Origin of the sequence: Paenibacillus sp. FSL R5-0527 (genome assembly GCF_038008055.1) — a bacterium.
GTDB lineage: Bacteria > Bacillota > Bacilli > Paenibacillales > Paenibacillaceae > Fontibacillus > Fontibacillus macerans.
The window spans coordinates 1,349,044-1,406,714 of record NZ_JBBOYI010000001.1 but is presented as its reverse complement, the minus strand read 5'-3'; the positions used below and the strand labels follow the sequence as shown (position 1 = coordinate 1,406,714).

Below are 57,671 nucleotides of genomic sequence, written 5' to 3'. Positions count from 1 at the left end.
TTGGTCTTCACGACGAATTTCCCCGGATATTCGCCGTCGCGGTAACGCATGTAAACCACGTCCTCCAAATCCAGGTTCAATATGTCGGTGATCAGATGTTCGGTGCCGGCCCTGGTCGTGCTGGATGCGCACCCCAATTCCAGCGTGAAGGCGATTTTGCCGGCCAACCGGGCGGCCTCCGCATTCCCTTCGAGATTCAGCAATTTTTGCACCCCCTGGATCTGGCAAGGCATTCCGATCACGCCGATTTTTTCGAATCGCGGGTCCTTCAATAGCTCGAGGTTAGGAGTCAAGCAGTAACTGGACTGGGCGCATTCGAGCACCTTGTCTATCGAATCCGTAATATATGCCTTTGGGATCCAGGGACGCTCTTCGTCCCGTCCCACAACAATTACCGCATCCGCCAGCCGCTCTTCCAAAGCCGTAATGGCCAGTACAGTTCCCGCTCCCCCGGCCGCCGCTTTGCCGACGATCTCGCGGTCAGTCGCAGCCAACTGGTAGACTCCTTGATGAATGCCTACCCAGCGCTCCTCCTCCGTCCGGTTTCTTCCGAAAATCCGCAGCTCCGATTGCTTCGTCCCGGTGTCGTATCCCGGACAAACCTCGGAGCATAAATTGCAATCCCGGCAAATATCCGCGGCCTCCCCCGGATTCGCCCGGAATACGGGCAGGGGAGCGGCGCTATCGCTCATGGCCAGCAGTTCACGGGGACACGCCGCGACGCAAAGGCTGCATGAGGTGCACAGATCCTGATCGAGAATGTTCTCCTTTAAATTTAAGAATGATGCCATGTACATTCCTCCTATAACCAGCAAACGTTTGCACAAAAAGGTGAGCGGACGACCATCACCGGATATTTTCGCGGCAATCCGCTCGGGTTGGACGAAGGCTTTACGCCAAACTGTTTATTGGTTTCAAGATCCGGCATGTTCCCATTGATCCCTCGCTCTGTCCAACTTCAGCAGCCATTCTTTGATCCGGGCCGCATCCTCGATGAACTCCGTCCGAACGGCGAATTTGCTCCGCAGGCCGTCCTTGCGCCGCTCCCGTAATTCCCGGTCGAACACTTGGTACCGCCCGTAGGATGTCTCCATTTTGTCCGGCAGCAGCAGGGCTGCTGGGGGAGTGGAGTAAATCGACAAAAGCTGGATCGCCGCTTCGATTTGCACATCGTCTTCGTAACCGACAATCAGCAAATTGTATTGCGGATCAAAGGCCTGCAGCATCGCAAAGCGAACCGAGTTAAAGACGAGATTCGTCGTCGGCAAAATCGAGCTTTGCCCGGCCATGACGATCCATTCCATCCCGTCCCGCTCCGCCTGATGAGCCACCGCATCGATGTAATACGGGTATTTCTCCAAAGATTGATGCGCCAAAAATTTGAAAATATCCCCTTCCGGCTGCCCGAAGAGAAAACCTGTCGGTTCGGTGATCAGAGCCGCGGCAGGGATCCCGGATTTTCTGAATTCCCGGTATAAATTCATCTGCGCCGTAAACTTGCCGATACAGCCTCTCGTGGCAAAAACGCCAACGCGCTTAATCCGCTTCGGCGCGGCAAACATCAGCGCTTCATTCTTGAACTGCTTCAAATAATTTTCGATCCGCGTACCGCTGGTGTCGAATTTGCGGTCGAGCTCGTCTAAAAGCTGCCGGCTAAAGCCATCCCCTACTTCAATGCTGATCCGTTGATCATGGAGCCAGTCAATGGTATCGGCATCGTAAATTTCGTGGACGCTGACGACCTTAATCCCTTTGGCGGCAGCGCTGCGCACGAGTTCCCTCCACCGCACCGCCAGGTTATGCTCCTCCAACACGCCTTTGTTCCCCCCAAAGGAGGTCCCCGGATCATTCAGGATCAAGGTGTCGGCCTGATCCAACCCCTCTTCCATAGAACGATGAATAGGAATGCCGCAAGCCTGCCCTTCCACAACCTGGCCCGCGTCTTCACCGGAATGAAACACGAAATCGATTACGGACACAATTTGGAAGTCCAATAAATCGCGGAAACGGATCAGCCCTTGCGTAATTTTGTTAAAAGGGTACAAGGCGACCTTTTTCATGGCGCTTACCTCCTTTCGTGCCGCTAACGGCTTTGTGCTTCGGACAACGCACGGAATTGTATCAATGGCCCCGCCAATTTATGGGCGTCCAGCACGCATTCGACATGCTCAATCCCGAATTTGCGCTTGAGTTGTTCCTTGCGCAGGGAAATCTCCTCTTCCGTCTTGACCAGATATTTGTTATAACCAACTTCAACCTTATTGGGAATCAACAGGGCAAAAGGGCGGGACCCGTTTCCGTAGATACGGAGCAGATCCATACAATCCCGGATTTGCTCGTCATCGTCATAACCTGCGATCAAGAGGGCCGCATCCGGCTGGAATGCCCGTAAATAAGAGACTTTCGTGGCGGCAATAACGAAATTCTCGTTCGGGAGCAGCGAACCTTGCCCGGCCAGCAGAAAGAAGTCGTTTCCCGCCAGCTCCGCCTCGCGAACGGCGGCGTGGATGTAGTAGGGATATTGCGCCAGGCGACGCTTGGCGATGAATTTCATAATATCGCCGCCCGGCTGATTGAACAGCGTCGCGGTCGGCTCGGTGATCATGGCTTTTGTCTTTTGGCCCAGCCGCCGCAATTCGCGAAGCAGGGTCATCTGGGTCGTAAATTTGCCCAAGCAGCCCCTGGTGGCAAAAATGCCGATCTTGCATATGTTCCGGTTAAAATTCAATATTTTGTGATCGAGAGCAAAGTAGTTTAAATAGACGGAAACCTCATCGTTTGGAGGAATAGCGTATTCTTCATCGAGGCGTTGTTCCAAAGAAGCGGGAATTTGCGGGTCAACATGGATGTTAATTTGTTTTTCTTTCAGCCAGGCCAGAGTGTCCTGATCGATAATCTCGTGAACGCTAACCACCCGGATGTTGTTCTCGTAAGCCGTTTGCACCAGAAGTTTCCAAAGATCCTTCAGATTATACCGGCTGTAAACCCCCTCGTTGTTCCCGAAGGCAGTCCCGGGGTCGTTCAAAATCAGCGTGCTGACGGAACCAAGGGCCTGTTCCAAATTGTCCGTGATCGGAATGCCGTACGGTTTGCCTTCCATGATCTGGCCGACATCTTCACCGCGATGAACAACAAAGTCAATGACAGCCTGGATCGAAAAATCGGTTAGATCCCTAAATCTCACAATGCCTTGCGTAATTTTGTTGTACGGATACAGCGCAACTTTTTTCACGATTTTTTCCTCCTTTTAATTTAATTTCTATTGATGTTATTTCATGGATAGTTCAAACTGACTGATTTTGGCCGATTTCGGGCATGAAATTTCATGGATGCAACGCCTTTTATTGGAAAACCCGATACAAAAAAAGGTACAGACGCTCAGAAAAAACTGAGGCTATACCCAGGTGTCGATATTCGTAAGAAGTTAAACGCCGTTACCCTTTGCTGGCGCCCGAAGTCAAGCCGTCGACAAGCAGCCGCTGCAGGAACATAAACAATATTGTGATCGGGAGCGCGATCAGAACCGCGCCCGCGGCAAACAGCGTGAAATTGCTATTTTGGATGCTGCTTACCATGTCCCACATCCCTACGGCCAGCGTCCAGTTTTCCTTCGTCCGCAAAACGAGCCGGGCAAAGATAAAATCGACCCAAGGACCGACGAACTGAGTCAACGCGATGTACGTCAGCATTGGCTTGGACAGCGGTAGAATGATGCGTGAGAAAATGGTAAAATTGCTGGCCCCGTCGATTCGCGCCGCTTCGTCCAGCGAGCGGGGAATCGTATCGAGGAATCCTTTGGCGATAAACGTCCCGCCAAGCGGTGCCCCCGCCGCGTACACAATAATCAATGCAAAATGCGTATCGAGCAGATGCAGCTCCCGCAGCAGCAGATAAATCGCAATCATGCTCATGAATCCCGGGAACATACCGAGCACGAGCAGTCCGGACAGCACCGTTTTGCGGCCGCGGAAGCGGAAGCGGGACAGCGCGTAGCTGGTCAGCAGTACCAGGAGCACACCCAGCACCATGGAGCAGGCGGCAATTTTCAGCGTGTTCAAATACCAAGTGCCGAACAGATACGTTTTCGAGGTGAAGAGCTCAGCATAATGAACTAATGTAAATTTTTCCGGAATCAGCGTTTTGCTGTAGAGCGATTTGCCCGGCCGCAACGAGCCGAATACGACCCAGAGCACGGGGTATACCGCGGCGATACACAGCAGGACAAGCACCAGATAGCTGGCGCCAAGCCGAATCCCGTTTCTTATTTTCCGTGTGCTCATTGGATCATATCCTCCTCTTTAAACGACTTGGTTCTGCGGTAGTTGTATATCGAGAACGAGGCGATAATGACGAAAATAATGATCCCGATAGCAGAGGCCATGTTGTACTTATTCTGGTTCAGCGTCAGCTTGTATAGCCAGGTGACGAGCAGGTCGGTTGCGCCGGCGTACTGATAGTCGCCCTTAACCGGATCTCCCCCCGTCAGCAGGAAGATGGCGTTAAAGTTGTTGATGTTGCCGGCAAACTGCGCAATCAAGGTCGGCGCCGTCGTGAACAAAATCATCGGCAGCGTAACGATCTTGAATTTTTGGAATCCGGTAGCTCCGTCCACCTCGGCAGCTTCATACAAATCTTTCGGGATGGTGGTCAGCACGCCCAAAATGAGCAGCATGGATACCGGGATCCCCACCCACATGTTGACGACGATAACCGTGACCTTGGCCCAGAACGGATCGGTCAGCCACGGCAATCCCCCGAGTCCAAAATAACCGAGATACTGATTGATCGGCCCGAACTGGCCGTTAAACATATTTTTCATAACAAGCAGCGATATGAGCTGCGGAACCGCGTAAGGAAGAATTAAAATCGTTCTCCACAACCCTTTAAAGCGGATGCCCTTCTGATTGATCAGCAAAGCCACGAGCAAACCGCCAAAATAGGTGGTTATCGTGGACAATACCGCCCAGATGATCGTCCAGGTCAATACGCCGTAAAAAGTATGGCTCCAGGTTTTAAGGACAACCAATTCTTTAAACGTCCCGAATCCGACCCAATCGACAAGCATGGCCGGCGGGATGTGTTTGGGAGCCGAGTAGTTGGTGAACGCAAGCATAACCATGAAAATGATCGGCATCACGGTAAAAAATAAAATGCCTGCGGCGGGAATGCTTAAAAAGGCGACGGCGAATTTATAATCGAGCACGTACCGAACCGATTGATTGAAATTGTTCGGCTTCTTGCCCCGCTCTCTTTCCTGTCCAATGTTACGGGCGTCCTTCACGTTCAATATATAAACAATGATAAAAACCGCCAGAAACAGCAGCGTAATCAAGCTTTGAATCATAATGAAAATGGAATGGTCCCCGTCCACCCATTTTCCTTTCACGAGCATTCTGGGCACTTCGCCGAGCGTAATAATCCCCCAAATCGCCGTTCCCAAATTTTTGATCAAATATGCGAGTCCCAGCGCCTCCACCGCCAAAAATAGCAAGCCCTTGATATATTGGCGGTTATAGAGTTGCCCAAGCCCCATGCAAACGATCGACAGTACGCTTGCGTTTCTCTTGTGTCGGTCCATTAACCTTCCTTCTCCTCTCCCCTTTGAAACCGCCGGAGCGGTCAGCCGCCTGTTAAACGGCGGGCCGTTCCGGTTTCATTGTCCAAAGCATTCCGGACTTATTGGGCCACACCTTTGTTCAAGTCCGTAATTTGAGCAACCGTTTTTTCCATCGTCGTTTTCGGGTCGGCATTGTTGTTCCAGATTTCCGGGAGCGCCGCGTTCATCGGAGCCCAAACATTAGACATTTCCGGAATGGACGGCATCGGCTGCGAGTTTTTCGCTTGTTCCGCAAAGACGGACACGTACGGATCGTTTTTGATTTGATCGCTTTCCAGGGCTTCGAGATTCGTCGGAACCGCGCCTACTTTTTCGTACAGCAGAAGCTGGGCATCCTTCGTGGAAGCAAAATGCGCGAACATCTTAGCCGCGTTCGGATATTGGGTAAACGAATTGACGACCCATACCTTCGCTCCGGAGAACGTAATGGCGGTTTTGCCGTCCACCGTCGGGTACGGAGCCACGCCAAGATTGTCGCCAAGCGCCGCTCTGTATCCGGCCAGTTCCCAAGGACCGTTGATATCCATGGCTACATCGCCTGCAGTAAACAAACTGCGTTTGACGTCCGCGTTGATGTCCCCGCTGTTGATCGGCAGAATTTCTTTCAGGCTTTGGAATACTTTCAAGCCTTCGATCGCGCCGTCTTTGGCCAATCCGATATCATCCGGGTTCGTGCCGCCCTCGCCGAACAGGTAACCGCCCCCGCTGGCAATAAACGGATAGTTGAAATACATGTTGCCGGTTTCCCACATAATCGCGAATTTATTTTTTGCCTTGTCCGTAAATGTTTTACCAAAGGCGAGAATATCTTTGAAATCTTTCGGCGCTTCGGGAACCAGCGACTTGTTATAATACAGCGCCATCGTTTCCGCCGCTCTCGGATAGCCGTAAAGCACGCCGTCATAGGTGGCGCCTTGCACCGCCGCTTCCGTATTGCTCTGCCCCGTTTCTTCGCCGAACACGTCATTGGCCAAAATAAGCCCGGAAGTTGCGGCGTTGCCCAAATGATCATGCGGTACAATGAGCACGTCGGCGGCCAGCCCGGCGGGTCCGTCCTGCGTCAGTTTACCGATTTGGTCGGTCGGAGCCACTTCCTCGATTTTTATGTTAACACCGTATTTTTCGGTGAATTGCTTGGCGATTTCCTCCGTGAACGCCAGCTCTTCCTTACTTTCCCAAATGACAAGCTCGGCGCCATCTTCCGGAACGATTGTATCGGCCGTCACATTTTCGCCAGCGCCCGTATTTCCCGTATTTCCGGTTTGGTTTGCCGGTGCCGCCGTGCCCCCGTTATTGCTTGGTCCGCAAGCGGTGATGGAGACGGCCAGCGTCAACGCGGCAATCAAAGTCAATATCTTTTTGGACTTCGTCACATTAACCCCTCCTAAAATTTTAGTGGAATACCGTCATAAATTTTGCGCAAACGTTTTCTGAAAAATGCTGAAATTTTTATGATCCCCTCTTTCCAACTGGTAAATTTCAGATTTTTCCTTTCGGAAGCGCTTTATTCAGGGATCATCATACAACAAGGTATAGATACTGCAAAAACGTTTGCACAGGTCATTTTTAAATGCTAATGCACCAATATCTTTAATTTTCTTTATTTTCCTATCGTTATCACAAAATATCTCTTCAAAATTTCTTCTTCATTCCCGATTCCGTACTTGCTCGTACCTACTTCACCCTTAAAATCAAGGGTTTGTTCATTTCACTCAAAGGATTTTGCATCCGCGAATCCGCTTTATTTAAAGCGTTTTATTTTCATCTTGTGCAACGGTTTGAACAGTGTTATAATCTGGGACGATAAGACGAATACTACGTCTGTTCCCTCTTTCCATCATTCATAATTCGAAGGCTCTGCTATCGAAAGGTACATCCTCGGCCCTTTTTTCCGGCCCGGATGTGCTTTTTTTGCTTCCGAGGCGGTTTTGTACGAAGCAGGGTCAATGAAACGTGCCTTACAAAACTGAGCTTATGCATCCGATGCGGTTTTGTACGAAGCTTGTGCTGACGTAGCGATGCTCACAGAACTGAGCTTATGCTTCCGATGCAGTTTTGTACGAAGCTTGTGCTAACGTAGTGATGCTCACAAAACTTTTAGGAGGAATCTTATGCTGCTTGAAGCGATTTATCATCGTCCGAAACTCAATTGGGCCTATGCTTACGACTATCGTACGCTCCATCTGCGCCTGCGCTCGAAAAAAAACGATCTTACTGAGGTTTATGCTTTTGTCGGGGATAAATACATGTGGGATCAAAGCAAGGAGCTGATTCCCATGTCCCGCATGGTCAGCGACGAGCTGTTCGATTACTGGGAATGCGCCTATCAGCCGCCGCTGCGCAGAACAAGATACGGCTTTTTGCTGAAATCCGGCGACGAGCAAATCTGGATGACCGAAAGCGAATTTACCCGGGAGCGCCCTGCCGGGCCGGAACGCTTGTTTGAATTTCCGTTCATTAACCCGATCGATGTGTTTGCCCCTCCGGCTTGGGTGAAAGATGCGGTCTTCTATCAGATCTTCCCGGAACGCTTCGCCAACGGCGACCCGAGCATAAGTCCGAAGGGAGTTCTTCCCTGGGGCGGCAAGCCGGAGCGCACCAACTTTTTCGGCGGCGATTTGCAGGGCGTCATCGATCATCTCGACCATTTGAGCGAGCTTGGAATCACGGGCATATATTTTACGCCGCTGTTTGAAGCGACGACCAACCATAAATACGATACGGCGGACTATATGAAAATCGATCCGCACTTCGGCGACATCGCCACGGTCAAGAAGCTCGTCAACGCCTGCCATGAACGGGGAATCCGCGTGCTGTTCGACGCCGTGTTCAACCATTCGGGCAAAACGTTCGCCCCGTTTGTCGACGTGCTGGAAAAAGGCGAAAAATCCCGTTATAAAGACTGGTTTCACGTTCGCGAATATCCGCTGCAGGTCAAGGACGGGGTGCCGACCTACGATACGTTCGCTTTTGAGCCGCTGATGCCAAAGCTCAACACGGAGAACCCGGAAGTCAAGGAGTATTTGCTGAAGGTGGCGGAGTTCTGGATCAAGGAAGTCGGGATCGACGGCTGGCGGCTGGACGTGGCGAACGAAGTGGATCATCATTTTTGGCGCGATTTCCGCAAAACGGTCAAAGCCGCAAACCCGGACGCTTACATCCTCGGCGAAATTTGGCATGAATCCTCCGGCTGGCTGCAGGGCGACCAGTTTGACGCCGTCATGAACTATCCGTTCACCGAAGCCGTGCTTGATTTCGTCGTCCGCGGCACGCTGGATGCCGCCGGATTCGCTCATGCGATCGGCAAGCAGCTGTCCCGTTATCCGCAGCAGGCAAGCGAGGTCGCCTTCAATCTCCTGGACAGCCACGATACGCCACGCCTGCTGACGCTTTGCGAAGGCAACAAAGCCAAAATGAAGCTGGCCGCCCTGTTCCAGTTCACATACGCCGGTACGCCCTGTATTTACTACGGAGACGAGATCGGTCTCGACGGAGCAATGGACCCGGACTCCCGCAAATGCATGGAATGGGATGCGGACAAACAGGACCGGGAGCTGTTTAAGTTCTACCGCGAGCTGATTGCCGTCCGTAAAGAGCTGGCCCCGCTCCGCACCGGCTCGATCCGGTTCCTGATCGCCGAGGCGGGCGGCAGCAAGCTGGCTTACGAGCGCAAGCTCGACGGGGAGACGGTGCTCGTGCTGCTCAACAATTACGATGCCGGTCAAACGTTTGAGGTCAGCGCGGCCGGAGCCTCCTGGCAGGACCGGATGAGCGGGCAAACCTACAAAACGGAGAGCGGAAAGCTGACCGTGAAACTGCCCGCCTATGGGTACGCGGTGCTTACGGAAAGCAAATAGCTGTGCATAAAATTGGGGCCGGCTTGTCCTTGGGGATGGGCGGGCCTACCCCGGCTCGTTTCCGCCCTCATTCCGGGCACATGCTCACGCCTTGACGCTCCGTGTAGACATAGAAGGCAAGTAAATAGCGGACTTTTTGGGCGTTATTCGGGTGCTTTTCTAGCCTTCGGGGGAAATAACGGTAAATTTTGTCCCTATTTTCACGCGCCTCCGCGGAAAAAGCTTCTTTTCACCGTTCACGCGCCAAAATAGCGGCATAAAAGGACTCTATTCTCCGAAGAACCCTTACCATCGCGAAAATAACGATCCTTTTATTCCCTTATTTCCGTCAGCTGAGCAAACATCCCGGAAGTTGGCAACACTCCGGACAGTATGAACAGCTCTGCGAGTAAAACGTTTGCGGTTCCCTTTGATCCGAGAAAAACCGCGGCCTCATGGCGGCTTTTTTATCTTTTAAACTCTGTATTCTTTTTTCACTCAACAAATTTATATTCTCGCTATTTTAATGGGTAAGCCTTGTCCGCGCCGCTTTCTATTTACTTTCCGCTGCGTTTCGATTAATATTACAGTGTAAAGCAAACGGTTCCACACAGGAGGTTTATATGGCTGTCACCATCAAGGATGTTGCAAAAAAAGCCGGAGTATCGCCCTCTACCGTGTCCCGGGTGCTGTCCAATCATCCCAGAATCAGCGCGGAAACATCGCGGAAAGTAAAACTCATTATGGACCAGCTTGGCTATCATCCCAACATCATGGCCAAAAGCCTGGTTTCCAAAACGACAAACAGCATATGCATCATGCTGCCGAAGTCCGCTGAAGAACTGTTCTCCAACTTCTTCTTCATGGAACTGATCCGCGGGATCGTGACGCAGGCCAGCCGCCTCGGTTACGACGTGCTCATCAGCTCCGGCGCCAACGAGAAAGAGGAAGTCGAAAACGTCTCCAGACTGATCAACGGACGTCGGGTGGACGGAGTCATTTTGCTGTATTCGCGGCAAAACGATCCTGTGATCGATTTTCTCCATAATGGCGGACATCCGTTTGTTGTGATCGGGCGCAGCGAGGAGTATCCCGATATTTTATCGGTGGATAATGATAACATCCAGGCATCGTACGACGCCACGAAGCATTTGATCGCGCTGGGGCACGAGCGCATCGGGTTCGTCAGCGGGCCGCCGGAGCTTGTCGTGTCCAAGGATCGGATGAAGGGGTACCAGGACGCGCTGAAGGATTCAGGACTGGAGAGCCGGCCCGAATGGATTGTCGAAGGTGAGTTTTTGCAGGACAGCGGGTATCGGGCCATGTCGTTTTTCATGAATCTCCCGGATCGCCCCACGGCCCTCGTCACGATCGACGACGTCGTGGCATTCGGCGTGCTTCGCGGCTTGCACGAGCTGAAATACAAGGTTCCCGAAGATTTGTGTCTGGTCAGCTTCAACAATATTCCGCTGTCGGAACTCTCGACGCCGCCGCTCAGCAGTATGGATATCGGCATTTACAACATGGGCTACACCGCTTCCCAGGTGTTGATCCAGGCGGTGCAAGGCAGCAGCGACAAAGTGTATCCGAAGCGGCAGATCATTCCGCACCGTCTGATCGTCCGCGACTCGTCGATGTATTCGGTGCCCAAAAAGTAAAACCAGCTACGCCACCCGAAAAATAACGGAAGCTCACCGCTTCTTTTATTTTTCGAGTTTTATTCAAACGTTTGCGCTACAAAGGAGGAATGTTTGTGGATTCAATCAAGGCATGTTTATTCGACCTGGACGGCGTACTGGTCGACACCGCCAAATATCATTTTCTGGCCTGGAAACGGCTGGCCGCCGAGCTCGGCTTCGAGTTCACCGCACAGGACAATGAGAAGCTCAAGGGCATCAGCCGCATGGCATCGCTCGATATTTTGCTGAAGGTCGGCGGGCTGGAATTGGAAGACGGCGTGAAGCGGGAGCTGGCCGAACGCAAAAACGGCTGGTATGTCGAATACATCTCCAAAATGGACGCTGCGGAAATTTTGCCGGGCGCGCTCGATTTCTTGAAGCAATGCCGGGAGCGGGGCCTGAAAACCGCGCTCGGCTCCGCCAGCAAAAACGCCTCGGTCATTTTGCGGAATACGGGGCTGACGCCGTATTTTGACGCGATTATCGACGGCACCCGGACTTCCTGCGCCAAACCCGATCCCGAGGTGTTCCTGCTCGGAGCGGAGGAGCTTGGCGTCCCGCCGGAGGCGTGCGTCGTCTTTGAGGACGCCGAGGCCGGGATCGAGGCGGCGCGCCGCGCCGGCATGCGCTGCGTCGGCATCGGATCGCCGGATACGCTCGGCGCGGCCGATCTCGTCGTCCCTTCGCTGGGGGACGTGTCGATGAGCCTGCTGCGCGGTCTGGCCGTCTCTTGACGCCGTCATCCCCCGTCTCAGCCTTGCTCGCGGCGGGCCGGTAAGCCAAGCCGGAGCGTAAGGCAACAGCGAATAGCACTGCTTCTTTTTATCAACATTTTCATATTAGTATGTCCAAAGGAGCCGGTTATAGTGAAACAATATTTAAAAGAAGATGCTTGGTCGATCATCGAGGAAGGGTTCGATCCGGCAAACCACGAGATTTCCGAAAGCATTTTCAGCATCGGAAACGGATATATGGGGCAGCGGGCCAATTTCGAGGAACGGTACGGCGGCCCATCCCTGCAGGGCAGTTATATGGCGGGCGTCTATTATCCGGACAAAACCCGCGTAGGCTGGTGGAAAAACGGATATCCCGAATATTTTGCCAAAGTCCTGAACAGCACCAACTGGATCGGGATCGACGTTTGGGTGGACGGCGCCGCCCTTGACCTGGCCGCTTGCGAAGTGAAGGATTTCGTCCGCGAATTGAACATGAAGGAAGGCTGGCTCTCCCGGCGCTTTACCGCCGTTTTGGAGGGCGGAAAGGAAGTCGCCGTGGAGGCCAAACGGTTCGTCAGCATCGTCCGCCATGAAATCGGCGCGATCCGCTATACGGTAACTCCGCTCAATTTCAGCGGGGAGCTGCGTTTTATGCCTTACCTGGACGGCGACGTAAAAAACAAGGATTCCAACTATGAAGAGAAGTTTTGGGTCGAAGTGGAAAAAAAGGCCGCGGCCGACCTATCCTACCTGACGGTCAAGACGAAAAAGCTAGACTTCCATGTGACGTCCGCCATGGCTTTTGATGTGTTGAAGGACGGGCAAACGCTGGAGCTTTCCCCGGCGCTCAGCGAGCGGGAGAAATATGTGGCCGCCGAAGTGGCCGTTCAGGCCGGTCAAGGCGAAGCCGTAACGCTTTATAAATACGTCGCGAACGTGACCTCCCGCGATCACGGGCTGGCCGCGCTGGCCCCGGCCGGGACAAAACTGCTGCTGGCGGCGAAAGAGGACGGCTTTGACGTTTTGCTGCGCGAGCAGGCCGAAGCCTGGGCGGAAAAATGGCAAACGAGCGACATCATCATCGAAGGCGACGTATCGGCGCAGCAGGCGATCCGCTTTAACATTTTTCAGCTCAATCAAACCTACAGCGGGGACGACGACCGGCTCAACATCGGTCCGAAAGGCTTCACCGGGGAAAAATACGGCGGCAGCACCTACTGGGACACGGAGGCCTACTGCGTTCCGTTCTACCTCAGTACGGCCGATTCCGGCATCGCCCGCAATCTGTTGATCTACCGTTACAAGCACCTGGAAAAAGCGAAGGAAAACGCGCGGAAGCTGGGCTTCTCCAAAGGCGCGCTATATCCGATGGTGACGATGAACGGCGAAGAATGCCATAACGAATGGGAAATCACGTTTGAAGAGATCCACCGCAACGGCGCCATTGCTTACGCTATTTTTAATTACGTGAATTATACAGGGGATAAAGCATACCTCAGTCAATACGGTTTTGAAGTGCTGGCGGAAATCTCCCGCTTCTGGGCGGAGCGCGTCAACTTCTCGGCGGCCAAAGGCAAATACGTGATTCTTGGGGTGACCGGCCCGAACGAATACGAAAACAACGTCAACAACAACTGGTACACGAACCGGATTGCCGCTTGGACGCTGGAATATACGCTGGAAGTGCTGAACGATTTGAAAAACAACGAGCCTGACCACTATGAAGCCTTGGCGGGCAAGCTGAATCTGCAGGATGAGGAAGCCCAAAAATGGCGGCATATTATCGATAACATGTACTACCCGTACGATGAAGAACGCGGCGTATTTTTGCAGCAGGACGGCTTCCTCGACAAGGAGATCGTTCCGGTTAATGAACTGGCTCCGGAGCACCTGCCGCTGAACCAGAACTGGTCGTGGGACCGGATTTTGCGCTCCTGCTACATCAAACAGGCCGATGTTCTCCAGGGCCTTTACTTCCTGGGCGACCGCTACGACCTGGAAACGAAAAAACGCAACTTCGATTTCTACGAGCCGATCACGGTGCACGAATCCTCCCTGTCCCCCTGCCTGCATGCGATCATCGCCTGCGAGCTGGGATACCAGGAGAAAGCGTACGAAATGTACCTGCGCACCGCCCGGCTCGATCTCGACAACTACAATAACGATACCGAGGACGGCTGCCATATTACGAGCATGGCCGGAACGTGGATGTCGATCGTCCAAGGGTTCGGCGGGCTGCGCGTGCAAAGCGGCGAGCTGGTGCTGCGCCCGTTCATTCCGTCCCATTGGAAGTCGTTTTCGTTCAAAGTGATGTTCCGCGGCTCCCGCCTCCAGGTGAACGTTACTGAAGACAGCATCATCGTCGTTAACGAAACGGATGTGCCGGCGGCGATCCGGATTTACGATCAAAGCTATACGGTCGGCGCAATGGGCGAGGTGCAAGCGCAGCGTTCCGCTCCGGCCGCGCTGAGCTGATGATCGTCCCCCAATAAGCCATGCCAAAAAAAGCTGCTCCCGGCGTAAACGCCGTGATGAGCAGCTTTTTGGGCTTTTCCGGGTCATCATCCGTCCATCATGCGGCGATGTCATGCACCAAATTTCTAAGCCATTTCCGCGACCTGATTCGCGCGATGCCGAAGCCGAACCGGACGACTTCCTCCAAAGACAAAGCGAAGTATACCAGGTAAATCGGCTGCTTGAACACAAAGGACAGTATCAAGCCCGAAGGCACTCCGATCAACCACGTTGCCGCCGATTCCATGACGAATACGAATTTGCTGTCTCCGCCGCTGTTTAAAATCCCTCCGGCCATAATCATATTTCCCACCTTAGCCCAGAGGAAAGCCGCGAAAACCCATACCAGATAAATGCCCAGATGATGCGCTTCCCCGGAAAGGTTAAAGGCTGACACATACCAAGGGGATATCGCCGCGATCAGGAGTCCGACCGCAACAGAGACGATCGTCCCCAGCTTGAGGAAACGCAGCGCATACTGCATCGCAGTCTCCTCCTCTCCGGCGCCGAGCTTGTTGCCGACCATGACTCCGCCCGCGCCGGAAAGGCCTGACAGCAGTCCTATACATATCCCTTGCAGGGGAAAAGTGATCGTCATGGCCGTCATTTCGGTGGTGCCCATCCGGCTGTAAATGACCGCGTACACCGTTTCCCCCAGTACCCAAATCAATTCAGTCAAAACGATGGGATACGTCGTTTTAATGAATTTTTTCACCAAAGCCCCCGAACCTTCGAACAAATCGCCAAAGCGCGCCCGGCCCGGAAGCTTGAACAAATATACCGCTCCAACGATCGTTACGCACTCTACCGCTCTGGAGAGCGATGTCGCAATCGCCGCTCCTTCTAACCCCAATTCCGGAAAACCCCATTTCCCGAAAATTAGCATATAGTTCAACAGGATGTTAAGGCCTACCGCAAACAGGCTGACGGACATCGGCAATTTTACATGCGTCGTGCTTCGCAATACGGCGGAATACAGCATAGTCAGCATGACCGGAACATAACTGAGGGATACGATTTGCAGAAAAACGCCCCCCTCGCCGATGACCCGCTTATCCGTAGTGAACACGCCAAGGCAAAGCTGCGGATTGAAAAATACGAGCAGGGTAAACAGGAAAGAGAGCGTAAACCCCGCCATCAGCCCGATACCCAGCAAGCGGGAGATGTTCTTGCTGTCCCGCTTTCCCCAGAACTGGGCCACGTAAATGGATACTCCTGCGGCAAGGCCGGCCAGCACGACGGAAATCACCGCGTAAATTTTCCCGGCCATTCCGACCGAAGCGATGGCCACGTCGCCCAATTGACCGACCATCAGCTGATCGGTCAAAGCAAAAAAAGCCATAATCAGACTTTGCAGCGTGACCGGAAGAGCGATTTGATATACGCTTTTATAGAAGTCTTTTGATGGCCGGTTCATCCTTTGCGATACCTCTTTTCCCTCGCTCATACCGCTTTTAAATAGCGAAGCAGCTAAAGTCAGGATTATAATTTGTTCAAACGTTTGCACAAATCATTTAAACCCATCATATCACTGATTTTTGTAAAAGTAAGGAAAATCTTGTCAAACACCTTCTTCATTTTCACAAAATGACTGAAAATCAAGACTTTCAGGGACCTCTCTTGTTTCCGCTTCGCTTGCATCTAAAAAACAGGCCCATGTGCAATTACGTGGGCCTCTTGTAGCTTATTTCAGATTAGTCACGAAAGCTCGCCTTTGTACCCTCTTCGGCGTTACCAAACGTACAAAATATATGCGCAGTCATCCAGCGCTTTTTTCTTCGCCTCCACGTTCTAAAAGCCCTTTGCTAAGACCGAACGCCCAACACGATCAGGCCGATGCCGTTAGCGGCAAGCTTGCCGTCTCCCAGCGATTGAACGTACTCGCCGCCGAAACGTACCTCCCACGCCCCCAGCGCAGGCAGTTCAAGCGTCACCGCGCCGGGATTGGCGTTGTACAGGACGTACAGATGGCGGTCCGGATCGCCGCCGGCGTGCTCGCGCAGCGTATACGCCACCGTATGCGGCGGCGCTGCCTCGAAGCGCAGATGCGTTCGAATGTCCCGGGCCGTACGCAGGCGAAACGCCGGGTGCTCGCGGCGAAGCGTGATCAGGCTCCGCATATAGGCCACATCATCCCGATGAGCCGCGCAGCGCTCCCAATCGAGCCAGTTGATCTCGACGGGAGCGTTGTAGCTGTTCTCCACGCCGCCCTTCGTTCGCATGAACTCCTGCCCGGCATGGACAAACGGGATGCCCTGGCTGGTCAGCACGATCGCCGAGGCCAGCCGGTGCATGGCGCGCCGCCGCTCGTCCGCCTCCCCGTCCGTGGACAGCATGATTTTGTCCCATAGCGTGTGATTGTCGTGGCACTCCACGTAGTTGACCGACTGCGCCGGCTCCGCGGCAAACTGGCGGATTTCCCCGCCGTAATCGATGCCCCCGGCAACGCCCCGTTTCACTCCGTTCTCGAAGCCGTCGCCGCCGCTGATGAAGCCTCTTTTTTCAGGATGAAAAATATCTCCCTTGACCGCGTCCCGCAGCCCGTCGTTGAACATGCCGATGCGCGGCATCCGCGCGGCGTTGGCCTGATTGGCCCGCCGCTCCGCGGGCAGCACGGTGTCCATCATCCAGCCTTCGCCCACCATGATTAGGGAAGGATCGATCTCATCCAACCGGCGGCGGATTTCGTTCATCGTATCGACATCGAGCAAGCCCATCAGATCGAACCGGAAACCGTCGATATGATATTCGCGTACCCAATGCAGCACCGAGTCGACGATATATTTCTTCATCATCGGCCGCTCCGAGGCGCATTCGTTGCCGCAGAACGCCCCGTCCGAGAAGGTGCCGTCCGCTTTGTAGCGCAAGTAATAACCCGGCACCAGCTTGGTGAAATGAATCAGGTACCCGTCGAACACATGGTTGTAAACCACGTCCATGATGACCCGGAGCCCCCGGGCATGCAACGTCTGCACAAGGCGTTTCAATTCGGCGATGCGCGCGGCCGGATCGTAAGGGTCCGTGGCATAGGAGCCTTCCGGCACATTGTAGTTTTTCGGATCGTAACCCCAGTTGTAATGGGGTTCATTCAAACGGCGTTCATCCACGCTCTCCCTGGAGTAGTCGAACACCGGCAGCAGCTGCACATGCGTAACGCCAAGCCCGGCGATATGGTCGAGTCCCGTCGGTATGCCGTTCGGCCCCCGGGTTCCTTCTTCGGCCAGACCCAGGAATTTGCCTTTCTCGCGAATGCCGCTCCGCGGGTGAACCGACAGATCGCGGACATGCAGCTCATAGATCACCGCGTCGGTCTCCGAAGCCAGCGGCGGCTTCACGTCTTCGTCCCACCCTTCCGGATCGGTGCTCCGCAGATCAAGAATCGTCGCTTTATCCCCGTTGACGCCCACCGCCTTGGCGTAAGGATCGGCGGCTTCGTTCCATTGCGCCCCCACCTTTACGCGGTAAGTGTATAATAAGTTCCGGCAATCCTCCGCAATCGCGAGCGTCCACGTCCCCTGCGCATCCCGCTGCATCGCCAGCTCTTTGACCGGCGCGCCGTCCCAGGTTTCGTACAGGACGACTCGCGCTTCCGAAGCCGTAGGGGCCCACAAGCGGAAGCGGGTTTGCTCCGGCGTATAGACGGCCCCCAAGTCGTCGCCCTCATAATAAAACTTCGCGTCGAATTCCGCATGAAATACGGAAATTCCTCCGGTAACCGCCAAATCGCCGTAATCTATCGTACCTTCGAATTTTTTTTGAACGGACAAACGGCTTCACTCCTTTCCCCGCAAATTCCGTAAACGCGGAAGCACATCTTCCGTATATGCGCGCAATATTTCCCCCACACTCCAGGCCTGCGTAAAACAGCCGCGCCCGGTACAGGCAAATTCCCCGTCAAAAATTTCAGCGATCCCGCCGATGCCCCCATCTTGGAGGTGATCCTCAACCACGGCGCACATTTCTTTCGCCGTCAGGACGGCCCGTTGGCTGTACCCGTTCACTTTGCAATAGGCCGTGATGAACGCCCCCAGCGGAAAAGCCCAAACCGTCCCCATGTGATAAGCGCCGTCCCGGTCGATCAATTTGCCGATATAGCGGGGCCGGAAGCGCGGGTCCCGGAAAGAAAGCGAACGCAGCCCATAAGGCGTGTACAAATGCTTATATACCGTGCCGACAACGGCCTTCTCCTGGTCGGGCGGCAGCATCGTAAACGGCAGCGACACCGCCCAAATCTGGTTCGGCCGAATCGAAGGATCATTGTTGAATCCCCCGTCCTTTTGGGGCACATCAACAACATCGTACAGACATTGGTCCGCCCCGTTCCAAAAACGGCTGTGGAAAGATTCCCGCACTTTCTGCGCCAATTCATCATATGGCTCCGTTTCCCCGAAACGTTCCGCCAGCCGGGCCATAATGCACAGCGCGTTGTACCACAGGGCGTTGATCTCCACCGGCTTGCCGTGCCGCGGGGTCACGACCCAATCGCCTACCCGCACGTCCATCCAGGTGACCTGATCCAGGCCGCCGCCCGCATGAATCAGCCCGTCCTCATCCATCCCGATCGAAAAATCGGTTCCGCCGCAGTAAGCGGCGACGATTTCTTTTAACGTTGGATAGACCGTAGCGCGAATGAACCTGTAATCATCTTCCCCACCGGTATGTTTCAAATATTCATAGACGGCGTGAACATACCAAAGCGAAGCGTCCACCGTGTTGTACAGGGGCTCCTGGCCATCGTCCGGGAACATGTTCGGAATCAGCCCGCCGCGGACATAACGCGAAAACGATTCCATAATTTCGCGCGCCTCCGCGAATCTGCGGGTGGCCAAAGCCAGTCCGGGCAACGCGATCATCGTATCCCGGCCCCAATCGGTGAACCACGGATAACCGGCCAGCACCGTTTTCAGTCCGGTTGACTCCCGGTCCACGATAAAATGGTCCGCCGCTTCAACCAGACGGTCCGCGAGTCTGTCGCCGTAACCGGCCGCCGCCACCAGTTTGTCCATCCGCTCCTTGTATTCGCGAACGATAGCGAAGCCGTCCTTGCCGTCAAGCGGCTCCGTCGAACATTTGAAATAAAAGGCTTTGCGCTCGTAAGGCTCGATCGTTACATTGATTTCATAAGGGGTATAATGACAATCCACGCCCAAAAAACCGTTCCGGTTCTCGAAAGCGTAAAAATGCCCTTCCTCGTACATATGAGACGGCGTTGCCATCGTTACCGGCAGCGTGGAACGGTCCAGATATTCGCCCGCCGACGCCATGAACGATATCGTTACGTCCGGCCCGCTCTCCGGCGTCAGCCGCAGTACATTGCCCTCCAGCTTAGTTTCGAAACGCAGGCTCCCTTTTTCCGACACGTCCCCGGGAGAGCGGTAGTTAAACAGCGGGACCAGCTTGATTTCCGCGGGCTCTTTCCCGCCGGCAATCTCGTAGCAGACCGCCGCCGTATTATGGCCATACTCCAGGGAAATCGTTTTGCGGATATTCACGTCCTCGACCTGGTAGTCGTATTCGGGCACTGTGTCCAGCTTGAACCGCCGCAAATATCGGTGTCCATCTTTTCGCCAGTTGATATACTGCTGGGAGGCAAGCTCATAGGTTTGCCCGCCCATACACACCTGCTCCTGGATGCGGGTAAACACCAGCATGCGGTTCACCGGCGCCCTGGCCGACGCAACCAAATACCCGTGCGACATCCGAAAGCCGCCGCCAGGGACGGAATGGTTGGCATATCCGCCGATCCCGTTGCCGATCAGCCACTCCTTCTCATTGCCTTCCTCAAGAGTGCGCCAGGCGCTCCGTCCCAGGATATAAGCTCTGTCCGCAGCGCCTCTGTCTTTTGCCTGTACCTGTACCTGAACCTGCACCTGCACCTGCTCTCGAACCTGACTCATCCCGATTTCTCCTTCCGCCTCGCTTTCGTTTAGCCTCCCGCCCCGTTATTCCCGTTGCGCGGTTGCTTAAACGTTTACCTTATCTTTATGTGCTGGATTATATCATCGAAATCTAAAGGAGGCAATCGTTTGCACAAAAACGGCTGAACCAGAGCGCAAAACTTCCCGACTTTGACAGCGACTTCACGAACAGAGCAAAAATCAGTTTGAGTCCCTGAGCTGGAGGTGTTCTAAAGAATTAAGATAGGCGGACAGAAGAGTTGTCTGACTCAACTTTATAATCCTTGCTTGCCTTGCCAGTCAAGTCGAAAACCGATCGTGGCAAGAAACGCGAAGGGCGTTGAAAGCTTGAGGACAGGGAAGTGGGGTGGGGTGGGCGTCAGATCAACACTCGCTGTCCGGAGACTTTGCATGATTATCCCGTTTAATCAGGTAGCTGAGAGAAAGACAAACTTGAGAGAAAAAATATTTAGTGGAGAGGGAAACGAAAAGACTGTGATTTTGCTGTAGCCTGAACTCTTCCATCTGCAGCAATGCCCTTACCATTCATGCTAACCCACATAAATCAAGTTGATCCGTATCAAGTAACCCCCACCGTTTCAGCGTCTCGATCAGGCCGCAGCCGCAAGGGGCTGGTTCGGTTGGCGTGCGATCAGCCGGCGGTAAGGGATCGCCGGAATCGCCACACACATTTGCAACAATTTCTGTCGCATCGTTTCTTCCGCTCCGGGCAGTCCTCCGGGCAGGCGCAGCCGACGGCGTACGGTGTACTCGTTCAGGTACGCCTGCAGATGCTTCAGTCCCAAGGCTCCATACGTACCCTTCAGCGATTCCCACGCCTCTCTCACCACTTTCCGCAAGGGCGTATAAAGCCGAAAGGCCTGAGGGAACAACTGTACCGCCGATGTACGGACATCCACGTGCCCGTTGATGAACGCATCGAGTTCGTGACGGTTCGCCCTTTCTTCGCTTCCCCGCTTATGCGGCGCCAGGCGGATTTTGACGTGCTCCGGCTCGCCTGACTCCGTGACCGTGCAGCCGGCTACGACCGCCGAGGCGTACGGATGCGAAAGCTGACACCGGGACGGATTACGACCATACTGATCGCTGTTCACCTTCACGTCTCCGGAAAGCAGCTCCCGGGCATCGAACCCCCCCACGGCATGACGTATTTTTTGCAGCATCGACCATGCGGTCTTGTAGGTGACCCGGATCACCTGGCGCAGCCGCACCGCCGAGATGCCGTCAGGGAGCAGGAACAACTCCAGCGCCTGGAACCACTTCACCAGGGGGAGATGCGTTCCTTCAAAAATCGTGCCGACCAAAGGCGATGTTTGATGCTTGCACTTTCCGCACTCGAACAAAGGGATATGCCGGGAAGTTAGGCGACTGCACCGGGTGTGAGCGCAGCGCGGGCAGACGAAGCCGCTTGGCCACTTCATCGCGATCAGCGCTTCCATACAGTCCTGCTCGCTGTTAAAACGGCTGCTGAATGGCTGAAGTTCCGTTCCCGCATTGGCTTCCATATCCGCTTACCTCCCGAATCAAGAATTCACGAACATAAGTTCCGTTTATTTCATTATACCAAACGTACGTTCTCTTATCAAGCCGAAAATCTCACCTGAACCACCTCATTTTTTCCTTAGCTTTTTTGTGTTTTTTCTTCTCTTTTTTTGGAACCCTTGACTTGCTCTAGCCCCACCCCCTGCTTCCTGCTCCTTAACGAAGGGGATAATCGTGCAAAGGCAGGCAGCAGGCAGGGACACCAAGACACGAACACCAAGACACGAACCCTTTAGACAGCCCCCTCACCTGGCGTCGATTTGTGACACTGCTCGAAACGGCCACGGTGCAAAAGGTAGATACATTGGCCCCGCCGGATCGTGACGCTTCTACATCGTTGACGCTTCCTCAACGAAGCAGCCCAAGAAGCCGGGAAGACACTGTCCGCCTTTGATTCAGCGTCAACTCCGGGCGATGGATTGCTGCTTTACCCAACTGCATCAAGGCTTGTCTGCCGATTTTTTGCTGCGAATTTTGAGTTATAAATTTTCGAAAAAAACCGGTCCTTTGAGGACCGGTTCTTCTCTCCGTCACTTTCGGCAGCTGTTTTATCCCGCTTGTTTGACGATATACTCCAGATCGCCCAGCATCAGCTTGGCAAAGCTGGAGTTGATGCCTTTTCCGCCTTGCGCGTTGATCGTCTGCTTCAATACATTGATTTTTTGCTTGCGCTCACGGTCCGTTTTTGCCTTTTGCAGAGAGCTGATCTTGGCGTCCAGGCTTTGGGCGATTCCCTTCTTCACGTAGCCTGCCGCTTCTCCGGCATCAACCAGCTCGTCCAGATGGGCGATGTCAATCGTAACCGTAAAGTCGAATTGCTCCGCAGAATGGAGCCCGGCCGCATCCGTCGCGCTGACGACCAGTTTATGTTTGCCCGCCGCCAGAGAAAGCGGCGTAATTTCGTGCAAACCGGCGATTTGGCGGCCATCCAATTGATATGCCGTATTTTTCACTCCGCTTACGGCGTCCTCGACGTCAACTTGAATCGGAAACTCGGTTTCGATTTGCAAAAACTGCCGGTCCCCGGAAAAATGAATCACCGGCGATCCGCGGTCGATATTGATGTAGAGCGTTTTCTCGGTTTCGCTATTCCCGGCCCGGTCCCACGACCGGTATTCGATCACGTATTTGCCGTCCTCGGTCAGCAGAATCGGAGAAGCATAGGCGAGCCACTCCCCGCCGTTGATCCGGTATTCGGTCCGTTCCAGACCGCTCCCGCCTTCGTCCTGTGCCGACAAGTAGACCGTAACGTCCTCCGGATTGTACAGCTCCTGCCCCGCGGCACCCGAAGCGCTCGCCCGGGTCACCGGAGCCAGCGTATCTTCTTCCGCACCGCTAAGCACAACGTGATCCAGAGAGAGCGGCTTCAGCTGGTACGTCCCGCGAAAAACCGAAGCGATGCCGGTGATGTCCACCTTGGAACCCGCCGGGAAAAGCGCGCTGAATGCCGCCATGTCCACGCCGGTCCGGCCATCGAAACGGACGCGCGTCGCCGCGCCGCCGCCTTTGACGGCGTTAAATTCAAACGAGCCGGCCGGAGAAGCCGCGGCCACGTCTTGAACCGCCACATCGGTTAACGTGATGAACTGTCCCTGATTGCCATCCGTGACCGCCTCCTGCTCGATCGGCTGCGGAAGCGGAGCGGTCCCTTTCTTTTCGATCGTGAGCGGATTTTCCAGCTCAACCTCCCCGTTGTACAAGGTCCGGGTGGCGCTGATGCGAATCAGATCGCCCGCATGGTAGCCGGAGGCCGTTTGGAACACGTAAACGCCGGCCGTATCGTCCTGGAGGTAAAACCCTTGTCCGCCAAACAGCCCCGGCTCGGACGTAATCACGCCCTCCACGGTAACGACCGTGCCGTCGGCCGCCGAACGGGCCGCGGCGATCGTGGCCAATTCCGGCACCTGCGGATGGTCACCCGGCAGCGGCTCGGCAGCGACGTCGGCGATCGCCACCGTCTTCGTCAGCGCGTTGCCGCTCCCCTGCTTGAGCCGCAGGTTGGCGCTCGCGGCCGTCACGCCCGGCTTGAGCTGGACGGTCAGGTCCTTTGCCGCGTGCCCCTGGGCATCCCCCGTCAGTGAAAACGCCGGGCTGTAATTGTAGTCGGACCAGGTGCCGTCGGCGTTTTTGAAGCGGGCGATCTGTTCTCCGCCGGCCAGGTAAATGCCGACTTTAAGGTCCGATACCGTCTGTCCGGGCGTTAGGCCGTCGGCTGTCAAGCGGATCTGGAACTCCTGCGCGCTTGGCAGTTGCGCCTGGTGCACGAACGCGTACTTAGGCTCCGTGGCGGGCGCTTGCGCCGAGCCGTAGGAGCCCGGCTTGAACGTCGCCGGGTCGTACCATTTATAGCCGGGGGCCGGTTGGGCCCAAGGCTCCGGCTGCGGCTCGGTGGTGGCGGCCGGCTTCTCGGACGGCTTCAACTGGGTCGGTTCATCCAGCTCAAGCCCCGGCACCTCGGCGAAGGAATTGTAGCTTTCGTCGTTGGCGAGCCACTTCACGATTTGCACCAGGAACAGCCCGTCGTCGACTTCCTTGAACCCGTCGTACGTCGTTTTCTTCTGGCCGTTTTCTTCCCTTACATATTTTGGAGTTGCATCCTCCACAGGCGAAGAATCGCCGATAAAGGCCGCTTTGCCGAGCCCAAGCTTGGACACCGCCGCATACGCCCCTTCATCTCTGCCCCCGCCGTTGTAGACGCCTTCGTCTACCGCGTTCCCCCAGGCCGGAACGCCTTCGGGAACGTAAACTAGGCCTTTTGCTTGTTGCGGATTCAAAATCGCCAGCGTAGAGCCGGCATGCATGGCCACGGCCCCAACGCCTTTCGTGATGCCAAACGACTGCGACGGGCTGACGACGTCGTTCGCATTAACGTCCCCAAGGGCGTTATAGCGGAACCGCACGCCGAAATTGTCCGCCAGCCAATCGGAGCTCGTTATCCCCTGCATCGCCGGAGAGGCTGCTTCTTCCGCGCTCATGCCTTTAGCCGGATTCTCATATGCTCCGCGACGGAACCCGTTGAACACCTCGGAGGCGTCCCAGCGGTTTTTGTTGCGGTCGGCATTATAATGGTCGGATATGAAAAATACCGCTCCGCCGTCCTCGACATACTCCACCAGCGCCTCTTGCTCCGCGGCTTTAAAAGGCACATTCGCTTCGGGAATGACGAAGACATCGTAGTCACGAAGCGCGTCGTACGTGATCGCTGTTTCGCCGAACGTATACGGGATCGGCCGCTCCAGCGCCTCGACCGTGAAGCCCGCCCCGCGCAGCCCGTCGGCAAAATCGGAAAACGCGCCGTCGATCACCCAATCGGCCGCGCCGGCGGTTTGGGCGTGCGTATTGTCAAACAGCACTTTTTTGCCGGTGCCGTCCGGCAATTCCGGGATTTGCCCCGGATTCCCCGGAGGTTGGCCCGGGTCTCCCGGATTTTCGCCAGGATTTTCTCCTGGATTCTCACCAGGGTTTCCGCCCGGGTTTTCCGGCTCTCCGGGGTTCTCGCCCGGTTCCCCCGGTTTTCCCGGTTCGCCTGGTTCGCCCGGCTGCGCTGCGGCAAACTCAAGCGCCGTTACGCTTTTTAAACCGGGAAAGTTGTTGTACGCGGTCAGCGTGCCGGACACCGAAACCTTCTTGCCGATGATATCCGGGTTGCTTTGCAGGCCGAATTCGGCTCTCAGTCCGGACGGAATCTGCACATCGACGAGTTTGGCTTTATCCCGCTCTCCGGCCGTATCCGCGATCAAAAAGTTATAATCATTGCCGAACGGCGCCTCGAAATCGGCGGTCTGCGACCCGGCGGCATGTCCGACGATATAACCGGTTACCGTAACGGATTCGCCGCTGTTTCCTTTGGCGATGGCTTCGGCTACGCTGATCCCTGCAGCTGCAGATTCGCCTTTCTCCGTTGTCATGGAAGTCGTTGGCTCCGTGGCGGCTTCGTTGCCCGCGGCCGCCTCCGCTGTGATGTACTCTTGTTCCGCTGCATTTGCCGGCTCCGCCGCTTCCACGGCCAAACCCGGTACTCCCGTTATGCCCAAAGCGCCGGCCAATATCAGGCCAAGCAGTTTCTTGCTCCAACGCCTCCTCATCATGGATCGACTCCTCCTCAAATTTAAGATGAACTACCTCCTCATCATAGAGATGGATCAAAAACAGACTGTTTACGTTTTGTTAAAGTATTGTAAAATTGTATTTTTTACTAATATATAGGCTTATTGTCTTATTTATAGAGTTTTGCGGCGGCTATTAAATAGATATTCCGACAGTCCGATATATAAACAAGTTAGTTCTTTGGAACTATTTCATGACTTTTCATGAAAACTACTTCATCAAGAGATGCGGACGGAGGTACATATGTATTGTTCAAACTGTGGAAAACTTTTGGAAAAAGAGGACAAATTTTGCGCGGGATGCGGAGCGCCGGCCAAACCTCGGCAAAATGAGCCCGCTGTCCCCCTCCCCCCTGCCGAGCCAGGCAAGACCCCAGGGAAGTCCGGAGAAAGCCAACCTCCGTCAGAATTCGGAGTTCCTGCCGAGGAGCTTGAACTGTTCATAGGCCAACGCGCGGGCGCTTATTTTCAAAAATGGCGCCAAGACCACCGCTGGAATTGGCCCGCTTTTCTGTTCGGCGGCTTTTGGCTGCTGTATCGGGGGATGTATTTATACTGGCTGATCTATCTGATCGTGTGCTCGCTTATTATCAACATCGTCGGCTCCCTTGTATTTCCGGGTTACCAGGTCTCGTTCAGCCTGGTCATCACGATGTTAACCTTGCAGCTTGCCTTAAAAATAGCCTTTGCCGTGGCGGCCAATTCCATCTATCTGCATCATGCCCGGCGCAAAATAAAGGCTTTGGGCTACAGGTACCCAAACGACCGGGAAACCCGGGAGACAAAAATCGCACAAGCGGGTGAGACGAGCCTTTACATCCCGATTGCCTTGGCCCTGCTGCCTTTTTTGCTGGCGGTGGTTTACGGGCTGTTCTCCTTCCTGCATACGTATCAGCAAATCCAGCAAGTGATCGACTCCGAAGTTCAGGAAAGCCGGTATCCTTGACGGTGTGGTCCGTTACAATTTTTATTCCCTGGTTTTGAGGCAAATAAAGGCTCTGATGTCCGTTAGACCGCATTGCGGCGCGTCAGCGTCGGACGGCACTTAACCCGCGCCGCGCCGAAAAAGGGCTGTCCCAAAGACCATACATATGGCCTTCAGGACAGCCCTATTGCATTTCGTTTAGCGAAGAAGCCCGAAAGCTGCGTTTCTAACCCCCCGCCTTTTCCAGCATGCCGCGCGCGATCCAAACGCCCGCCGCGCCGGCCTGAGCCAGCCCGCGGGTGATGCCCGCTCCGTCGCCGCCGCAGAATAAGCCGCCGATTTCCGTTTCCAGCGACTCGGTCAGCTTCGGGCGGGCGGAATAAAACTTCGCTTCCACGCCGTAAAACAGCGTATGCTCGGAGGCGATCCCCGGCGTTACTTTATCGAGCGCTTCGACCATTTCGATCAGGCTTTTCATCGTATTGTACGGCAGCACGAGGCCAAGGTCGCCCGGCACGGCCTCTTTGAGCGTCGGCTCGAGAAAGCCTTCGGCAATGCGGCCGGCGGTAGAGCGGCGGCCCCGGAGAATGTCGCCGTATTTTTGCACGATGACTCCGCCATTGGACAGGTCGTTGGCCCGCTGGCAAATCTCCCGCGCATATTCGTTGGGCTTATCGAACGGTTCGGTAAACTTGTGCGAAACGAGCAGGGCAAAGTTCGTGTTTTGCGAACCGAGCGCAGGGTCTTTAAACGAATGGCCGTTGGCGGCCATAACCCCGCTGTGGTTTTCGACGACCACATGCCCGGACGGATTGCTGCAAAACGTGCGCACCCGCGTGCCGACCGAAGTGTTGTAAATGAATTTCCCTTCGTACAGATGCTCGTTAATCTCGCGCATGACCACGTCCGACGTTTCCACGCGCACCCCGACATCCACCTGGTTGTTGGTCATTTTCAAGCGGCGTTTCTTCAAAATGTCCGTCAACCAGGCGGAGCCGTCCCGGCCGGGAGCGACCATGACCAGATCGGCCTCGTGCGTCTCCCCCGATTTAAGCTGAATTCCGCGAACTTGATGGCCCTCGTCGGATTTAACCGTGATCAGGTCCTCCACCTCGGCCTTGAACATCATATCGATCCGGGTGTTCAAATACTCGTAGATCGATTTCAGAATTTCGAGGTTTTGTTCCGTCCCCAAATGGCGGACCTGCGCCCGCAGCAGCTTCAGCCCCGCGGCGTATCCGCGCTGCTCGATTCCGCGCACCGCTTCGGTCAGCGGGTCGGTGATGTTCGTCGTGGCGCCGTGCTCCAAATTGATCGCATCGACGTATTTGATCAGCTCCAGCACTTGGGAAGGAGCGATATAATCGCTCAGCCAACCGCCGAATTCGGTCGTAATGTTGAACTTTCCGTCGCTGTACGCTCCCGCTCCGCCAAACCCGGCCGTGATCGAACAGGCCGGCAGGCAGCCGGCGTACTCTTTTTTCCCGGCCGGAGGCGGGCACAGCGTAATTTTCTCCTCCAAAATCGGACAGCGGCGGCGGTAAATATCGTGCCCCTTATCCACCAGAAGCACCTTCCAGTGAGGCGCCTTCCGCGTCAGTTCATAACAGGCAAAAATCCCCGCCGGCCCGGCCCCAACCACAATTGCATCGTATTTACTCATCTGCTTCCTCCTGATAGGAATGATAGTCAACGGGCGAACAAACCCGGAAAAAACAAAAAATCCCGGCTATCCAATAGGTATGCGAAAGCTCCTATTCGTAGCCAGGAATTTAGGGTTCCTTGTAGAGACCCCCGATCCGTATTACCGGGGATATACGAAATCAAAATATTAACATATTCGGTTTCCAGCAACAATCCGAGTATATGAGAAACAAACGTATAAGTCAAGGGAAATTTCTTTTTATTATTCGGTTTTTGAAGTATTTATAATGTTTTTTATTTTTAATACCATCATAAAATTCGCAAAACACGAACATTTCTCGAAAATCCCTCTTTACATCTAAACAACGCTGATTAGCATTGCTTCCGGATCATATTGTATAATAGTAAAGTAATTTATTTTATTTTAAATCATAAGGAGTAGATGCAAAGAATGGACAGTGACAGGCTTTTGGTGTTGAATTTGGTATTGGTCGTAATCCTTATCGCTTTAACGGCATTTTTCGTGGCGGTAGAGTTTGCGATTGTTCGTGTTCGGGGCAGCAGGGTGGATCAATTGATCGCCGAGGGACGCAAAAACGCGCTCGCGGTCAAAACGGTAACGACCCATCTGGACGGCTATCTATCCGCCTGCCAATTGGGGATTACGATCACCGCGCTCGGACTCGGGTGGCTCGGGGAGCCTACGGTGGAGAAGATACTGCATCCGCTGTTCCACAGCCTCCATGTACCTGATACACTAAGCAGTGCGCTATCTTTTATCATCGCTTTTGTAGTTATCACTTATTTGCACGTCGTTGTGGGTGAACTGGCGCCAAAAACGATGGCCATCCGCAAATCCGAGGAAATCGCCTTGCTTACGGCCAAACCGTTGATCCTGTTTACCAAAATCATGCGCCCGTTTATTTGGGCCTTGAACGGATCGGCGAACCAGCTCGTGCGCTTGTTCGGCATCAAGCCGGCTTCCGAGCACGAAGAGGCCCACTCCGAGGAAGAGCTGCAAATCATCATTAATGAAAGCTTTGAAAGCGGCAAAATCAATCAAAGCGAATACGGCTACGTAAGCCGGATTTTTGCCTTCGACAACTTGCTGGCCAAAGAAATTATGGTCCCCCGCACCGACATGGTGTGCTTATATACAGACAAGTCGCGGCAGGAAAATCTCGAAATTATCAAAGAGCAGCAATACACCCGATTCCCTGTCGTCGAAGGAAGCAAAGACAACGTCATCGGGATCATCAATACGAAACAGTTTTTCCTCGCCCACGAGAGCAACCCGAATCTGGATATCGCTTCGATCCTGCAGCCGGTCATGGCCGTCTCGGAAGTGATTCCGGTCAACGAGCTGCTCAAAAAAATGCAGCAGGAAGGCACTCACATCGCCATTCTGATCGACGAATACGGGGGTACGGCCGGACTGGTAACGATTGAGGACATTCTCGAGGAAATCGTCGGGGAAATCCGCGACGAATTCGATAAAGAGGAAGAAGAGCCGGTCGTGCAGCTCAGCGACACGCATGTCATCGCCCAGGGAACGGTAACGGTTAACCAGATTAACGAGCTGCTGCTCACCGATCTTAGCACCGAGGAAGTCGATACGATCGGCGGCTGGCTGTTCGGGATGAACCCCGGCATGGACGTCGGCGAAACGCTGGAGCACGAGGATTTGACCTTTAAGCTGCTGGAAAAAGAACCGCACCGGTTCCGCAAGCTGGAAATCGTAAAAAGGGCCGTGGTAGAGGCCAGATAGCCGGATAATCGGGAGCCGGATCGCTTTAGGATAAAAAAAGGCTGTCCGCAGGTTAACCAAAACTTGCGGGCAGCCTTTTCGGTTTCTTCGGGAGGAAGGCTTTGAAGCTTAGACTCACGGAAGCTGCCGCCGGACTTCGGCCACTTCATCATCCCGGGGCATTTCATCGCCGTAACGGACTTTATAGTACAAGCGGACAAGGAGGCCCGGCCCCGTATTTTGCAGTTCCTTGACGCCGGCTGCCGCCAGCGGCGCCGGTCCCGGCCCATCGGCCGCGCGGGCTGCAAACGATTTTTCAGGCTCGGCAGGCTTTGCGCCCTCGCCGGCAGCCGCGGGTTTGACGAATACGGCCTCCCTTGCGGCCTTGGCGGCCTCCGCCTCCGCCGCGGCCGCGGCCAGCTTGCTGGCGTAGCCCGGCATTTCCGCTTTCTCCTTCACCTTGCCCGCCGCCTTGCCGCGTCCCGTTTTTGCGGCGCGCTCCCGCCTAATATCCAAGGCCGTTTCATAGGGCGTAAGATGCAGTTTGATCCGATACCCGCCTTTACGCTCCGCCTGCAGCATGCGACGGTACAAATAGCGGACTCTCTCCCGATTGTCCCGCAGCTCTTCCCAGCGTTCGGCTTTTCCGGGACGGAGCAGGGCCGCGCCCGCTTTTTTCCACTTTTTGAGCGCAGCTTCCCATGTGAAAATACGGACTTCCTCGTCGCGGTAGGCGGCGTTTTCCTCCACGGCCTTCTCCCGGCGCAGCAAATCCAGCAGGCGGTCGATCGCCCGGCGCCATACTCCGCCCGCGTTCCGGTAAAGCCAATACAAGCCGAAACCAAGGGCTGCCGCAAGGGCAAGGATGCCGATGGAATAAAAAGCGATGTCCAACAGCCGCGACCAGATTCCCGGCTCGTGCGCCTCCGCCGCCGGCAGCATCGGCTGCATGGGCGGCAGCTCCACCGCTTGTTCCGGCGGCGGCTCCTGCTTCCCCGGGCGGGCCAGCCATTGGACAAACGTTTTCACCATGCCCCACAGCTGGCGGCCGAGCCACCCGCCCGCCCCGGCCGCCAGCGCCAGGGCGACGATGACGATAACGCCGATGAACAGGCGGTTATGGCGTTTCAAGCCGCCGGGAAGCCGCTCCGCTGGATCGCCGGACAGAAAGCTGTAGCGCAGGAGGCTGTCGTTCGTAACGAACAAGGCCAGCGCCAGGCAGGCCGCCCCCGACCAGGTGAGCAGCGGGACCGTTCCTTCGAGCCCGGGGATGCGCGGGAAGGCGATGCCGGCGACAAAGTATACGGCGATGCCGGACCAGTACAGGCGAAAATTGCCGATCCGCAAAGCGGCCGTAAGCCCCTGGAGGCAGCTGAACGCGCCGGCGGCAATCCAGAAGCCGGCGCGCACCATCGCAAGCGCGAGGGCCATGGGCTTGGCCGGGCCAGCGATGGAACCCGCGGCCGCAGCCCCGCCGGTACCAGTGCCAACAATGGCATTGACATTAGTAGTAGCACCAGCATCCGCGTTGGCGACCGCGCCGGTCCATGTCCCGGTCCAAGCCTCTGCCCAGGCGCCGGCGCCTGCCCAAACCGCTGCCAGGGCAAGCACCGCTCCCAGCAGCAAGGCGGCGGCCCACCGCTGCCACACCCTGCGCAGCCGGTTGCGGAGCAGCACGCCCCCTAGCGATGCCAGCGGCAGCACTCCCAGCCAAACCGCCTCCCCCGGCCCCAGCAAATAGGCCTGAGCGGCGAGCCAAACCGGGAGCAGCAGCCCCAGTTCGACCAGGCAGGACAGCCAAAGCTTTAACGAGCTGTATATGTAAGCGGAACCATTGGATTTCGCGCCAATCGCTTTCCCCTGGCTTGCATCTGGTTTCACGCCAATAACCTCCATTATTTTATAACTGGAACCGGCTCTTCAGAACATGTATATCAACTCATTCACCGATAAAATCATCATACCATAACCGTGGCGGATCCGGCGCCATTTCTATCCGTGCATCGTCACTCATCGCATAGAAAGGCGGCCTCCCCGGTTGCTATTCCGGAGAACGGCCGCTTTGTTGCCTTGGCGCCGATATCCATTTCATGCTCACATCGCCGCCGAGCCGGACTGCCAAGGTAAGGTCCTTTGGAAAATTCCAATTAGGTTGACGGAAAGTGCGCGCCATTTTGAGATCTTATTGGAAATATCCAATCCAGCGGCTATATTTACCGGCAAATTTTAATTCCATTGGATATTTCCACTCAAGACGGCGGGTCAGCTCTCGGCATATGAACGATTAAACAACCAAGCTAGCAAAAAGACGTCTTTTCCCAACAGTCAGCCAACCGAAGTTTCGGTATACTCGGCGCCATCCTCGGCGGCGGTGCCGACGCGTTGAACTAGCAGCGGGTTTTTGCGCGCTTCCGCTTCGAACTCCACCATTTCCCGCAGCCCGGCATAAAACGAGTAAGCCGGCTGCCACCACAACACGTCGCGGGCTTTGCCGTTATCCAGCACGCTATGCTCGATATCGCCCGATTGCGGGGGGCGGTGCTGCGGCGATACGTTTCTCCCGCTCAGCTCCCTGAGAACGTCGACGGCTTCCAGGAGGGAAATCCCGGTGCCGCTGCTGATGTTCATGACCTGCCGGGACCCGGTGCGCAGCGCCGCCGCGTTGGCCGCCGCCACATCCTTTACATAAATAAAGTCGCGCGTCTGGCTGCCGTCCCCGTACACTTCGAGCGGCAGCCCCGCTATCATGCGTTCCACGAACGCCGTGAGCACCCCGTCCTCCCCGTTCCGGATTTCGCGTATTCCGTAGACGTTGGCATACCGGAGAATGGAATAATCCAAATTGTACCGCCCGGCAAAAGACTGGATGTACATTTCCGCGACCAGCTTGGAGACGCCGTAACAGGACAACGGCTCCGTCGCATGCGTTTCCTTGACGGGAACCTCCCGCGGATTGCCGTAAACCGCTGCGGATGAAGCGTAGATGATTTTCCGCACCTCGTAACGCGCGCACAGCTGAAGGAGCCGGATCGTCCCCATAATGTTCGTTTCCGCATCGTCCAGCGGTTTTTGCAAGGAGCGTTGGACGCTGATCTGCGCCGCGAGGTGAATGACGGAGTCCGGCCGTTCTAAGGCAAAAACATGCTCCAGCTCCTCCGACACGATATCCAGCTGATACACGGTCACCGACTTGTCCCTGCCCAGGTTCCTGACCGCCGCGGCCCGGTCGACCACCACCACTTGGTCTCCTTGCGCCACAAGAAGTTCTACCGTATGCCGCCCAATAAATCCCGCTCCCCCAGTTACTAACACTTTCATTGTTCCGACTCTCCCATTCCACGGTTTTCCGCCAGATTTCACTGTCTCAAACACCATATGTCAGCAATTTCCGGAATATACTCCGCGGTGCCGGATAATCGCAGACCGGCAATCGCAGACCGGCTCGCCAACTCGTGCGGCGCAGTTTTCCCCGCCTTTTTCCCGCACCCATAGAATAGAAGGCGCCAATGGCAAATATACTGCTATGAAGCTAGCAAAAAAGACCGCAATTATACCTATTCCGGAGATGGAGAGGAACTATGAAAACACCCAAAAAACTGGTCATATCGATATTCATGCTGGTGCTTGTCCTGTGCGGAAGCATGCTATGGCTGTACTTGAAATTCGAGCCGTCCCGGCATTTTCGCAGCGCCGATATCCCGGTGTTGGCTTCGCCTTCGTCCGTCCCGGAAGCGGAAGCGAACGAAGGCGCATATCCTAACGCAGGCCGTTCCGGCACAGATGGCGGCCCGGAAGCCGGCGGCCTTGGCGGCAACGAAGGAAACGCCCAAAACGAAGGGGCCGTTAAAAAAGCGGCCGGCAGCTTCAACATCCTGCTGCTGGCGACGGATGCACGAGCCGCAGAAGCCTCCCGGACCGATGTGCTGATGCTGGTTCACGTCAATCCAAGAAACGGTTCCGTCCATCTGTTGTCGATCCCCAGGGACACCCGGGTCCGCCTGCCGGGCATCGGCCTGACCAAAATCAACCACGCCCACGCGATGGCGGAAGCGCGCGGCAAAAGCGCTCACGCCGGCACCGAAGCGGCGATCCAAGCGGTTAGCAATCTTTGCGGATGCTCCATCAACTATTACGTCAAAACCGATTTTGCGGGGTTCGAGCATTTCGTCGACACGATCGGCGGCATTGACATTGAGCTCGCTTCCCCCGTCCGGCTGACCTATCACCATTTGACGCTGCCCGCCGGAAACCAGCATTGGGACGGCCAAACGGCGCTTCGCTTCGTCCGGGAGCGCAAATCGCTGCCGGACGGGGACAACGCCCGCCAGCAAAACCAGGCGCTGGTGCTCAAAGCGATCGCGCAAAAGCTGCTCGTCCCCGACAACCTGTCCCGGCTGCCCGCCTTGGCCAACCAGGCGATGAAGGACGTCCTCGACACAAATCTCACCAAAAGCGATATGATCAGCCTCGCCTGGATGGCCAAAAATATCGATGCCGCCGACATCGGCTATACTCAGTTTCCGGGCAACAGCGGCAAAGCCTACGATCCGCTCGTGAAGACCGATCTGTATTATTGGATGCCGGATATGGCGGCCTGGAAGCAAATGTCCGGCGAAGTTTTGGGGGATTAAGCGATGCCTTTCGGGAACGGGGGCAAGCCGGGCCGGTTCAGCCGCCGAAGCAAACGGCCGCGATGGAATACGAAATTGGCCGTGTTGGCGCTGCTTGGCCTGGCCGTTTGCCTGGCGCCGGCGATCTGCCGCCTGCAAGCAACGTTCACTGCGCCTACGGCCGTATTGAACGTCAAAGATGCCGGAGCCAAAGGAGACGGTATCGCCGACGATACCGAGGCGTTTCGGCGAACGCTGCGCTTGGCCGCTGACTCAAGACGCGGCGCCGAAGTGATCGTTCCGGCGGGAACCTACCTGCTGCGGCCGGATCAACCGCTGCCGCTCGGCAGCCATGTGTCCGTACGCGGACAGGGGAGTCCGGTGCTGAAATTCACCGCCGCGCCCGATGCCGGACACGGCTTCGAAGCCATCGAAATTGCCGGCCGGGACATCCGCCTGGAAGGTCTGGTTATCGACGGCGGTTACCGCCTCAACCGCGGCATCGGCATCCATACCGGCTCGTCCGACGTACGGATCACCGGCAGCGTCATTCGGCATTTCGGCCCTTCGGACGATCCGCAAAGCCCGCTTTTCAACTCCGTTGTTTCCGGCCTGATGATTTATGGCGGCACCGAACAGATCACAATCCAAGGCTGCATGATTACCGGCATCGCAGCGGCCCACCATCCACCGGTGGCGCGCGGGATCATGGTCTGGAGCGAACCCGGCAAGCCGTTTGCCCGGTTCGTCAACATCACCGGCAACGTCATTTCGCATATTACGCCGCGGGAGGACGCGGATGGAATATTTTTTGACAAGCCGCCCGCCGAATCGCCATTATCCCGCTCCGTCATCGAAGGCAACCTCATCCACCACGCCGCCAAACGGGGGATAAAAATCTCCGCACCGGGGGTAACCGTCACCCGCAACCGTATAACCAATTCTTTTTCTGGCGATAACCGCTACTTGTTTCCGCCGGACGATCCGCTTCCGCAGGATATGTATTCGGCCATTTCCGTTTATGCCAGCCATGTGACCGTGTCGGGCAATTCGATCGGCGGAACGGGCAGCTACTACGCGGCGATTGAAGCCGATGCCGGGCCGCTGCATGATCTCGTCATCGAAAACAACAAAATTTCCGGCGGCACCGCGGCTTTCCGGCAAAATACGAGCGGAATCCGCCTGGGCGAGGTCCGCCGCTTTCGCATCACCGGGAACACGATCAGCCAGGTGGAAAAGGGAATCCGCCTGTCCCCAGAGGCGAAGGCGGAAACGGTAAAGCGCAAAGGAACGGGGAAAATTGCGGACAATAATATCGCGGACAATAGCATCGCAGACAGCAATATCGCGGAACCCCCGGAATAGCTGGCGGCTTGGGCGAAAAGGCGGAACGAACGAAAAAGCGGCCGACTTTCCCGTCGGCCGCTCAACTTTTTAATACCGTATTATCTCAAAAGGTGAACAATGCTTAATCTCGTTTACACCTGCGCCGGTTACGCTTGGTTGGACGAAGGATCGGCCATATGGAAAACTTCCCATATATGCCCGTTTATGTCCTGAAAACCCCACTGGTACATAAAGCCGTAATCCTGCGGATCACTCGACGGGACTGCCCCGGCGGCAAAGGCTTTATTGACGATTTCGTCCACCTGTTCGCGGCTGTCGGCGGCCAGGGAAACAAGCACTTCGCAGGTTTTCGCCGCATCGGCCAGCTCTTTTTTGATGAATGTTTGGAAATAAGGCTCCACGAGCAGCATGGCGTAGGTGGTGTCGTTGATGATCATGCAGGTAGCTTTGTCGTCCGTAAATTGCAAGTTGAATTCAAATCCGATTTTTCCGAAGAAATCCATCGTTTTCTGCAAATCTTTTACCGGCAGGTTAATAAATGTACTCTTCGCCTGAAAAGCCATGCGCGATCACCTCTTCAATTAAGTTCAATACCTACCCCAGCATAAAGCATCATTTCAGAAACATCAAGAGAGAGCGCTTACGAGAAACACCGCCTGGGGAGTTTGCTGCGGCTTTTTTTAAATGCGCAGCCAACCAAGCCTCTGCCGGAAAAAGAGGAGAAGACGACTCAAACTCAAACTCAACCTGCAAAAACCGGGCTGCCCGAGAAACTCCAGCGAGAAACTTAGAACATAAGGGCAAAAAGTGTTGCTATTCCGGCGATATCCGTCTGTTTGAATGCAATAGAGGCATTTTATGTCGTTATTTCCCCCCGTCGCAAGGAAATGCCCGCGTTTTGAACCATACCTGGAAAATAAGTACACAAATTGCCGCTATTGGGAATGAACAGGCCTGGCTCCGGATAATAAGTACATAAAGTGCCGCTATTTTGCAGCCGACGGTTGGTCTTCTTCGCCGTTCCAGGAGCCAACCGCCAAGCGCCGATCCGGGTTGAGTCAGGCTAGTCTCAACAACAAAAAAGCGCCAATCGCTGGCGCAATAAAGCCAAACCGGGCGTTTAGCGGTTGTTTTTCTTTAGCCCGCCGCAAACCTTCTCCTCTGTGGTATGGGACGATGCGGGGTCCTCGATGGCGGGCGCCGCGGCGGCGGCCTATGAAGTTCCCTCAAACGATGAGGACGAAGCCATAGGCGGCGGCGCCGCCGGCAACGGAGCTGGCGACGGCGCCGGTTGCTCCACCCCCTTTGCCTGCTCGCGCTGAAGAATGACCCGGATCGTCTGGAACAAAATCTGGATATCGAGCAGCAGCGAGTATCGTTTGATGTACATCAAATCGTAGCGAAGCTTGTCGGACGGCGTGGTCGCATAGCCGGCCATCACCTGGGCGTAACCGGTCAGCCCGGGTTTGACCATCATGCGGTATGTATAGTGGGGCAGCTCCTCCTTGAACCGGTTGATGAAAAACGCCCGCTCCGGCCGGGGGCCAACCAGGCTCATCTGCCCGAGCAGCACGTTGAACAGCTGCGGCAGCTCGTCGATGCGGGTAGACCGCATAAACCGGCCCAGCCGCGTGATCCGGGGATCGTCCCGCCCCGCCAGCACGGGGCCGGTCATCCCCTCGGCGTCCTCCACCATGCTGCGGAATTTATAGAGCGGGAAAGGCTTTTCCGCAAGCCCGACGCGCTCCTGCACATACAGCGCTTTGCCTTTGGACGTTAGCGGAATCGCCGCAAACATGAACAGCATGACGGGGGAGGCCGCCAGCAGCAGCAGCCCGGAGACCAGCAGGTCGAACAGGCGCTTGACGAGCCGCTCCGGCAGCGAAAGATGCGGCGGCATCAGCGAATAGACAAGCAGATCGTCGATTTGCTGCGGCTCGGCATCGGCCAAATACAGCTCATAGAAGTCCGGAATCATGACGACCTCCACATTTCTCCGCCCGGCCAGTCGGACCCATTCCGCTTTCGCCGGGGAAGGCAGACCGGGGCCGACGATCAGCGCTTCGATGCCCGTCCAGACGTGCTCCGGCAGCCTCTCCCCCGCCTCGGCACTTTGGATGATCCGTTCAATGTGAAACCAAGGTTTGCCTTTGAGCATGATTTTGTGCAGCGTGGTCAAGTCCGAAGGCGAGCCGGGGCCGACGACGACCAACGTCCGTTTGCGGCCGATGCCCTGACTCTGTACAAAAAACAGCAGCAGCCGCAGACCAAACGACAGCAGCAGTTGTACAAAAAAAGTCGCAAACAGCAGCCACGGCGGCAAAAAGAACGACCGCGTCCCATACCCGAAAACGATCAGTTCGGCCGCGATAAACAGCTGGGCCAATACGAGATTGAACAAAAACTGCGATGGTTTGCGCCGCCCGGCCAAATCATACAAATTAAAAAAGTAGTACGTCACGATCGTAAACAACACAAGCCACGGGGCATTGCGGAAAAAGGCCTCCTGGACCGCTCCAAGCGGGAAGGCTCTGCCCGCCAGCACCAGCAGCCGCTCGGCAAGCAAACAGCCGGCATAAACCATCAGGCCGTCCAGCAGCCATAACACCACCTTCATTCCCCTGCTCCGATACAGTTTAATCAAAGGCTCCCCTCCTTTTCCCCGGCGCCGGTCCGCAGCGGCTGCGCATCATGCCGCGCGGGGACGCGGACATCCCCTCTCCCTTTCTCTTTCCCTTCCGCTTCAGCATAAATTCCGGCCAGTTCCCGGCGCACCCTATCCAGATCGTACTCCGCGGCCAGCATCCGGCTGGCTGCGCCCATCCGCCGCCGCAGCCCGGGATGCTCATACAGCTCGGCCAAGGCCTCCGCGGCGGCCCGGGCGTCCCCTACCGGAACGAGATAGCCGTTGTGCCCCGGGACGGCCAAATCCCGGCTGCCCCGCACGTCCGTGGCCACCAGCGGTTTGCCTGCCGCCAGGCCTTCGAGCAGCGCGCGCGGCAGCCCTTCCCGGCGGGACGAAAGCGCCAGCACGTCGGCGGCCTGAAGCAGCTGCGGAATATCCTTGCGGTAACCGAGGAAACGAACCGCTTCCCGCAGTCCGAGATCCTCCGCAAGCTGCCGATAATGGCGCTCCCGGCCGCCGGTTCCCGCCAGCAGCAGGACGGCGGGAACCGCCCGCCCGCGCAGCTCCCGCAAAGCCTCGAGCAGCTGCCGCTGGTTTTTGTTGCCGTTCAGCTCGGCGATGCAAAAAATCGCAAAGTCGCCCGGCGCAAGGCCCAGCTCCCGGCGCAGCCGCGCCGCCTCGGCGGCGGAAGCCGGGGCAAACTCCCCAAGATCGACGCCGACGCCCGGCAAATACGCAGCCTTTCCGCGAACCGGAAAACGGGCGGCGCGTTCGTAATCCTCCCGGTTGATCGTAATCAGCACGTCCGTAAAACGAGCCATCAAGCGCTCCAGCGGATAATAAAGCAGCCAATTCCGCCACGGCGCGCCGCTGTAAAAGTGGAACCCGTGCGCGGTGTACAGAACCTTGCCGCCGCCGGCCCAAGCCGCCGCCAGCCGGCAGATGACGCCGGCGTTCGGGGTATGGACGTGGACCAACTCGTACCGCTCACGCCGCATCCATTTCGCGAGTTCAAGCAGCGCCTTGAAGTTGCCGGACGTAAGCGGCCGGCGGCTGAACGGAAGATCGCGGCAGACAAAGCCCGCCCCAAGTAATTCGTCGCGGCAGTGATCGGGAGCCGCATAGGCGTGCACCTCAAAGCCGCGGCTTTCCAAATCCCGCATAAACGGCAGGTGGAACGCGGCCAAGTGGGCGTAAACGGTCGCGACATAAGCCGCTTTGCCGCTCATCCTTCCCCCACCCCGCTTCCGAGCGCCGCTTCCGCGGGCGCCAGGCTCCGTCCTGCGGCTTGGCCGTAAAGCTCCGCCCATTTCGCCGCGACGCGCCCGATCTCGTAATGCTCCGCCACATGGGCCCGGCCGCGCTCGCCCATCTCCTCCCGGTCTTCCGGGGCCAGGGCCATGATGCGCTCCATCGCTCCGGCGAGCTCATCGGGAGCCTCCGGTTCAACGATATAGCCGCTCACACCGTCCTGCACGGCCTCCGCGTTTCCGCCGACGCGGGTGGCGACGATCGGCAGACCGCTGGCGGCGGCCTCCAGCAGCACGATGGGCAATCCTTCCCATTTGGAGGAAAGCACGTAACCGTCGGCCGCGTTCATCAGTGCGGGGATGTCGGTGCGAATGCCGAGAAACCGCACCCGGTCTTCGATCCCCAGCTTCACGGCCAATTGTCCGGCGCGCGGCCGCTCCGGGCCGATTCCGGCGATCCACAGGCGGCTGTGCGGATAAGCCTGCAGCACCTTCGCGAAGGCGAGCAGCATGGCCGGGTAATCTTTCTCCGGGACAAAACGCCCGGCGGCCAGCCAAACGAACGGCTTCGGCGAGCCGCAGATGTCCATCTCGGCGCGTATCCGCGCGCACTCCCGCTCATCCCTTGCAAACCGGCTAAGATCGATCCCGTTTTCCATCAGAACGATTTTGCGGCGGGGCGCAATTTTCCGTTTAATATATTGTTCGACCGCCTCCCGGCTGACGTTCGTCAGCAAATCGCCGAGCGGGTCGCTGAGCCGGTACAGCAATTCCCGCCATCTTCCCCCCTCATTTATATTGTGGGCGGAGCAAATCAAGAACGGAATCCGCACGAACAAGCGGGCGGCCCGGGCCAGCAGGTTGGCGTGGACCAGGTGGCTGTGGACGACGTCCGGCCGCATTTCCCGGATGATCCTCGCCAGGCGGAAAATGGCGCGGGGATCGGGGACGCCTTTCTTCATGTTCAGCGAGCGCACCTCCACGCCAAGATCGCGCAATTCATCAAGGTACGCGACCGGCGGAATCATCGTGACGAGCCTGACTTCGCAGCCTCTGGCCCGCAAATCCCGGCACAGCAGGACGACCTGGCTTTCCGCGCCGGCATAGTCAAACCCGGTGATCAGAAACAGGATTTTCATAGCGTAATAACGGCTCCTTTCGGTTGTCTTTGCGGCATAAGCGCCAGGGCGGTAAACGCGATCACGACGTATTCGTAGTTGAATCCGAAGTCCCCGCTCACGAGCGCGTACCCGGCCGTCTGCAGCAGCAGGACGGCAAGCAGCGGCGACCGTCCGACGGCCGCCCCCAATGCGAATAAAACGGCGAAGGTCCATAACGTCAGCCCGACGATTCCCCCTTCGGCGGCGATTTCCAGCACGATATTGTGCGGAAAATCCCGGGCCAGCGGTTGCGTCACACTCCCCAGCCCGGCCCCGAAAAAGGGCGATGCCGCAAACTTTTCCAGCGCCTTCGCCTGCAGCTCCAGCCGCCCGATGTAGTTATCGTCGCCAAAGAGCTGATTGACGTCGAAAAGCACCATAAACCGGCTGCCGCCGATCCACTGGGCAAGCTGCGGTCCGTAAGCGGACAAGGCCGCGCCGGCCAGAGGGAACAGGAGCAGCAGCGGCACCAGCAGCCGGGACAGTCCGAACCGTTTATTGCGGTATTTCCGGATCAGCCACACGGCGAACATGACGGCGTTGGCCGCCGCGAATACGACCACCGGACCGCGCGACTGCGTGGCAAAGGCCGAAACGAGCGCCGCCGCCAGCGCCGTCAACCGGAGCGGCAGCGGTATCGGCTTCGCCCACAAACAAACGGTTGCCGTCATCAGCGAAGCCCGCGCGTGGAAGATCGGGTTGCCGCCGGGCAGCGTCAGCCTGCCGGGATATTCCCCCGAGTATTCGCCCAGCAGCAAATGGGCGGCGGCAAACGCCAGCCCAACCCAGGCGACGGCGGTCCAGGAGAACTTGCCGTATTTTTTATAAACAACGTAAATGTATGCCGCCGGGATCACGCCGTGGGCAAACAGCACGATTTCTTTCGTCAGGCCCGCCGAATCGGATGGCGTCCAGGCCAGCGAGACCAGCGCGTAAACGAAAAAAATCGCCCAAAGCCAAACCCCGGGATCCCGGAAAATATCTCGCGCTGAAGTAGGCCTATGAAACAGGGCGGCGAGCACCGGCAAAAGCGGAAGCGCGATCAGCAGCACGAGCGCTTGCCCCGGCGCCAAGAGCTTGTAAAAGTAGCCGAACAGGTCGAAGTAGATGCAGAAAGCAAACAGGTACGCGGCATCCACTTTCATTTTCAGAACCAGCAGGCACTGCAAAAAGAACACGGCTGCAGCCCCGCCAAGCAGCGCCAGCCAAAACAAGGTCAGCACCGGCATCCCTTAACTCCCTCTTTTCCGTTCCCTGATCCGTTCCATATATCCGACCCGGGCCGCCTCCTTGACGGCGGTGTCCAAATGCCCGATGCCGTCCGGCTCCACCCTGCGTCCTTTCCAGCTCCGTGCAAACCGCTCGATCGCCGGGAGGTTTTCCAGCACGTTTCCCGGCCTGTTCGGCAGCTGCAGCACAAACGGAACCGGCTCGGGAAAATCGGTCTCCCGGTACGCCGTAATGACCGGAAGCCCGTTGGCCAGGTATTCCCGGACCTTCAGCGGGGACGCTTCCTCCATCCCTTTGCGGTACAGCGCCAGCGTGCCGATCGCGATGTCGGCCCGGTCGAGCAGCGGCTGGTAGCCGCGCTGCAGCAGCCGGCCGTGGAACGTCATATTGGGCGGAATCGGCAGCGCCAGCTCCCCGCGCTCCACGCCGACGATGTCGAACCGCCAATGCGGTTTGGCCGCGGCCAGCTCGGCGATATGGTCCACCCCGTGCCACGCCTGCCCGGCCGATCCGAGAAACACGAAGCGGACGGCGTCTTCGGCTCCGATAAGGGAAGCCGTCGCGTGCGGGCCGGCCGAAGACGCGCACCGATCGGTAAAACATGCGTCTTCGGCCATAGGTTCAGCTTCACTTCCGTCTTCTGCGGGGCTCGCCGCTTGGCCAACCTCCCGGCTGGACGGGTTGCACGCTCCAGCGGCCTGCGCCCCAACGGCCTGCGCTTCAGCAACCTGCACTTCAGCAACCTGCTCTTCAGCGGCCCGCACTTCAGCAACCTGCACTTCAGTGACCTGCGCTTCAGCGGCTTGCGCTTCAACGGGCCGCACTTCGCCGCCCTCCCGTGCCAACGCGTACCGCGCCAGGTCGATCCCATTGCCGATGACCGCCTTGTCCTTCGCGTAACGGCGGAAGCACGGGGCTTCCGCCAGCTCGCCGCTGACGAACACGAACCCGCCGGCGGCCCCGAGCACGAAGCGGCGCGTCAGCCGGTGGTAGTAATAACGCAGCCGGCCCGGGCCGCGCTCCAGCGCCAGTTCGGACACATCGTTGGTGTTGATTTCAAGCACCGAAGGAAATTCCCGAAGCAGCCGGGGGAGTGAAGGGTAATACAGATCGAAGCGATGGTAAACGACATCGGGCCCCCAGGCGCGCAAGTCTGCAAGCAAGGCCCGAAAACGCGCCAACCTGCCGGGCTTTCCCCGATACGTTTCCACGATGACCGGGATTCCTCCGCCTGCCGCTTCCTCCCAGCTTTCGCCATGCCGGCTGGTGAACAGAAACAGCGCCGGCTCGTGGCCCAGCGATGCCCAAGCGAGCGCCTGGCCGGTCACTTTTTTGTACACCCCGCTGTCCGGTCCTTCGTTCCAGTGGATCAAATAGGCAATTTTCAAAACGGCTTCCTCCTAACGATTACGGTGAAGCGGCGATGAGCTCCAGGCATTTGCTGTAAACGGCGCGCTCCGAAGTTTTCAGCAGCTGGCTGTTATGCCACAGCATCGTAAAGTCCCCGCTGTATTTCATACATTCCCGATAATAGCCGCGGATTGCATCATAAGCCTGCTCATGGTCCAGCCCCATGTACTCCGGATGCAAAATCGTCTGATCCATGACGATCAGGGGGCGTTCCCGCAAGGCCAGCGCCTTCCGGGTTTTCAGATTAAACACCGGGAATTCGTAACAGACGCCGCAGCGAAAGCCCGCCCGGTCGGCATAGCTGAGCGTGCTGTCATACTGCAGTCCCGCGTCCTCCCAAAACTGCCACGTATCCGGGGCCTGCCAGCGCAAATAATGCTGTCTTCCACCCCAGCGGTCCTGCCTGATGCCGTTGGCCCGGGCGATTTCCACCAGCTTTTGAAATTGCTGGCGGATGCGGGCCGGGTTCAAGTAGGTGTTGTAGCTCGGATGCAGGCCGATTTCATGGCCCCGGGCGTGAATTTCGCGCAGCAGCTGCTGAATCCTCGGATCCTCGATCGCATAATTGCCGTCAATGCCCGGTTTGGTCTTCTCGGTGATGAAATAAAAAGCGCTGCGGATTCCGGCCCGTTCGCTCTGGTCCATCAGCCAGGAGAAGGTGTTGTACGGATCTCCGGCCAGGCTCTCCCGCCCCCGGTACAGCATTCTGGCCTTCTTCCGGCCGGATTCGAGATCCCGCCGCCGAAGCACATCCATGACGATATCCCGAAACACGCGCAGCCGGCTGCGGCCATAGATGTAAAAGGGAAAATCGACGTCATGGGTTATGCGGACCGCCGGCGTTCTCACTTTTCGGGTCAGACCGGGCCACAGCCGCTTCATGAACCGCCACAGCACCTCCACGTATTCGTTGACGATCGGCCGGTCCAGGAAGGACTCGCGGTAGGCGAGCGACGCCGTGGCCGGAAACCGGTCGATCGGGTCGCGCTCGCTGATGACCAGCTCCTCGTAGCGCGTCAGCATAAACAGGCTGCTGCCGAACACATCGATCCCCAGGTAAAATCCCTCTACGTCCGCCTCGACATATTCGCCCTTCCCGCCTTTCCGCCCGTAAATAACCGGGAGCGGCGGTTCCGCCTCGCCGCTGCCCGGCGGCCGAAACCGGTCCAACGGAAGGCGCGGCAGGGAAGCCTCCTTTAGCCAGAGCGCATCGGGGGTTTGCAGCAGCACGTCCGGCATCCGCAGCCTTTTGGCGGACACCGGCGTTACAGTGCGCGTGTCCGAAGAGCGGCCCGAACCTGCGGCCCCCGAGGCATCCGAGGCATTCGAGGCATTCGAGGCCCCCGAGGCACCCGAAATATCCGAAGTTTCCGATGTTTTCGAAGTTTTCGAAATATCCGAAGCCGCCGTAGCTTCAATCATGACCAGTTCGATCTGTTTGCCGTCCCCGTAAACCACGTTGTATTCAAGTCCCAGAAATTCCCCCAAAACCACGCGGTAGATGTATTCTCTTTCCGGCAGGCGTGACAGGGGAGAGTATACCGTCAACATTCCCTTATCCTCGCTCCTTGCTCTGTATTGGTTCGCTCCCCGCTTCGCCCTGCGCCTTGTATTTCCGCACCGAATGCCAGGAGAGCATCAGATGCAGCACATAGCCAAGCGTCGAAGCGCCGCTGAACAGCCAGATCGCCGTTTCTGCCGTCTGATGGGTGAACCAGGCGAACGTCAGGGAACCGAGAATCAGAAATGTACGGATGATTTCCCGGTACAGGTGAAGGTCCTGCCGCTCCATCACGTCGATCGTCGAGCCGACCGAGTTGGCGACGAACTGGCACAAATACATGACCGACAAGATGCGGATATAGCTGCCGGACTCGGCCCATTCGCCGCCGAACAGAAACGGAAACAGAAAAGGGCCGACGCCGACGAGCGCCAGAATAATCAGCAGACCGACAAGGAAAACATTGCGGACCGTTTTGCGAAACAAGGGGTAAAGCCGGCTCGGATCATTGATCATATAGTCCGATGATTCCGACAAATACACATTGCGGACGGAAGTCATAATCAGCGTCATCGGCGACCCGAGAATGCGCTGGCACAGCGCAAACCACCCGGCCACTTGAGTCCCGTACAACGAGGCCAGCAAAATCGACGGTATGTACAGCACGATGCTGTTCAACACGTTGGACGACATCGACAGCAGCGGAAACCTCCGGTACCGGTACGCGCTGTCCCGCAGATCGGCCCAGCCCGAGACGATTTGCTGCCGCTTCACATCGCGCCGCCACAGCTTCCACTGCGGAACGAGGCCGCCGAAGCGGCCGATAATATCGCCGACGATAAGGCCAAGCGGGCCCAGTTGAAATAGGCTGAGCCCGATCTGCGAAGACACCTGGGCGATGCTTTGCGTGTATTTCGTTCGCGCCAGCTCGCGGAAATATTTTTTGCGGATGGACCAATAATTCAAAATTTGATAGAAACCGGCGCCAAACAGGCTGACGATAAACAGCAGGTAATAATGGGCAACGTAGGATTCATGCATCCACGCCGCCAGCGGCCCCTCCAAAATGTGAATGCCGATGCCGCTGGCGATGCTGACGCCGATGCAAATCCTAAGCGACAGGCTTAGCACGCTCGAGGCCGTGCGGTCGTCCTCCGGCAAGGTAATGGCGTTTTCGTACGAAAAGGAAATGATCATGAGCAGAATGCCGATGATCGACAGGTACATCGAATACGTCCCGTATTCCGAAGGCGAATAAAGCCGGGTTAAAATCGGCAGCGTCGCCAGAATGATGACCTGGCTGACGATCGTTCCGCTGGCCAGCACGAACACGTTGCGCAAAAAGCCGTCGCCGGCCAGCTTGCGGAACAAACTGACGGCATGGCGGACATGAAACAGCTCCCGCAGGCCGTAAATTTGCCGCGCGAAGGGTAACTTTTTGAACATGTTTCGCTTCTCAATCCTTACTTGATTTCATGAAACGCTCGATATGCCCGGCGATGTAACGCTGCGCATTCTCTTCGAGGTGCGGTCCGATCGGCAGCGACAGTACCTCCTGCGACAGCTGTTCGGCCATCGGCAGCGGCGTCCCCCCGCTATCGGCCGCATAAACGGGAAGCTTGTGGACCGGCAGCGGATAATACACGATCGTGCTGATCCCCGCGGCGGCCAGAGCGGCCTTAAGCTCGTCTCTTTTCCCGTTCAGCACCCTGATCGTGTATTGATGATATACGTGCTTGACATCGCCCGCGCATTCCTCCGGCAAAATAAGCCCATCCAGCCCATGCAGCAGTTCCCCGTAGCGGCCCGCGGCAAGACGGCGCTGCTCGTTCCAGGCGTCAACGTGCGGGAGCTTCACCCGCAATATCGCCGCCTGCAGCTCGTCGAGCCGGGAATTGAAGCCGATCCGCTCGTTGTAGTACTTCCGCTTCGAGCCGTGCGTCCGCAGCATCGCCGCCGTCTCGGCCAGCGCCGGATCGTCCGTCGCCAGCATGCCGCCGTCGCCGTAGGCGCCGAGATTTTTGGAAGGAAAAAAGGAATAGCAGCCCGCGTGCCCGATCGTTCCCGCCTTGCGTCCGCCCGTTTCCGCGCCGAACGCCTGAGCGGCGTCCTCGATGACGATCAGCCCATGCGCCCGTGCGATGTCCATAATCCGGTCCATCTCCGCCGGACGGCCGAACAAATGCACCGGGAGGAGCGCTTTTGTCCGCGGCGTGATGGCCGCCTCCAGGCTGTCCGGGTTCAGGTTGAACGTCGTGGGATCGACGTCGGCAAACACCGGAACCGCCTGCACTCGGCTGATCGCCTCCGCGGTGGCAAAAAACGTGAACGGCGTCGTGATCACTTCGTCGCCGGGTCCGATCCCGGCCGCCAGCAGGGCGATGACGAGCGCGTCCGTGCCGGAATTCAGGGCGATCGCGTGCCGTACGCCCAGGTAATCGGCGGCTTCCCGCTCCAGTTGCTTCACCTGGTTCCCCATAATAAACGCCGCTTCGTCCAATACGGCCTCAATCGCTTCCAGCAGCCGCGGCTTCAGCTCCGCAACCTCCCGCTTCAGATCCAACACGGGAATGGGATCGGCGGTTTGATCGCCATCACCTGTCCCGTAACCGTTTAAGCCCTGCGCCTGATTCATGCCGGATTCGCCTCCTTCAACGTGGCGATGCGGTCCTGCTCCAGCCGGTATTCCCTGCCGCAGTCCCCGCAGCCCGCAAGCCCCGCTTTAAAGCCAAGCGTTTGCCCGCAGCGGCAGACCCAGCCGATTTGCCGCGCGGGTACCCCGGCGACCAGCGCATGCGGCGCGACGTCCCGGGTGACGACGGCCCCCGCGCCCACCAAGGCCCATTCCCCGATCGCCACCCCGCAGACGACGGTCGCGTTCGCGCCGATCGAAGCGCCCCTCCCGACCCGGGTTATCCGGTAATCGGCGCTGCGGTTGCGCGGAAAAGCTGAACGCGGGGTCAGCACGTTGGTGAACACCATACTCGGCCCGCAAAACACTTCATCCTCCAAAATGACTCCTTCGTAAACGGAAACATTGTTTTGGATTTTCACCCCGTCCCCGATCGTCACGCGGTCGGCGACATACACGTTTTGCCCGAGGCTGCAGCGCTTTCCGATCACGGACGTGGCCGACACATGCGTGAAATGCCATATTTTCGTCCCCTCCCCGATTTGCGCGCCGGGATCGACTACCGCGGTTGAGTGCACATATCCGTTTCCCATTTCACTGACTCCTCAACTTAAATTTTTAAAATCAGAGCAAATAATAATTGTCCGGCTTCCGCCGGCCCCGCATACCGTTACGGGTGTCGAGCAAAATACGGCTGGCTCTGCCGATCAGGTCGTAGTCAAATCCGGAGTGATCGGTCGTGATCACCGCAATGTCCGCCTCGCCGACCCGCCGCTCCGTCACTTCCTCGCACACGTAACGCTTGCCGCGCCAATGGAATTCGGGGATATGCGTGTCGCTGACCCGCACGTTCGCGCCCCGTTCCTCCAGCAGGCCGATCATGGTCAACACCGGCGACTCCCGGTAATCGTCGATGTCTTTTTTGTAAGCCACGCCCAGCAAATATACGGTCGAGCCACGCAGCGGCTTGCCGTCCCGGTTCAGGATATCGGCGATTTTCTGCACGACGAATTCCGGCATTGCGTTGTTGATTTCGCCGGCCAGTTCGATGAGCCGCGTATGGTAGCCGTATTCCCGCGCTTTCCAGGTCAAATAAAACGGATCGATCGGGATGCAGTGTCCGCCGAGCCCCGGTCCCGGATAAAAAGCCATAAACCCGTAGGGCTTGGATTTCGCCGCGTCGATCACTTCCCAGACGTTGATCCCCATGCGGCTGCAAAGGACGGCCATTTCGTTGGCCAGCGCGATGTTGATATGGCGGAACGTGTTTTCGTAAATTTTCTCCATTTCCGCCACCGCCGGGCTGGACACGACGTGAACGTCCCCGTTGAGCACCTGCCGGTACAGCGTTTCCGCCACCTCCGAGCAGGCCGGAGTTACGCCGCCGACCACCTTGGGCGTGTTTTTCGTATTAAACGTTTTGTTTCCGGGATCCACTCGTTCCGGCGAATACGCCAGAAAAAAATCGCTGCCGCAGCGCAGCCCCGTCGCTTCGAGAATCGGCCTGACCAGTTCCTCCGTCGTGCCGGGATAGGTCGTGCTTTCCAGGACGATGAGCATCCCCGGATGCAGGAATTTGGCGATCTCGCGAGTCGAGTTCTCCACGTAGCTCGTGTCCGGCTGCCGGTAAATATCGAGCGGGGTCGGCACGCAGACGGCGACCGCGTCCACGCCTTGCAAAAAGGAATAATCCGCCGTCGCGCTAAGCCGTCCGTCCCTCACCATCTCCCGCAAATCCTCATCGACCACGTCGCCGATGTAGTTATGCCCGCTGTTTAACATGTCGATTTTCCGGGCTTGCACGTCAAAGCCGATGACGCGGTAGCCGGCCTTCGCTTTTTCCACGGCCAGCGGCAGCCCGACGTAACCGAGGCCGATCACGCCGATGACCGCCGTTTTGTCCTCCAGCTTGCGCAGCAGCTCCAGGCGGCCATAACGGGAAGATCCGGATCTCAAGACTTCCGTTTGCATTCAAACCTCCCCCTTTCCCGCGCCTTCGGGAACCAGACGGAAATCTCCGCCGCGGCCGCCCCCGGTCATCTGCAGCGCCAGCTCGACGGCGCGGATGCCGTCCTCCAGCGTGACCGCCGGTTCGCGGCCTTCCTCCGCGGCGCGCACCAGGTCCGCGATAATGCACTGATGCCCCGGAATGCCGTACGGGTCCTGCTCCACCTCGCGGATCAGCGCCGCCGTATCCTCTTCCGACATGCCCGCGCACGCCCAATGGCGGATCCAGTTGGCCGTCCGTCCGCCGATGACGGCATAGCCGGTTTCGCCGAAGACGGCGATCGTCTCCTCCAGGTTGTGCCCGTACACTGTCGTGGCCGCTTCGATCACGCCAAGCGCCCCGCTCTCCAGCCGGATCGCGGCGATCGCCACGTCCTCCGCTTCGATCCGCCTGACGCGCGTGGCGACGAGCGATTTGACTTCGGCCACCGGGCCGAACAGCCACTGCAGCAAATCGAGGCCATGGATCGCCTGATTCATCAGCACGCCGCCGTCCATCGCTTTGGTTCCCCGCCAGGCGGCCTGATCGTAATACGCCTGGCTGCGGTTCCAGCGGACCGTGACGTTTACGTGGCTCAGCTTGCCGAACCGGTTTTGCGCCAGCGCGTTTTTTAAATGCCGGATCGCCGGCCTGAACCGGTTCGGGTGCACGACCGCCGCCCGCACCCCGGCGGCGCGCACGGCCTGCCGCAGCCGCTCCGCTTCCTCCAGAGCAAGCGTCACCGGCTTCTCCAGCACCAGATGCTTGCCGGCGGCTGCGGCTTTCAGCGCCAGCTGCGCGTGCAGCCCGCTCGGCGCGCAGACGCATACCGCGTCCACGTCCGGCTCCCGCTCCAGCAGCGTGCCGAGCTCGGCATAGCAGGCCGCGTCCGGCAGCCGCGTCCGCATCTCCGCCAGCCGCCCCGGATTCGGGTCGCATACGGCAACCAGCCGGGCTCCCTCCGTATTCTCGATCGCCTCGATATGTTTGCCCGCGATATGTCCGCATCCCGCGATCGCAAAATTCATCATATTGCCCCTCCTCTATATTTTCTTCCATCCGGACCAATGTCTCTCAGGGTGCCCGGGTAATCTTCCGGCAAATGGCGCCGCGCCTTTTTTCGCTCGTCCCTTTTTTCCAGAGCCAACGCCAGGCTTAACGCCGCAAACAAACCGGCAAAAGCCGCCAGCGCGATATTGAGCATTTTGCGCGGGCTGACCGGGATCGCCGCCTCCTCCATGCTCGCCGAATCCAAAATCGAGACGTTGGCGTCCGTGATGATTTCCTTGGATTTGGCCACGAACGTTTCCGCAAAAGCGTTGGCGATCGCCACCGCTTCTTTGGGGTCGCTCCCGGTGTAAGACAGCAGGATGACCAGCGTTCCCGGATCGGTCCGCACCCTGACTTTCTTCAGCAGTTCGGTGGCGGATTGCGGCGCGGAAATCTTGTTTTTGACCTCGGAGGCGATATACCGGCTTTGGATCGTATCCTCGTATGTTTTCGTCAGCATCTGGCTGGCCAAAAATTCGTTATATGTACTGGAATCCGGCTTGGATACGATATTGGCCACCAGGCTGACGTCGGCCCGGTAAGCCGGGCTTATAAGCTCGTTCGCCAGCGCGGCCGCGCCGATGCATACCGCGATTACGGCCGCAAAAGCGATACAATGGCGTTTGACCGCTTTGCCCAAAAACTCAATGTCCATGAAGCTTCACCTCATTTGCGGAATAACTTGGCCCGGGGGAAGTCCGGCAAGCGGACACCGTTTCTTCCGCACGCGCCGGGAAAGCATCAGCCTCGGCCCCCGCTCCTTCCGCCGGCCGTCCCAACGGCTCCGCTGCCGGCCGGCCGGCAAGCACAGCCTCGGCAAGCTCCTCCATGTTCAGGCTGATCATGCCGTAGCGTTCGGCAAGCCGGCGAAAATGGTTCGCCAGCCGTTTCAGCGCCCGCATGCCCGCCTCCTCCGCGGCGTTGTAGGGATGAAACCACAGGTGGTACACCTGCCCGTGTTTCGCCGCATGCGTCATGCTGCGCCGCATCCGGTACAGCCGCAGCGGTTCCAGCCAGCCGAGCCAACGCGGCGGCGAGCGGAAGAAAAAGCTGGCCGGCAAGCTCAAAGGCGCCTTGGGAGCGAGCGACTCCGCCGGATAGGTATGGTGGCCGGTCAGGTTGAAATAGCTGTCCGCCAGCCTAAGCGCTCGCTTCAGCGGGGGATCGGAGGCGGAATAACCGTCCCGGTACAGCCGGTGCTGCGGGTTGCCGCGATACGTCTTGATGCCAAGCTCCGCAAGCCGGCCGACGTATTTGCGGCGGATCTGATTGCGGGGCAGCACCAGGCTTTCGAGGGGGATTCCCCGTTTTGCGGCAACGTCCGCCGCGGCCTGCAGGTCGCTGTAAAATTGCCGTTCGGTTTGTCCTTTTTCCAATGAATAATAATGCGAAAACGTGTGGGAACCGATTCTTTGGCCGGGGGTGGAGCGAATCCGCTCGATCAGCGACAGCGCAAAATGATGGGGATCATCGTCCTCCCCTTGTCCGACGCCGCCGCCCGCGATATGCCCGTAAGGGGACAAACGGGAATCCGAGTATGCCGGCTTGAGCGCGGGCAGCCCCTGAAGCATCTCTTCCTTGCCGGCAAAAAAGAGCAGCCCCACGGTCGCCCAAGTGGCATGAATGCCGCGATCGCGGAATAAATCTAGTATTTCGGCAATTCTTTCGCGTTCGCCGCCCCATTTTTCCGCATACTCATCAATGCTGCAAAGATCCCGGACGCCCCAATACAGTTCGAAATCCAGCGATACCACCAAAATACCCCGTTTAGTCTCCATACCTACCATTCCTTTTTTGGAATCATCCGCATCCTATCGTCCGCATAACGTTTTGCTATATTGTGTTATATTCAGGGCGCCGCCGTTTTAGTAGTCAAATGCAAAAAAGAACGCCCGGAGGCGCTCCTTAAGTGGTTTTGTCAACCGGATTTATTTGATAACGACGCCGGAATTGGTCGCCGACGACGTCTTGATGGTGTAGGAGGAGGCGGAAATTTTATTGTTTGCCAAGGTGATGTTTTTTTGCACGTAGCTGCGGAGATATGTCGTGAGGTCGATGCCTCCCCCCCGCCGCACGCGGATGACGTTATCCTTGATCAGCCCTTGGTCGGCGTTTTGCCAGGTCCAAATTCCCCGTTCCCCGTTGTTGATCGTATTGGACAAAACCCGGAAATCGCGGATACTGCCGAGCCGGATGGCGGTCGTACCCTTGACGTTGCTGCGTTCCCCCATGGCGATGTTGTTGTTTTGGATCACGATGTCCGCCACTTCGGCTCCAGCCCCGACTTCGATCGCGGCATAAAAGCTGCCGTTTCCGTAAATCCGGTTGCCTTCCACCGTGTTGCCGCCGCCGTAAACGCTGATCGCCGCGTACATGTCCGGGGCGCGCTTTCCTTTTTCCGTACCCATAAAGTAATTGTCGTTTAAATAAGGATTATGAATGTCGTTGCCTTTAACGGTGATGCCTTGGGCAAAAATTTTGATCGCCCGCTTGGCGCAATAGTCAAACCGGTTCCCGGCAATGACGCTGTCGACATCCGTTCCCCGGTTGTTTTCCATCGTCGGGTCCTCGTAGTATATCCCGTCGCCGTCATCGGCCGGGCTGATATGATGGATGTAGCAGTTCGTGACGGATACTTTTTTCGCGGCCAGTTCTTTGCTCCCCCAGGTCGTGGTGACGAAAATGCCCCGGGCCACCAGGCTGCTTCCCACCAAATTGCGGGCGGCAACGTTCGCAACCTCCGTATTTTCAATCGTGATCGACTCCGTATTTCCGTAGACGACGATGCCGGCCACGACTCCGGCGTAATATTCGCTCCGCCGGTCGGTGTCGTGGGTTGCCCCCGTCACGAGCGTATCGCGGACCGTCACCCGCGAGCTGCCCCCGCCGATGGCGAGAACGCGGTTTACGCGCTCGTTTCCGTCCAGCACGATCCCGCTGACGTTCACCTCCTTGCCGGCGATTCGCATCAGCTCCCAGCCGAAGCTGTCCGGCGCCGCCTTGATGACGGAGGAACGGCCGTCGCCTTTGATGAGCGTATTCCCCCCGACCATCAGCGCTTTCGCCGGATTCACCCTGTAGACACCGCTCGGAAAATATACGGTCTCCCCGGTTTTGGCCGCTTGGTTCAGCGCTTGCTGGATCGCGGCGGTATCGTCGGCCGCTCCGTCGCCCCGGGCGCCCCATTTTGTAACTTGTATCACGGTAATCCCTCCTTCGACGAAAAAACTATGCTGCCGAATCCCCTATGATAGAAGTTGAGCTAATGATAGAAGGTATATTTTTTTCTCACAATATATTAAATGGCCGGGAGCAAAGAAGGGATACCGGCAAAAAGCCCGATCCGCCCTTGCTCATATTCGCGGGGACAAGATCATACGTTAGAACTGGTAAAGGGAACAAGTCGAAGGAGGCTTTGTATCATGGAGTTAAACCGTCGCGAGCTGCTGATGCAGTGGGCTGAGTTCAACGAGCGAAAATGGGGCTGCCGGGCGCGTCTTGCCGAGTTCGAGGCGCCCAATTCCCCGGCCCGGGGGGAAGGGTTGTTTTTCTATAACGCGAAAGGCAAGCTGTATCTCCCGCCGCTGAACCCCTATCATCCGTTTGTGTTTCATTCCACGCCGACGGACAAGCCGTTCAAAATCGACCGGCAGTGGCGGGAGGTGGCGGAAGCGGTGGCGGCGGATATGCTGAAATCGCCCAGCAACGCCAGCTTCGTTTTTCCTCCGGACATTACGGACATCCGCCCTTTTTTGTGGAGCGGATTTATCGCGGATATCAAATACACGTATGTAATGGAGCTGCCCTTTAGCTTGGATCGCGCCAGCGCAGACGTCCGGGCGAAGGTGCGCAAGGCCGGCGCGGCCGGCTACCGGGCGGCCAGAACCGAAGATATGGCGGAGGTGCACCAATGCCTCGCCGGAACGGAAGCCCGCCAAGGCTTCACCCACCGGCTGGGCCTGGAGGATTTGCGGCTGGCCCGGAGCCTGCTCGGGCCGGAGGCCTTTCGCGCGTATGTTTGTTATGCGCCCTCCGGGGAGCCGGTCAGCGCCAGCATCACGATTTGCCTTGACGATCAAAAAGCGTTCGGCTGGATCGCCGCCAGCAAGACGGAGCATTTGAATCAAGGCGTCGTGCAGCTGCTGCAAAGCTTTGAGCTGGGCGATTTATCGGACAACGGGCTGAAAACGTTCGATTTCGCCGGAGCCAACATCCCTTCGGTCGCCAGTTCCAAAGCGAACTGGGGCGGCGCGATCACCCCGTATTACCTCGTCAGACCTCCGGGATATAAGGAAATTTTGCGGGCCGGCCGGAACTGGCTGTCCTTTGTCAGGGGGAGGAGCAGGGGCAGGGGATAGTTTCTAAAATAGCGGCGCTTTATGTACTTATTATCCGGATCCAGGCCTGTTCATCCGCGTTAGCGGCATTTTTTGTACTTATTTCCTATGATTCGTCATGAACGCAGGCATTTCGGCAGCGATTCGAGAAAATAGCGGCATAAAATGTCTCTATTGCACTCAAAAAGGGTGATATCGCCGAAATAGCGACATTTTTTGTCCTTATGTTTTCGCCCAAGCTGCCGCTATGAGCTGATGGAGCTGAAGGAGCTCATCCCTTCATCAAATTCGCCCGCTTCTCCCGAACCTTGATCGGCCCAATCGGGAATTTCCATCCATTCCACGCCGTTGCCGCCGCGCCGCAGCAGCTCCGCCGTTTCCGCGAGCTTCTCGCCCCAGTGGCAGGAAATGATCAAATAATCGGTATCGGCCGCCCCCGCCTCAAGCTCCAGTTCGAGCAGCCGAACCATCGAAACCGTTCGATCCAGCACCAGCCGCGCCATCGTTTCCAGCAACAGCTCCAGTTGATCGGTTGCCGCCTGCGGCTCAATGCGAACCGGCTCCGCCGGGCCGTCCGTCAGCCGAGCATTGCATATAAAGCCCGCGCTCAGCCCATTGCGCAGGGCATACTCCGCCACCGATGCGGCATAACGAATCCCCAGCTCGATCCGCTCCGGCGCGGTCACCGTTCTCCACATCGAATCGCTGACCTCCACATTAAGGCAAATCACCAGCCGATGGTCGGCGGTGTAATCCCGCTTGTGCACCTGCAGCTCCCCGGTCCGTGCCGTCGCTTTCCAGTTGATCTGGCTCAGCGGATCGCCGGGGCGATAGGCGCGGATCCCCGCGGTCAGAAACGGGTCCTCCACGATCCAGCGCCGGACGGTGACTTCCCCCAGCCAGCTGTGGTTCGGCAGCGGCAGCTCCTCCAGCGGAACCGCCCGCGGATACACGAGCAGCTCCAGATTCAGCGGGAAGCGTTTGACCTCCGAGTTCAGCCCCAGCGGATCGCCCGTCGTCATCGTGGCCGATTCCAGCCGGTATAGCCCCCTGCGGGCGCAGCCGACCTTATGGCGCCTTGTGATTTGCCGGTACGGACGAAGGTGAAAAAGACTGCTGTGGTTCTGATAGATTTCCCCGGCATGAATCGCCAGGTTGCTCTGCTTTCCGAACGCAAGCCCGGCGGGAATGCTCGATTCCAGGCGAAGCCAAGGCAGCGGCAGCAGCTTGGCGTTGGCGATGACCTCGATCATTTCGACTTCATCGCCTTCAAATGCGGCCCGTTTGGAAAAATACCGCTCATACCGGATCCCCTTCAGCGCGCGCCGGCGGTATACCGCGGCAACCAGCCCGATAAGGAGAACCGCGCTTATAATAAGCCAAGGCAGCTGCATGGGATCAATCCTCCCGCGTTCCCCGGGCCGTCAGCAGCGGCTCGGTCAGCGGAGGCTCAGTCGGCGGGAGCCCGGTCAACAGCGGCTCGGCCGGCACCTCCACCTGCTGCAGCGCCTGGCGGACGACTTCGCTGCCTTGCTCCGGCGCGCTCCGAAGGCCTTGCCGCAGCACCAGCCGATGGGCCAGCACCGGCACGGCCGCCGCTTTGATATCGTCGGGGGTGACGTAATCCCGGCCCCGAATCAGCGCCAGGCCCTGGGAAGCGCGCAGCAGCGCCGCGCTCGCCCGCGGGCTGGCCCCCAGCTTCACCTCCGGATGCTTCCGGGTCGCTTCGGTAACGGCCACGATGTAGCCGAGCAGATCGTCCTGGACGCGGATGGTCCGCGTATACCGCTGGGCTGCCGCCACCTCTGCGGCCGAGGCGGCCGCCCCGATTTCCGCCAGCGGCTGGCGTTCCTTAAACCGCTGCAGGATGGCGACCCCTTCGCCGTGCGACGGGTACCCCATGGCAATCCGCATCAGGAACCGGTCCAGCTGCGCCTCCGGCAGGGGAAAGGTCCCCTGCTGGTCGATCGGGTTTTGCGTGGCCATGACAAAAAACGGAGACGCCAGCTCGTGCGTGACGCCGTCGATCGTCACCTGGCGCTCCTCCATGCATTCCAGCAAGCTGGATTGCGTGCGCGGCGTCGCCCGGTTGATCTCGTCCGCCAGCAGCACGTGCGTAAACACCGGACCCGGGCGAAACTCGAACTCCCCCGTTTTCTGATTGAAAAAATGAATGCCGCTCAGGTCCGAAGGCAGCAGGTCCGGCGTAAACTGGACTCGCTTGAACCCGCCGCCGAGCGATTTAGCAAGCGCTTTCGCAAGCAGCGTTTTGCCTGTGCCGGGCACG

Annotated in this window: 40 protein-coding genes and 1 riboswitch (2 of these 41 only partly in view); of the genes, 9 read left to right on the top strand and 31 right to left on the bottom strand. The window is 57.3% G+C overall.

Features of this window, described 5'->3' with window-relative positions; genetic code table 11:
- The 6 genes from NYE69_RS06165 to NYE69_RS06140 all read right to left on the bottom strand — a co-directional run.
- A protein-coding gene (locus NYE69_RS06165; protein WP_340925166.1) for a Coenzyme F420 hydrogenase/dehydrogenase, beta subunit C-terminal domain crosses the window boundary here: on the bottom strand, positions 1 to 791 show its 5' portion. It extends 442 nt beyond the left edge of the window; only the first 791 of its 1,233 coding nucleotides appear in the window; it begins with the start codon at positions 789 to 791; the stop codon falls past the left edge of the window.
- Positions 792 to 914: 123 nt separating this feature from the next.
- Entirely contained in the window at positions 915 to 2,060 is a 1,146-nt protein-coding gene (locus NYE69_RS06160) for a DUF1611 domain-containing protein (protein WP_155620939.1), read from the bottom strand.
- A gap of 23 nt (positions 2,061 to 2,083) precedes the next feature.
- Positions 2,084 to 3,232, bottom strand: coding sequence for a DUF1611 domain-containing protein (locus NYE69_RS06155; protein WP_240752334.1), 1,149 nt, complete (start codon positions 3,230 to 3,232; stop codon positions 2,084 to 2,086).
- Between the two features lie 202 nt (positions 3,233 to 3,434).
- Positions 3,435 to 4,280, bottom strand: a complete 846-nt coding sequence (locus NYE69_RS06150; protein WP_340925162.1) for a sugar ABC transporter permease — start codon at positions 4,278 to 4,280, stop codon at positions 3,435 to 3,437.
- Complete coding sequence (locus tag NYE69_RS06145) at positions 4,277 to 5,578, bottom strand: carbohydrate ABC transporter permease (protein WP_340925160.1); 1,302 nt, start codon at positions 5,576 to 5,578, stop codon at positions 4,277 to 4,279. Before NYE69_RS06145 ends, NYE69_RS06150 begins: the two co-directional genes overlap by 4 nt.
- A 98-nt stretch (positions 5,579 to 5,676) precedes the next feature.
- Positions 5,677 to 6,990 carry a sugar ABC transporter substrate-binding protein gene (locus NYE69_RS06140; protein ID WP_340925158.1) on the bottom strand — a complete coding sequence of 438 codons (1,314 nt, stop codon included), beginning with the start codon at positions 6,988 to 6,990 and terminating at the stop codon, positions 5,677 to 5,679.
- 738 nt (positions 6,991 to 7,728) lie between these two features.
- Between NYE69_RS06140 and NYE69_RS06135 the strand changes: the two genes are divergently transcribed.
- From NYE69_RS06135 to NYE69_RS06120, 4 genes are all read left to right on the top strand, one after another.
- On the top strand, positions 7,729 to 9,474 hold the full coding sequence (locus NYE69_RS06135) for an alpha-glycosidase (protein ID WP_155620942.1): 1,746 nt from the start codon (positions 7,729 to 7,731) through the stop codon (positions 9,472 to 9,474).
- Between the two features lie 602 nt (positions 9,475 to 10,076).
- The gene (locus NYE69_RS06130) at positions 10,077 to 11,111 is read left to right on the top strand and encodes a LacI family DNA-binding transcriptional regulator (RefSeq protein WP_036626553.1); all 1,035 of its coding nucleotides are present in this window, start codon (positions 10,077 to 10,079) and stop codon (positions 11,109 to 11,111) included.
- A gap of 95 nt (positions 11,112 to 11,206) precedes the next feature.
- Positions 11,207 to 11,866, top strand: a complete 660-nt coding sequence (gene pgmB / locus NYE69_RS06125) for a beta-phosphoglucomutase (protein ID WP_340925154.1) — start codon at positions 11,207 to 11,209, stop codon at positions 11,864 to 11,866.
- Positions 11,867 to 11,998: 132 nt separating this feature from the next.
- On the top strand, positions 11,999 to 14,323 hold the full coding sequence (locus NYE69_RS06120; protein WP_340925153.1) for a glycoside hydrolase family 65 protein: 2,325 nt from the start codon (positions 11,999 to 12,001) through the stop codon (positions 14,321 to 14,323).
- 97 nt (positions 14,324 to 14,420) lie between these two features.
- On the opposite strand, the gene NYE69_RS06115 is transcribed toward NYE69_RS06120, so the two are convergent.
- From NYE69_RS06115 to NYE69_RS06095, 5 genes are all read right to left on the bottom strand, one after another.
- On the bottom strand, positions 14,421 to 15,779 hold the full coding sequence (locus NYE69_RS06115; RefSeq protein ID WP_340925151.1) for an MATE family efflux transporter: 1,359 nt from the start codon (positions 15,777 to 15,779) through the stop codon (positions 14,421 to 14,423).
- Between the two features lie 388 nt (positions 15,780 to 16,167).
- Complete coding sequence (gene pulA / locus NYE69_RS06110) at positions 16,168 to 18,129, bottom strand: type I pullulanase (protein ID WP_340925149.1); 1,962 nt, start codon at positions 18,127 to 18,129, stop codon at positions 16,168 to 16,170.
- Positions 18,130 to 18,135: 6 nt separating this feature from the next.
- Positions 18,136 to 20,259, bottom strand: a complete 2,124-nt coding sequence (locus NYE69_RS06105; protein ID WP_340925147.1) for an amylo-alpha-1,6-glucosidase — start codon at positions 20,257 to 20,259, stop codon at positions 18,136 to 18,138.
- Positions 20,260 to 20,870: 611 nt separating this feature from the next.
- Positions 20,871 to 21,785, bottom strand: coding sequence for an IS1595 family transposase (locus NYE69_RS06100; RefSeq protein WP_340925145.1), 915 nt, complete (start codon positions 21,783 to 21,785; stop codon positions 20,871 to 20,873).
- 585 nt (positions 21,786 to 22,370) lie between these two features.
- The gene (locus NYE69_RS06095; protein ID WP_340930296.1) at positions 22,371 to 25,907 is read right to left on the bottom strand and encodes a DUF6359 domain-containing protein; all 3,537 of its coding nucleotides are present in this window, start codon (positions 25,905 to 25,907) and stop codon (positions 22,371 to 22,373) included.
- Between the two features lie 265 nt (positions 25,908 to 26,172).
- Between NYE69_RS06095 and NYE69_RS06090 the strand changes: the two genes are divergently transcribed.
- Positions 26,173 to 26,874 (top strand): DUF2628 domain-containing protein, encoded by a 702-nt coding sequence (locus NYE69_RS06090; RefSeq protein WP_269059130.1) that lies wholly within the window; start codon positions 26,173 to 26,175, stop codon positions 26,872 to 26,874.
- Positions 26,875 to 27,079: 205 nt separating this feature from the next.
- On the opposite strand, the gene NYE69_RS06085 is transcribed toward NYE69_RS06090, so the two are convergent.
- A complete protein-coding gene (locus NYE69_RS06085; protein ID WP_340925138.1) occupies positions 27,080 to 28,516 on the bottom strand; it encodes an NAD(P)/FAD-dependent oxidoreductase in 1,437 nt (478 codons plus the stop codon).
- A 78-nt stretch (positions 28,517 to 28,594) separates the two neighbouring features.
- Positions 28,595 to 28,694, bottom strand: a riboswitch (purine riboswitch).
- A 254-nt stretch (positions 28,695 to 28,948) separates the two neighbouring features.
- On the opposite strand from NYE69_RS06085, the gene NYE69_RS06080 reads away from it, so the two are divergent.
- Entirely contained in the window at positions 28,949 to 30,265 is a 1,317-nt protein-coding gene (locus NYE69_RS06080) for a hemolysin family protein (protein ID WP_340925137.1), read from the top strand.
- A gap of 114 nt (positions 30,266 to 30,379) precedes the next feature.
- Here the strand turns inward: NYE69_RS06080 and NYE69_RS06075 are convergent, their stop codons facing one another.
- A complete protein-coding gene (locus tag NYE69_RS06075) occupies positions 30,380 to 32,125 on the bottom strand; it encodes a hypothetical protein (protein ID WP_340925135.1) in 1,746 nt (581 codons plus the stop codon).
- Between the two features lie 444 nt (positions 32,126 to 32,569).
- Positions 32,570 to 33,562 carry an NAD-dependent epimerase/dehydratase family protein gene (locus NYE69_RS06070; protein ID WP_340925134.1) on the bottom strand — a complete coding sequence of 331 codons (993 nt, stop codon included), beginning with the start codon at positions 33,560 to 33,562 and terminating at the stop codon, positions 32,570 to 32,572.
- 260 nt (positions 33,563 to 33,822) lie between these two features.
- On the opposite strand from NYE69_RS06070, the gene NYE69_RS06065 reads away from it, so the two are divergent.
- Both NYE69_RS06065 and NYE69_RS06060 read left to right on the top strand, forming a co-directional pair.
- Positions 33,823 to 34,875 carry an LCP family protein gene (locus NYE69_RS06065; protein ID WP_328272039.1) on the top strand — a complete coding sequence of 351 codons (1,053 nt, stop codon included), beginning with the start codon at positions 33,823 to 33,825 and terminating at the stop codon, positions 34,873 to 34,875.
- Positions 34,876 to 34,878: 3 nt separating this feature from the next.
- On the top strand, positions 34,879 to 36,219 hold the full coding sequence (locus NYE69_RS06060; RefSeq protein ID WP_340925130.1) for a right-handed parallel beta-helix repeat-containing protein: 1,341 nt from the start codon (positions 34,879 to 34,881) through the stop codon (positions 36,217 to 36,219).
- Between the two features lie 128 nt (positions 36,220 to 36,347).
- Here the strand turns inward: NYE69_RS06060 and NYE69_RS06055 are convergent, their stop codons facing one another.
- The 15 genes from NYE69_RS06055 to NYE69_RS05985 all read right to left on the bottom strand — a co-directional run bounded on the left by NYE69_RS06055 (position 36,348) and on the right by NYE69_RS05985 (position 54,250).
- Positions 36,348 to 36,764, bottom strand: coding sequence for a VOC family protein (locus tag NYE69_RS06055; RefSeq protein WP_328272041.1), 417 nt, complete (start codon positions 36,762 to 36,764; stop codon positions 36,348 to 36,350).
- A gap of 650 nt (positions 36,765 to 37,414) precedes the next feature.
- Positions 37,415 to 38,845, bottom strand: coding sequence for a sugar transferase (locus tag NYE69_RS06050; protein ID WP_340925126.1), 1,431 nt, complete (start codon positions 38,843 to 38,845; stop codon positions 37,415 to 37,417).
- Positions 38,842 to 40,056, bottom strand: coding sequence for a glycosyltransferase family 4 protein (locus NYE69_RS06045; protein ID WP_340925125.1), 1,215 nt, complete (start codon positions 40,054 to 40,056; stop codon positions 38,842 to 38,844). Before NYE69_RS06045 ends, NYE69_RS06050 begins: the two co-directional genes overlap by 4 nt.
- Positions 40,053 to 41,216: a glycosyltransferase gene (locus NYE69_RS06040; RefSeq protein ID WP_340925123.1), complete on the bottom strand. Its 1,164-nt coding sequence runs from the start codon at positions 41,214 to 41,216 to the stop codon at positions 40,053 to 40,055. The genes NYE69_RS06045 and NYE69_RS06040 overlap by 4 nt, the downstream gene beginning before the upstream one ends.
- On the bottom strand, positions 41,213 to 42,466 hold the full coding sequence (locus NYE69_RS06035; protein WP_340925121.1) for an O-antigen ligase family protein: 1,254 nt from the start codon (positions 42,464 to 42,466) through the stop codon (positions 41,213 to 41,215). The genes NYE69_RS06040 and NYE69_RS06035 overlap by 4 nt, the downstream gene beginning before the upstream one ends.
- Positions 42,467 to 42,469: 3 nt before the next feature.
- Entirely contained in the window at positions 42,470 to 43,855 is a 1,386-nt protein-coding gene (locus NYE69_RS06030; protein ID WP_340925119.1) for a glycosyltransferase, read from the bottom strand.
- Positions 43,856 to 43,874: 19 nt separating this feature from the next.
- Positions 43,875 to 45,428: a polysaccharide deacetylase family protein gene (locus NYE69_RS06025; RefSeq protein WP_155620959.1), complete on the bottom strand. Its 1,554-nt coding sequence runs from the start codon at positions 45,426 to 45,428 to the stop codon at positions 43,875 to 43,877.
- 4 nt (positions 45,429 to 45,432) lie between these two features.
- Entirely contained in the window at positions 45,433 to 46,824 is a 1,392-nt protein-coding gene (locus NYE69_RS06020) for a lipopolysaccharide biosynthesis protein (RefSeq protein ID WP_328273909.1), read from the bottom strand.
- 10 nt (positions 46,825 to 46,834) lie between these two features.
- Positions 46,835 to 48,013: a DegT/DnrJ/EryC1/StrS family aminotransferase gene (locus NYE69_RS06015; protein WP_340925113.1), complete on the bottom strand. Its 1,179-nt coding sequence runs from the start codon at positions 48,011 to 48,013 to the stop codon at positions 46,835 to 46,837.
- Positions 48,010 to 48,603 (bottom strand): acyltransferase, encoded by a 594-nt coding sequence (locus tag NYE69_RS06010; protein ID WP_340925111.1) that lies wholly within the window; start codon positions 48,601 to 48,603, stop codon positions 48,010 to 48,012. Before NYE69_RS06010 ends, NYE69_RS06015 begins: the two co-directional genes overlap by 4 nt.
- A gap of 31 nt (positions 48,604 to 48,634) precedes the next feature.
- Positions 48,635 to 49,981: a nucleotide sugar dehydrogenase gene (locus tag NYE69_RS06005; RefSeq protein ID WP_340925109.1), complete on the bottom strand. Its 1,347-nt coding sequence runs from the start codon at positions 49,979 to 49,981 to the stop codon at positions 48,635 to 48,637.
- On the bottom strand, positions 49,982 to 51,028 hold the full coding sequence (locus NYE69_RS06000; protein ID WP_340925108.1) for a Gfo/Idh/MocA family protein: 1,047 nt from the start codon (positions 51,026 to 51,028) through the stop codon (positions 49,982 to 49,984).
- Positions 51,025 to 51,702, bottom strand: coding sequence for a YveK family protein (locus NYE69_RS05995; protein WP_328274114.1), 678 nt, complete (start codon positions 51,700 to 51,702; stop codon positions 51,025 to 51,027). Before NYE69_RS05995 ends, NYE69_RS06000 begins: the two co-directional genes overlap by 4 nt.
- Entirely contained in the window at positions 51,692 to 52,825 is a 1,134-nt protein-coding gene (locus NYE69_RS05990; RefSeq protein WP_196427566.1) for a polysaccharide deacetylase family protein, read from the bottom strand. The genes NYE69_RS05995 and NYE69_RS05990 overlap by 11 nt, the downstream gene beginning before the upstream one ends.
- Positions 52,826 to 52,975: 150 nt before the next feature.
- A complete protein-coding gene (locus NYE69_RS05985) occupies positions 52,976 to 54,250 on the bottom strand; it encodes a right-handed parallel beta-helix repeat-containing protein (protein ID WP_155620967.1) in 1,275 nt (424 codons plus the stop codon).
- Positions 54,251 to 54,469: 219 nt separating this feature from the next.
- Between NYE69_RS05985 and NYE69_RS05980 the strand changes: the two genes are divergently transcribed.
- Positions 54,470 to 55,405 (top strand): GNAT family N-acetyltransferase, encoded by a 936-nt coding sequence (locus NYE69_RS05980; RefSeq protein ID WP_196427567.1) that lies wholly within the window; start codon positions 54,470 to 54,472, stop codon positions 55,403 to 55,405.
- 224 nt (positions 55,406 to 55,629) lie between these two features.
- Here the strand turns inward: NYE69_RS05980 and NYE69_RS05975 are convergent, their stop codons facing one another.
- Both NYE69_RS05975 and NYE69_RS05970 read right to left on the bottom strand, forming a co-directional pair.
- On the bottom strand, positions 55,630 to 56,778 hold the full coding sequence (locus NYE69_RS05975; RefSeq protein WP_155620969.1) for a DUF58 domain-containing protein: 1,149 nt from the start codon (positions 56,776 to 56,778) through the stop codon (positions 55,630 to 55,632).
- Positions 56,779 to 56,782: 4 nt separating this feature from the next.
- A protein-coding gene (locus NYE69_RS05970) for an AAA family ATPase (protein WP_340925102.1) crosses the window boundary here: on the bottom strand, positions 56,783 to 57,671 show its 3' portion. It continues 134 nt past the right edge of the window; the window shows 889 of its 1,023 coding nt (coding positions 135-1,023); its start codon lies beyond the right edge, outside the window; its stop codon occupies positions 56,783 to 56,785.

Coding starts and splice junctions, on each gene's coding strand:
- NYE69_RS06160 (WP_155620939.1), bottom strand. CDS start 2,060: ATGAAAAAGGTCGCCTTGTACCCTTTTAACAAAATTACGCAAGGGCTG.
- NYE69_RS06150 (WP_340925162.1), bottom strand. CDS start 4,280: ATGAGCACACGGAAAATAAGAAACGGGATTCGGCTTGGCGCCAGCTAT.
- NYE69_RS06145 (WP_340925160.1), bottom strand. CDS start 5,578: ATGGACCGACACAAGAGAAACGCAAGCGTACTGTCGATCGTTTGCATG.
- NYE69_RS06135 (WP_155620942.1), top strand. CDS start 7,729: ATGCTGCTTGAAGCGATTTATCATCGTCCGAAACTCAATTGGGCCTAT.
- NYE69_RS06130 (WP_036626553.1), top strand. CDS start 10,077: ATGGCTGTCACCATCAAGGATGTTGCAAAAAAAGCCGGAGTATCGCCC.
- NYE69_RS06115 (WP_340925151.1), bottom strand. CDS start 15,779: ATGAACCGGCCATCAAAAGACTTCTATAAAAGCGTATATCAAATCGCT.
- NYE69_RS06105 (WP_340925147.1), bottom strand. CDS start 20,259: ATGAGTCAGGTTCGAGAGCAGGTGCAGGTGCAGGTTCAGGTACAGGTA.
- NYE69_RS06100 (WP_340925145.1), bottom strand. CDS start 21,785: ATGGAAGCCAATGCGGGAACGGAACTTCAGCCATTCAGCAGCCGTTTT.
- NYE69_RS06095 (WP_340930296.1), bottom strand. CDS start 25,907: ATGAGGAGGCGTTGGAGCAAGAAACTGCTTGGCCTGATATTGGCCGGC.
- NYE69_RS06090 (WP_269059130.1), top strand. CDS start 26,173: ATGTATTGTTCAAACTGTGGAAAACTTTTGGAAAAAGAGGACAAATTT.
- NYE69_RS06085 (WP_340925138.1), bottom strand. CDS start 28,516: ATGAGTAAATACGATGCAATTGTGGTTGGGGCCGGGCCGGCGGGGATT.
- NYE69_RS06080 (WP_340925137.1), top strand. CDS start 28,949: ATGGACAGTGACAGGCTTTTGGTGTTGAATTTGGTATTGGTCGTAATC.
- NYE69_RS06070 (WP_340925134.1), bottom strand. CDS start 33,562: ATGAAAGTGTTAGTAACTGGGGGAGCGGGATTTATTGGGCGGCATACG.
- NYE69_RS06065 (WP_328272039.1), top strand. CDS start 33,823: ATGAAAACACCCAAAAAACTGGTCATATCGATATTCATGCTGGTGCTT.
- NYE69_RS06060 (WP_340925130.1), top strand. CDS start 34,879: ATGCCTTTCGGGAACGGGGGCAAGCCGGGCCGGTTCAGCCGCCGAAGC.
- NYE69_RS06055 (WP_328272041.1), bottom strand. CDS start 36,764: ATGGCTTTTCAGGCGAAGAGTACATTTATTAACCTGCCGGTAAAAGAT.
- NYE69_RS06045 (WP_340925125.1), bottom strand. CDS start 40,056: ATGAGCGGCAAAGCGGCTTATGTCGCGACCGTTTACGCCCACTTGGCC.
- NYE69_RS06040 (WP_340925123.1), bottom strand. CDS start 41,216: ATGAAAATCCTGTTTCTGATCACCGGGTTTGACTATGCCGGCGCGGAA.
- NYE69_RS06035 (WP_340925121.1), bottom strand. CDS start 42,466: ATGCCGGTGCTGACCTTGTTTTGGCTGGCGCTGCTTGGCGGGGCTGCA.
- NYE69_RS06025 (WP_155620959.1), bottom strand. CDS start 45,428: ATGTTGACGGTATACTCTCCCCTGTCACGCCTGCCGGAAAGAGAATAC.
- NYE69_RS06020 (WP_328273909.1), bottom strand. CDS start 46,824: ATGTTCAAAAAGTTACCCTTCGCGCGGCAAATTTACGGCCTGCGGGAG.
- NYE69_RS06015 (WP_340925113.1), bottom strand. CDS start 48,013: ATGAATCAGGCGCAGGGCTTAAACGGTTACGGGACAGGTGATGGCGAT.
- NYE69_RS06010 (WP_340925111.1), bottom strand. CDS start 48,603: ATGGGAAACGGATATGTGCACTCAACCGCGGTAGTCGATCCCGGCGCG.
- NYE69_RS06005 (WP_340925109.1), bottom strand. CDS start 49,981: ATGCAAACGGAAGTCTTGAGATCCGGATCTTCCCGTTATGGCCGCCTG.
- NYE69_RS06000 (WP_340925108.1), bottom strand. CDS start 51,028: ATGATGAATTTTGCGATCGCGGGATGCGGACATATCGCGGGCAAACAT.
- NYE69_RS05995 (WP_328274114.1), bottom strand. CDS start 51,702: ATGGACATTGAGTTTTTGGGCAAAGCGGTCAAACGCCATTGTATCGCT.
- NYE69_RS05990 (WP_196427566.1), bottom strand. CDS start 52,825: ATGGAGACTAAACGGGGTATTTTGGTGGTATCGCTGGATTTCGAACTG.
- NYE69_RS05980 (WP_196427567.1), top strand. CDS start 54,470: ATGGAGTTAAACCGTCGCGAGCTGCTGATGCAGTGGGCTGAGTTCAAC.
- NYE69_RS05975 (WP_155620969.1), bottom strand. CDS start 56,778: ATGCAGCTGCCTTGGCTTATTATAAGCGCGGTTCTCCTTATCGGGCTG.